At 64.8% G+C, this 45,132-nt stretch carries 46 protein-coding genes and 1 tRNA gene; 11 read left to right on the top strand and 36 right to left on the bottom strand.

Translation table 11 applies throughout. The annotated features are described in order from the left end of the window. Nucleotides 1-485: 485 nt before the first annotated feature. The gene (gene yaaA, locus BUB20358_RS19755) at nucleotides 486-1,268 is read right to left on the bottom strand and encodes a peroxide stress protein YaaA (protein WP_006763859.1); all 783 of its coding nucleotides are present in this window, start codon (nucleotides 1,266-1,268) and stop codon (nucleotides 486-488) included. Between the two features lie 57 nt (nucleotides 1,269-1,325). Between yaaA and BUB20358_RS19750 the strand changes: the two genes are divergently transcribed. Together BUB20358_RS19750 and BUB20358_RS19745 are read left to right on the top strand one after the other, a co-directional pair. After that, entirely contained in the window at nucleotides 1,326-1,814 is a 489-nt protein-coding gene (locus BUB20358_RS19750) for a putative toxin-antitoxin system toxin component, PIN family (protein WP_006763858.1), read from the top strand. A gap of 31 nt (nucleotides 1,815-1,845) precedes the next feature. Beyond that, nucleotides 1,846-3,018 carry a pyridoxal phosphate-dependent aminotransferase gene (locus tag BUB20358_RS19745; RefSeq protein WP_006763857.1) on the top strand — a complete coding sequence of 391 codons (1,173 nt, stop codon included), beginning with the start codon at nucleotides 1,846-1,848 and terminating at the stop codon, nucleotides 3,016-3,018. Between the two features lie 32 nt (nucleotides 3,019-3,050). On the opposite strand, the gene BUB20358_RS19740 is transcribed toward BUB20358_RS19745, so the two are convergent. Then, complete coding sequence (locus BUB20358_RS19740) at nucleotides 3,051-3,707, bottom strand: glutathione S-transferase family protein (RefSeq protein ID WP_006763856.1); 657 nt, start codon at nucleotides 3,705-3,707, stop codon at nucleotides 3,051-3,053. A 194-nt stretch (nucleotides 3,708-3,901) separates the two neighbouring features. Between BUB20358_RS19740 and BUB20358_RS19735 the strand changes: the two genes are divergently transcribed. Both BUB20358_RS19735 and BUB20358_RS19730 read left to right on the top strand, forming a co-directional pair. Then, a complete protein-coding gene (locus BUB20358_RS19735) occupies nucleotides 3,902-4,693 on the top strand; it encodes an oxepin-CoA hydrolase, alternative type (protein ID WP_035972045.1) in 792 nt (263 codons plus the stop codon). Between the two features lie 219 nt (nucleotides 4,694-4,912). After that, the gene (locus BUB20358_RS19730) at nucleotides 4,913-5,605 is read left to right on the top strand and encodes a glutathione binding-like protein (RefSeq protein WP_006763854.1); all 693 of its coding nucleotides are present in this window, start codon (nucleotides 4,913-4,915) and stop codon (nucleotides 5,603-5,605) included. 47 nt (nucleotides 5,606-5,652) lie between these two features. Here the strand turns inward: BUB20358_RS19730 and BUB20358_RS19725 are convergent, their stop codons facing one another. From BUB20358_RS19725 to BUB20358_RS19590, 28 genes are all read right to left on the bottom strand, one after another. After that, the gene (locus BUB20358_RS19725; protein WP_006763853.1) at nucleotides 5,653-6,129 is read right to left on the bottom strand and encodes a MaoC family dehydratase; all 477 of its coding nucleotides are present in this window, start codon (nucleotides 6,127-6,129) and stop codon (nucleotides 5,653-5,655) included. Next, nucleotides 6,126-6,587, bottom strand: coding sequence for a MaoC family dehydratase (locus tag BUB20358_RS19720; RefSeq protein ID WP_006763852.1), 462 nt, complete (start codon nucleotides 6,585-6,587; stop codon nucleotides 6,126-6,128). The genes BUB20358_RS19725 and BUB20358_RS19720 overlap by 4 nt, the downstream gene beginning before the upstream one ends. 34 nt (nucleotides 6,588-6,621) lie before the next feature. Then, nucleotides 6,622-7,755 carry an acyl-CoA dehydrogenase family protein gene (locus tag BUB20358_RS19715; RefSeq protein ID WP_006763851.1) on the bottom strand — a complete coding sequence of 378 codons (1,134 nt, stop codon included), beginning with the start codon at nucleotides 7,753-7,755 and terminating at the stop codon, nucleotides 6,622-6,624. A gap of 260 nt (nucleotides 7,756-8,015) precedes the next feature. Beyond that, nucleotides 8,016-9,212 (bottom strand): acyl-CoA dehydrogenase family protein, encoded by a 1,197-nt coding sequence (locus BUB20358_RS19710; protein WP_006763850.1) that lies wholly within the window; start codon nucleotides 9,210-9,212, stop codon nucleotides 8,016-8,018. 251 nt (nucleotides 9,213-9,463) lie between these two features. Continuing rightward, nucleotides 9,464-9,886, bottom strand: coding sequence for a DUF1178 family protein (locus BUB20358_RS19705; RefSeq protein ID WP_006763849.1), 423 nt, complete (start codon nucleotides 9,884-9,886; stop codon nucleotides 9,464-9,466). 134 nt (nucleotides 9,887-10,020) lie between these two features. Then, complete coding sequence (locus BUB20358_RS19700) at nucleotides 10,021-10,611, bottom strand: NUDIX domain-containing protein (protein WP_006763847.1); 591 nt, start codon at nucleotides 10,609-10,611, stop codon at nucleotides 10,021-10,023. A gap of 42 nt (nucleotides 10,612-10,653) precedes the next feature. Continuing rightward, nucleotides 10,654-10,950 (bottom strand): DUF2818 family protein, encoded by a 297-nt coding sequence (locus BUB20358_RS19695; protein WP_035972044.1) that lies wholly within the window; start codon nucleotides 10,948-10,950, stop codon nucleotides 10,654-10,656. A 2-nt stretch (nucleotides 10,951-10,952) separates the two neighbouring features. Continuing rightward, a complete protein-coding gene (gene nuoN / locus BUB20358_RS19690; RefSeq protein WP_174484796.1) occupies nucleotides 10,953-12,407 on the bottom strand; it encodes an NADH-quinone oxidoreductase subunit NuoN in 1,455 nt (484 codons plus the stop codon). A 36-nt stretch (nucleotides 12,408-12,443) separates the two neighbouring features. Further along, complete coding sequence (locus tag BUB20358_RS19685; protein ID WP_006763844.1) at nucleotides 12,444-13,934, bottom strand: NADH-quinone oxidoreductase subunit M; 1,491 nt, start codon at nucleotides 13,932-13,934, stop codon at nucleotides 12,444-12,446. A 16-nt stretch (nucleotides 13,935-13,950) separates the two neighbouring features. Continuing rightward, nucleotides 13,951-15,999 (bottom strand): NADH-quinone oxidoreductase subunit L, encoded by a 2,049-nt coding sequence (nuoL, locus tag BUB20358_RS19680; protein ID WP_006763843.1) that lies wholly within the window; start codon nucleotides 15,997-15,999, stop codon nucleotides 13,951-13,953. Between the two features lie 17 nt (nucleotides 16,000-16,016). Further along, the gene (gene nuoK, locus BUB20358_RS19675; protein ID WP_004185739.1) at nucleotides 16,017-16,322 is read right to left on the bottom strand and encodes an NADH-quinone oxidoreductase subunit NuoK; all 306 of its coding nucleotides are present in this window, start codon (nucleotides 16,320-16,322) and stop codon (nucleotides 16,017-16,019) included. A gap of 18 nt (nucleotides 16,323-16,340) precedes the next feature. Then, nucleotides 16,341-16,991 carry an NADH-quinone oxidoreductase subunit J gene (locus tag BUB20358_RS19670; RefSeq protein WP_006763842.1) on the bottom strand — a complete coding sequence of 217 codons (651 nt, stop codon included), beginning with the start codon at nucleotides 16,989-16,991 and terminating at the stop codon, nucleotides 16,341-16,343. Nucleotides 16,992-17,110: 119 nt separating this feature from the next. Then, entirely contained in the window at nucleotides 17,111-17,599 is a 489-nt protein-coding gene (nuoI, locus tag BUB20358_RS19665; RefSeq protein WP_006478270.1) for an NADH-quinone oxidoreductase subunit NuoI, read from the bottom strand. 12 nt (nucleotides 17,600-17,611) lie between these two features. After that, nucleotides 17,612-18,679: an NADH-quinone oxidoreductase subunit NuoH gene (gene nuoH, locus BUB20358_RS19660; protein WP_006763841.1), complete on the bottom strand. Its 1,068-nt coding sequence runs from the start codon at nucleotides 18,677-18,679 to the stop codon at nucleotides 17,612-17,614. Further along, a complete protein-coding gene (gene nuoG / locus BUB20358_RS19655) occupies nucleotides 18,680-21,010 on the bottom strand; it encodes an NADH-quinone oxidoreductase subunit NuoG (protein ID WP_006763840.1) in 2,331 nt (776 codons plus the stop codon). It abuts the gene before it with no gap. A gap of 82 nt (nucleotides 21,011-21,092) precedes the next feature. Continuing rightward, the gene (gene nuoF / locus BUB20358_RS19650; RefSeq protein WP_006763839.1) at nucleotides 21,093-22,403 is read right to left on the bottom strand and encodes an NADH-quinone oxidoreductase subunit NuoF; all 1,311 of its coding nucleotides are present in this window, start codon (nucleotides 22,401-22,403) and stop codon (nucleotides 21,093-21,095) included. After that, nucleotides 22,400-22,885, bottom strand: a complete 486-nt coding sequence (gene nuoE / locus BUB20358_RS19645; protein ID WP_006398802.1) for an NADH-quinone oxidoreductase subunit NuoE — start codon at nucleotides 22,883-22,885, stop codon at nucleotides 22,400-22,402. The genes nuoF and nuoE overlap by 4 nt, the downstream gene beginning before the upstream one ends. A 167-nt stretch (nucleotides 22,886-23,052) precedes the next feature. Beyond that, complete coding sequence (locus tag BUB20358_RS19640; RefSeq protein WP_006763838.1) at nucleotides 23,053-24,306, bottom strand: NADH-quinone oxidoreductase subunit D; 1,254 nt, start codon at nucleotides 24,304-24,306, stop codon at nucleotides 23,053-23,055. Between the two features lie 9 nt (nucleotides 24,307-24,315). Then, a complete protein-coding gene (locus BUB20358_RS19635; RefSeq protein ID WP_006763837.1) occupies nucleotides 24,316-24,918 on the bottom strand; it encodes an NADH-quinone oxidoreductase subunit C in 603 nt (200 codons plus the stop codon). A 21-nt stretch (nucleotides 24,919-24,939) separates the two neighbouring features. Continuing rightward, complete coding sequence (locus BUB20358_RS19630; RefSeq protein WP_006398799.1) at nucleotides 24,940-25,419, bottom strand: NuoB/complex I 20 kDa subunit family protein; 480 nt, start codon at nucleotides 25,417-25,419, stop codon at nucleotides 24,940-24,942. Between the two features lie 62 nt (nucleotides 25,420-25,481). After that, complete coding sequence (locus BUB20358_RS19625; RefSeq protein WP_006763835.1) at nucleotides 25,482-25,841, bottom strand: NADH-quinone oxidoreductase subunit A; 360 nt, start codon at nucleotides 25,839-25,841, stop codon at nucleotides 25,482-25,484. Between the two features lie 154 nt (nucleotides 25,842-25,995). Further along, nucleotides 25,996-26,080, bottom strand: a tRNA-Leu gene (locus tag BUB20358_RS19620). 111 nt (nucleotides 26,081-26,191) lie between these two features. Next, entirely contained in the window at nucleotides 26,192-26,569 is a 378-nt protein-coding gene (gene secG / locus BUB20358_RS19615; RefSeq protein ID WP_035972043.1) for a preprotein translocase subunit SecG, read from the bottom strand. Nucleotides 26,570-26,641: 72 nt separating this feature from the next. After that, on the bottom strand, nucleotides 26,642-27,397 hold the full coding sequence (gene tpiA, locus BUB20358_RS19610; RefSeq protein WP_006763834.1) for a triose-phosphate isomerase: 756 nt from the start codon (nucleotides 27,395-27,397) through the stop codon (nucleotides 26,642-26,644). Between the two features lie 128 nt (nucleotides 27,398-27,525). Then, nucleotides 27,526-28,545 (bottom strand): NAD(P)H-quinone oxidoreductase, encoded by a 1,020-nt coding sequence (locus BUB20358_RS19605; RefSeq protein WP_006763833.1) that lies wholly within the window; start codon nucleotides 28,543-28,545, stop codon nucleotides 27,526-27,528. 142 nt (nucleotides 28,546-28,687) lie between these two features. Continuing rightward, nucleotides 28,688-30,832, bottom strand: coding sequence for a polyribonucleotide nucleotidyltransferase (gene pnp / locus BUB20358_RS19600; RefSeq protein WP_035972042.1), 2,145 nt, complete (start codon nucleotides 30,830-30,832; stop codon nucleotides 28,688-28,690). A gap of 291 nt (nucleotides 30,833-31,123) precedes the next feature. Then, nucleotides 31,124-31,393: a 30S ribosomal protein S15 gene (gene rpsO / locus BUB20358_RS19595; RefSeq protein WP_006763831.1), complete on the bottom strand. Its 270-nt coding sequence runs from the start codon at nucleotides 31,391-31,393 to the stop codon at nucleotides 31,124-31,126. Nucleotides 31,394-31,499: 106 nt separating this feature from the next. Beyond that, nucleotides 31,500-32,765, bottom strand: a complete 1,266-nt coding sequence (locus BUB20358_RS19590; protein WP_006763830.1) for a branched-chain amino acid ABC transporter substrate-binding protein — start codon at nucleotides 32,763-32,765, stop codon at nucleotides 31,500-31,502. A gap of 167 nt (nucleotides 32,766-32,932) precedes the next feature. Here BUB20358_RS19590 and BUB20358_RS19585 point away from each other — a divergent pair, with 167 nt between their 5' ends. The 3 genes from BUB20358_RS19585 to BUB20358_RS19575 all read left to right on the top strand — a co-directional run bounded on the left by BUB20358_RS19585 (nucleotide 32,933) and on the right by BUB20358_RS19575 (nucleotide 36,069). Beyond that, nucleotides 32,933-33,445 carry a hypothetical protein gene (locus BUB20358_RS19585; protein WP_035972040.1) on the top strand — a complete coding sequence of 171 codons (513 nt, stop codon included), beginning with the start codon at nucleotides 32,933-32,935 and terminating at the stop codon, nucleotides 33,443-33,445. 383 nt (nucleotides 33,446-33,828) lie between these two features. After that, complete coding sequence (locus tag BUB20358_RS19580) at nucleotides 33,829-34,479, top strand: carbonic anhydrase (RefSeq protein ID WP_006763828.1); 651 nt, start codon at nucleotides 33,829-33,831, stop codon at nucleotides 34,477-34,479. 39 nt (nucleotides 34,480-34,518) lie between these two features. Continuing rightward, complete coding sequence (locus tag BUB20358_RS19575; protein WP_006763827.1) at nucleotides 34,519-36,069, top strand: SulP family inorganic anion transporter; 1,551 nt, start codon at nucleotides 34,519-34,521, stop codon at nucleotides 36,067-36,069. 63 nt (nucleotides 36,070-36,132) lie between these two features. Here the strand turns inward: BUB20358_RS19575 and BUB20358_RS19570 are convergent, their stop codons facing one another. From BUB20358_RS19570 to BUB20358_RS19545, 6 genes are all read right to left on the bottom strand, one after another. After that, on the bottom strand, nucleotides 36,133-37,677 hold the full coding sequence (locus BUB20358_RS19570; RefSeq protein ID WP_006763826.1) for a 2-isopropylmalate synthase: 1,545 nt from the start codon (nucleotides 37,675-37,677) through the stop codon (nucleotides 36,133-36,135). Nucleotides 37,678-37,989: 312 nt separating this feature from the next. Continuing rightward, on the bottom strand, nucleotides 37,990-38,862 hold the full coding sequence (pssA, locus tag BUB20358_RS19565; protein WP_006763825.1) for a CDP-diacylglycerol--serine O-phosphatidyltransferase: 873 nt from the start codon (nucleotides 38,860-38,862) through the stop codon (nucleotides 37,990-37,992). A 15-nt stretch (nucleotides 38,863-38,877) separates the two neighbouring features. Then, the gene (locus BUB20358_RS19560) at nucleotides 38,878-39,522 is read right to left on the bottom strand and encodes a phosphatidylserine decarboxylase (protein ID WP_006763824.1); all 645 of its coding nucleotides are present in this window, start codon (nucleotides 39,520-39,522) and stop codon (nucleotides 38,878-38,880) included. A 127-nt stretch (nucleotides 39,523-39,649) separates the two neighbouring features. Further along, nucleotides 39,650-40,666, bottom strand: coding sequence for a ketol-acid reductoisomerase (gene ilvC, locus BUB20358_RS19555; RefSeq protein ID WP_006415560.1), 1,017 nt, complete (start codon nucleotides 40,664-40,666; stop codon nucleotides 39,650-39,652). Between the two features lie 94 nt (nucleotides 40,667-40,760). After that, complete coding sequence (ilvN, locus tag BUB20358_RS19550) at nucleotides 40,761-41,252, bottom strand: acetolactate synthase small subunit (protein WP_006398781.1); 492 nt, start codon at nucleotides 41,250-41,252, stop codon at nucleotides 40,761-40,763. 114 nt (nucleotides 41,253-41,366) lie between these two features. Beyond that, nucleotides 41,367-43,130 carry an acetolactate synthase 3 catalytic subunit gene (locus tag BUB20358_RS19545; protein ID WP_006763823.1) on the bottom strand — a complete coding sequence of 588 codons (1,764 nt, stop codon included), beginning with the start codon at nucleotides 43,128-43,130 and terminating at the stop codon, nucleotides 41,367-41,369. Between BUB20358_RS19545 and BUB20358_RS19540 the strand changes: the two genes are divergently transcribed. From BUB20358_RS19540 to BUB20358_RS19525, 4 genes are all read left to right on the top strand, one after another. Further along, the gene (locus BUB20358_RS19540; protein ID WP_162487090.1) at nucleotides 43,015-43,413 is read left to right on the top strand and encodes a hypothetical protein; all 399 of its coding nucleotides are present in this window, start codon (nucleotides 43,015-43,017) and stop codon (nucleotides 43,411-43,413) included. The genes BUB20358_RS19545 and BUB20358_RS19540 overlap by 116 nt on opposite strands. 68 nt (nucleotides 43,414-43,481) lie before the next feature. Next, nucleotides 43,482-44,045 carry an RNA polymerase sigma factor gene (locus BUB20358_RS19535; protein WP_006763822.1) on the top strand — a complete coding sequence of 188 codons (564 nt, stop codon included), beginning with the start codon at nucleotides 43,482-43,484 and terminating at the stop codon, nucleotides 44,043-44,045. Further along, complete coding sequence (locus BUB20358_RS19530) at nucleotides 44,042-44,467, top strand: DUF3619 family protein (protein ID WP_006763821.1); 426 nt, start codon at nucleotides 44,042-44,044, stop codon at nucleotides 44,465-44,467. The genes BUB20358_RS19535 and BUB20358_RS19530 overlap by 4 nt, the downstream gene beginning before the upstream one ends. A 26-nt stretch (nucleotides 44,468-44,493) precedes the next feature. Then, nucleotides 44,494-45,132 (top strand): DUF3106 domain-containing protein (locus BUB20358_RS19525; RefSeq protein ID WP_174905103.1); only part of this gene is annotated, 639 nt, incomplete at its 3' end.

The raw sequence follows: 45,132 nt of genomic DNA, 5'->3' as shown, positions 1-45,132 counted from the left end.
CCCATGCAACGCGGTCGACCGGAGTTAGCGCTTCAGCGCTTACTTCGGTCCCATGCAACGCGGTCGACCGGAGTTAGCGCTTCAGCGCTTACTTCGGTCCCATGCAACGCGGTCGACCGGAGTTAGTGCTTCAGCACTTACTCCGGTCCCATACAAAACAGTCGACCGGAGCTGGCGCTTCAGCCCCTACTCCGGTCCCATGCAAAGCTGTCAACCACAACTAGTACTTCGGCACTTACCCGGTCCGACCCAGAACCATCAACCCGAGGCCTCAAGCCGAAACACCTTCCCCGCCCCCATACCAAGCTGTCGACCGAACTTCATGCCGCGAGCACTACCTCCGCCGCACACCGTCCCATCGCCCGAAGCCGGTACCTCAACGCTTTCTTTACGCCGTCACGCAGAACCAAAACCGTCGACGAGAAACCGCCCGTCTCCGCTCCGATCTCACGCACGCACCATCCGCGCCATCCCCACCAGCGCGATCACTCCCCAACGCGCCGACGAAACACGTAAGTCGAATCGTTCGACGCCTCCGCGTCGAACGCATAGCCTTCCACCGCGAAATCCGTCAACGCCGCCGGTTCGGCGATACGGTTCTCGACGATATAACGCGTCATCAGCCCGCGCGCACGCTTCGCATGGAAGCTGATGATCTTGTAGCGGCCACCTTTCCAGTCCTCGAACACCGGCGTGATGACCGGCGCAGCCAGCAATTTCGGCTTGACCGATTTGAAGTACTCGTTCGATGCGCAATTGATCAGCACGCGCGACGCGCCGCTGCGCGTCTCGAGCTGCTCGTTCAGCGCGCGCGTGATGCGGTCGCCCCAGAACGCGTACAGATCCTTGCCGCGCGCATTCGCGAAACGCGTGCCCATCTCGAGCCGGTACGGCTGAAGCAGGTCGAGCGGGCGCAGCAGTCCGTACAGGCCCGACAGCACACGCACGTGCTGCTGCGCGTAGTCGAGATCGGCAGCCGACAGCGATTTCGCGTCGAATCCTTCATAGACGTCGCCGTTGAACGCGAGCACAGCCTGCTTCGCGTTGGCGGGCGTAAACGTCGGCGACCACTCCGCGTAACGCTGGAAGTTCAGGCGCGCGAGCGGATCGGAGATGTCCATCAGCGCGGCGATGTCCTGCGGCGACAGTTTGCGCAGGCCGTCGATCAATTCCGACGCGTCGTCGACGAACGCAGGCGTCGTGTAAGACCGGACGTGGGCGGGCGTATCGTAGTCGAGGGATTTGGCGGGAGAGAGAACGATTATCATAGAGGCTCGCTGGCACGCCGTGCCTTGCGGTCAGACGAAAACCACCGATTGTAACGAATGAGCCGCTCCCTCGCCCCGCACCGCGTCGTGCTGGATTCGAACGTCTGGATCGACATCCTCGTATTCGACGACCCCGCCACGCGTCCGATCCGCGCCGCGCTCGAATGCGGCACGCTCGCGGCGGTGATCGACGCTCGTTGCCTGACCGAACTCGACTACGTGCTCGACTACCCGCAGTTCCGCGCACGCGCGGTCGACAAGGCTGCCGCGCTCGCGACCGTCGCGCGCCTCGCACGTCTGGTCGAACTGCCGCCCGCGGACGCCGACGCGCCGCCGTTGCCGAAGTGCAAGGATCGCGACGATCAGAAGTTCCTCGAGCTCGCACGCGCTGCCCGAGCAGAATGGCTCGTGTCGAAGGACCGCGCGCTGCTGAAGCTCGCGAAACGCACCGCGCGCGACTTCGGCTTCCGGATCGCGCAGCCCGCAGCGTTCGCCGACGCATGCGCGCTCGTCGTCGCGTCGGCAGCCGCCGTCGCGCCGGCCTGACCCGCCGCATCCACCGTTTTCGCCCGTATCGATGAACGCTCCTTCCGACATGCCCACGACTCCCGCTTTCCCCTCGCGCCTGCCGAACGTCGGCACGACGATCTTCACGGTCATGAGCGCGCTCGCCGCCGAGAAAGGCGCGGTCAACCTCGGCCAGGGTTTTCCGGACTTCGACTGCGATCCGCGCATCGTCGACGCGGTGGCGGCCGCGATGCGCGGCGGCCACAACCAGTATCCGCCGATGGCCGGCGTCGCGCCGCTGCGCGACGCGATCGCCGACAAGATCGCGCAGGTCTACGGCCGGCGCTACGATCCGGCAACGGAAATCACGGTCACGGCCGGCGCGACGCAGGCGCTGCTGACCGCGATCCTGTGCGCGGTGCATCCGGGCGACGAAGTCGTCGTCATCGAGCCGACCTACGACAGCTACCTGCCGTCGATCGAACTTGCCGGCGGCAAGCCTGTGTTCGTCACGCTCGACGCGCCCGACTATGCGATTCCGTTCGATCGTCTCGCCGCGGCGATCACGCCGAAAACGCGAATGATCCTGATCAACACGCCGCACAATCCGACCGGCACCGTATGGCGCGCAGCCGACATGCGCAAGCTCGAGGAGATCGTGCGCGGCACCGACGTGCTGATTCTGTCCGACGAGGTCTACGAGCACATGGTGTACGACGGTGCGCGCCACGAGAGCGTCGCACGGTATCCGGAGCTCGCGGCGCGCAGCTTCATCGTGTCGAGCTTCGGCAAGACGTATCACGTGACGGGATGGAAGGTCGGCTACGTCGCCGCGCCTGCCGCGCTGACCGCCGAGTTCCGCAAGGTTCATCAGTTCAACGTGTTCACCGTCAACACGCCGATGCAGCTCGGCCTCGCCGACTACCTGCGCGACCCGGCGCCGTACCTGACGCTCGCCGACTTCTATCAGAAGAAGCGCGACTTCTTCCGCGCCGGACTCGAACGCACGCGCTTCAGGCTGCTGCCATGCACGGGCACGTACTTCCAGTGCGTCGACTATTCGGCGATCAGCGACCTGCCGGAGGCGGAATTCTCGAAATGGCTCACGTCCGAGATTGGCGTGGCCGCCATTCCGGTGTCGGCGTTCTATCACGAGCCGCACGAATCGGGCGTCGTGCGTTTCTGCTTCGCGAAGCAGGAAAGCACGCTCGCGTCCGCGCTCGAAAGGCTCGCGCGCCTGTGATGCGCGCACGGGCGGCCGCGTGCCGCCGTCGCCTACGAGCGCACGCCGCCGGACGCTTCGATGTAGGCCTTGCGATCGGCCGCGACGCGCTGAGCGGCCGGGCGCTCGCCGATCTTCTTCGCGTGCGCTTTCCAGTCGATGCCGGCGTCGAGCAGGAAGTCTCGGCCGAATATCGCGTTCGTCGCCATCCCGATCACCGGCAGATGAACCGACGCGGCGATGTCGGCCACGCTGAACGACTCGCCTGACACGTACGGCGAGAATTGCGTCATCCGCTTGAACGCGTCGATCGAGCGCAGCAGACGCTTCTCGACATGCGCCTTCGTGCCGTCGCCGACCTTGCCGCCGAAGAACGCTTCCGCGTAGAGCTCGCGCGCCGTCCATTCGAGATACAGTTCGAGCGTCTGGATCAGCTCGCGCACTTTCGCGGCGGCGAACGGCGCACGCGGAAAAATGGCTTTGTCGGGATAGCGTGCCGCCAGATATTCGACGATCACCTGCGACTCGAACAGCGCACCCTCTTCGGTCTTCAGGAACGGAATCTTGCCGAGCGGCGAAGCGGCAAGCAGCGCCGGATCGCTGACCGGCAAACCGCACGCCGACTCCTCGAACGGGATATCGTGCTCGAGCAGCACGAACTTCACCTTGTTGTAATAGTTCGACAGCGGAATACCGCACAGCTGTAGCATCGAAAGCTCCTTCGTCGCCGGAAGCGCGGCCTCGGCGACGCGAGCCGCGTCGGAAGCGTCGCGCCGAAAAGTACGCGCGTGCTAGTCTAAGGCAGTTTCGCGTCCGTCACGACGACATTACATCCGCTATCACGGCGGCATCGCGCATGCATGCGCGATGCCGAGGTAGCGAATCCCGATGGAGACACACTCGCATGAGCGCTGAACTGCTGGCGTCGCGTCCTCCCGAGAGCGAATCGACGCTCGTTCTCACGCTGTCCAATCCCGGCGCGCGCAATGCGCTGCATCCCGACATGTATGCGGCCGGCGTCGAAGCGCTTGCCACTGCGGAGCGCGATCCGGCGATTCGCGCGGTCGTGCTCACGGGCGCCGATCGCTTTTTCTGCGCGGGCGGCAACCTGAACCGGCTGCTCGACAACCGCTCGAAAGATCCGTCCTACCAGGCGGACAGCATCGACCAGCTCGGCGCGTGGGTCACGGCGATCCGCGCGTCGACGAAGCCCGTGATCGCGGCAGTCGAAGGCGCGGCGGCCGGCGCGGGCTTCTCGCTCGCGCTCGCGTGCGATCTGATCGTCGCCGCGCACGACGCGAAATTCGTGATGTCTTACGCACGCGTCGGCCTCACGCCGGACGGCGGCGGCTCGTGGTTCCTCGCTCGCGCGCTGCCGCGCGCACTCGCAGCCGAGATCCTGTTCGAAGGCAAACCGATCGCAGCCGAACGTCTGCACGCATTGGGCGTCGTGAACCGACTCGCCGTGCCGGGTGCCGCGCTGACCGACGCGCTCGCGTGGGCCGATGCGCTCGCCGGCATCTCGCCGAATGCGCTGACGCGCATCAAGTCGCTGCTCGACGAGGCAATCGCGCAGCCGCTCGACCCGCATCTCGGCACCGAGCGCGATCATTTTGTCGCGTCGCTCCACCATGCGGATGGCCTCGAAGGCATCCGCGCGTTTCTCGAGAAACGCCAGCCGCGCTACAAGCGCTGATTCGCCGGCAGCGCGTCTTTCGAGCCGCGGCAGCACGCGCGGGAATTCGCGCGACCGACGTTCGTCCGGCTGTACATCCAGAGCACTCGCGCTGCCGGAACCGGCGCGAGTCGGCACGTTGCGGCCGTCTGCAGCGCATTGCGATCCATGCTGTAATGACCGCCTGTCGCGGCGCCCCGACGGCGCCGCTATCGTGCGCACGCAATGAAGGAGTTGACGATGATCGACGTCTACAGCTGGGCGACCCCGAACGGCCACAAAGTCCACATCATGCTCGAGGAAACCGGCCTCGCGTATCGTGTACATCCGGTCGATATCGGTGCAGGCGACCAGTTCAAGCCCGAATTCCTGAAGATCAGCCCGAACAACAAGATCCCGGCGATCGTCGATTCCGACGGTCCGGGCGGCCAGCCGATCTCGCTGTTCGAATCGGGCGCGATCCTGATCTACCTCGCGGAAAAGACCGGCAAGTTCCTGCCGAGCGATCCGGCCGCCCGCTATGCGACGCTCGAGTGGCTGATGTTCCAGATGGGCGGCGTCGGCCCGATGCTCGGGCAGGCGCATCACTTCCGGCTGTACGCGCCGCAGAAGATCGAGTACGCGGTCGACCGCTACACGAACGAAGCGAAGCGCCTGTACAACGTGATGGAAAAACGCCTGCGCGAATCCGAGTATCTGGCGGGCAGCGAATATACGATCGCGGACATCGCGACGTTCCCGTGGACGCGCTCGTGGCAAAACCAGGGCGTCGTGCTCGACGAATTGCCGAACGTGAAGCGCTGGCACGACGCGATCGCCGCGCGGCCGGCCGTGCAGCGCGGCGTCGAGGTGCTGGCGTCGCTGCGCAAGGCGCTGCAGGACGACAAGGCGCGCGAAGTGCTGTTCGGCGCCACGCAATACGCGAAGCGCTGAACGGCGTGCGCAGTGCGAGGCGGCGTCGCAGCGCGCCGCCTCGCAGTTCAGAAATAATGCAGCGTGATGAATTCCGCCGCACAAACGAGCAGCGGGACATCGGGCCGCTCGGCCTGCATCGACACCGACCACGTCACCTGCACACCGCCCTGCGCGGCGTCGGCGGTTTCCTTCACCGCAAACAGCGCACGTACGCGCGCGCCGACCGGCACCGGCTTCAGGAACCGCACGCGGTTCAGCCCGTAGTTCACACCCATCCGCTGCTCGAAGCGCATCGCGTTCGTCATCAGCGCGGGAATCAGCGACAACGTGAGGAACCCGTGCGCGATCGGTCCACCGAACGGCGATTCGCGTCGCGCACGTTCGGGATCGACGTGGATCCATTGATGGTCGCCGGTCGCGTCGGCAAAGCCGTCGACGCGGCGCTGGTCGATCTCGACCCAGCCGCTCGCCAGCGCCGGCTGACCGACCCGCTCGTGCAGCGCCTGCGCCGACGCGATTAGCGGCAACGTCACGTCGGTCATTCGCGCCCGCCTTCGGGATTGCGCAAACCGAAGATCACCTTCGAGCGCACGGTGATCACCGTCTCGCCGCTGCCGTTGACGCCGATCCATTCGGTCGACACGATGCCGCGATCCGGCTTGCTCGCCGACACGCGCTTGTCGAGGATCTTCTGATACATCGTGATCGTATCGCCGGCGCGCACCGGCTTGAGCCAGCGGATCTCGTCGATGCCGGGCGAGCCCATGCTCGTCGAGTCGGTGCCGAGCTTCTTGACGAGCAGCCCCATGAATACCGAGCACGTATGCCAGCCGCTCGCGACGAGGCCGCCGAACGGCGATGCCTTGCCCGCCGCCTCGTCGACATGAAACGGCTGCGGATCGTAACGTTGCGCGAATGCCTTGATGTCGTCCGCCTCGAACGTATAGCGGCCTATCTCCGTCGTGTCGCCGACGATCAAATCTTCGTAACTGATACCCACTGTGGTCTCCTTGTGTCGCGTATGCGCGCGGACGTCATGCCGCGGCGGCTTGCGCGAAATCGGGCAGCGCCGCGATTCGCGCGAGATGATGGTCCGTATCGCCGAGCGTCGTCTCGATGATCGACAGCCGCTTGAACAGATGCGCGGCGGCGACCTCGTTGGTCACACCCATCCCGCCGTGCAGCTGAATCGCCTGCTGGCCGACGAAGCGGGCCGCGATCCCGACGCGGGCCTTCGCGGCCGATACTGCCTTGCGCCGCGCATCGGCGTCGCCGCTCGCGTAGCGCACCGCGGCCAGATAGGTCAGCGAGCGCGCCTGCTCCGCATGAATCAGCATGTCGACCATCCGGTGCTGCAGCGCCTGGAAACGCGCGATCGGTACGCCGAACTGCTCGCGCGTCTTCGTGTATTCGACGGTCGCGCGGTTCAATTCGTCGAGCGCGCCGATCGCTTCCGCACAGAGCAGGAACGTCGCGTAATCGCCGATCTGTTCGAGCGCGGCCGCGTCGCGGGCGCCGCCCGTCAGCCGTCGCGCAGACGTTCCGTCGAATTCGATCGTCGCCGCACGTTGGCCGTCGATCGTACGATAGTCCACCACTTTCGCCGCCGGTGCGTCGCGTTCGACGACGAAAAGGCCGATACCGCCGCCGTCGACCCGCGCCGGGACGATCCATGCGTGCGCTTGCGCGCCGTGCTGAACGATCGACTTGGTGCCCGACAGCCGGTACGCGCCGCCCTGCTCGTGCGCACGTGTCGCGATTTCGAACACGTCGTAGCGCGCGTGCGGCTCGTGGAATGCGACGGAGAGACGCTTGTGTCCGTGCGCGACTGCTTCCAGCAGTGCGGCATCGTCGCCCGCGCCGGAACCGGCGACGCGTAGCGCTTCGATGCCTACGGCCGTCGCCCAGTACGGCTCGACCACGAGCGCGCGGCCGAGCTCTTGCATTGCGATCAGCATGTCGACCGGACCGCCGCCGAAACCGCCGTGTGCGTCGGGCACGGGCAGCGCCGTGAGGCCCAGTTCGGCGAACGCGTTCCATTGCGTGTCCGACACACCGGCGTCGCTGCGCACGATCGTCTGCCGCGCGTCGAAGCCGTACTGCTCGCCGAGGTAACGGCGCAGCGCGTCGGCGAACTGCTGCTGCTCGTCGCTAAAACTGAAATCCATCGTTGTCTCCTGTCGGCCCGAGTTAGCGCTTTAGCGCTTACTCGGGCCCCATGCAAAGCTGTCGGCCCGAGTTAGCGCTTTAGCGCTTACTCGGGCCCCATGCAAAGCTGTCGGCCCGAGTTGGCGCTTTAGCGCTTACTCGGGTCCCATGCAAAGCTGTCGGTCCGAGTTGGCGCTTCGGCGCTTACTCCGGTCCCATGCAAAGCGATCGGCCTGAATCGCCATTTGCGAGCGCCGCCCGATCCGTGCAAATCGCCAGCTCACAGCCCGAGAATCATCTGCGCGATGATGTTCTTCTGAATTTCGTTCGAACCGCCGTAGATCGACGTCTTCCGGTAATTGAAGTAATACGCGGCGAGCGGTGCTGCGTCGTCGTCGCCCGCGATGCTGTGTTCGCGCTCGCCGTCGAGGAACGGGACGTCGAACGGCGCAGCAAGCGGGCCGATCGCTTCGAACATCAACTCGGTGAGCGCCTGCTGAACTTCGGTGCCCTTGATCTTCAGCATCGATGCCTCCGGTCCCGGCCCCTTGCCGCTCGTCTCGCGGCTGACCACGCGCAGCACCGTCACCTCGAGCGCCATCAGTTCGACTTCGAGCGCCGCAACTTTTGCGGCGAACACCGGATCGGCGAGCAGCGGCTTGCCGTTCTTGCGCTGATTCGACGCGACGCGCTTGAGGAACGCGAGTTCGCGCTTCGACGCGCCGACGCGTGCGATGCCGGTACGCTCGTGGCCGAGCAGGTATTTCGCGTAAGTCCAGCCGCGGTTTTCGTCGCCGACGAGATTCTCGACCGGCACCTTCACGTCTTCGAAGAACACCTCGTTGACCTCGTGATCCTCGTCGAGCGTGATGATCGGGCGCACGGTGATGCCCGGCGTCTTCATGTCGATCAGCAGGAACGAGATGCCCTCCTGCTTCTTCGCGACCGGATCGGTGCGCACGAGACAGAACATCATGTCTGCGTACTGTCCGAGCGTCGTCCAGGTTTTCTGGCCGTTGACGACGTAATGATCGCCGTGACGCTCCGCGCGAGTGCGCAGCGACGCGAGGTCGGATCCGGAGCCCGGCTCCGAGTAGCCTTGGCACCACCAGTCGGATCCATCGAGAATGCGCGGCAAATAGCGGCGCTTTTGCGCTTCACTGCCGTACTTCATCAGCACGGGCGCGACCATCGACACGCCGAACGGCAGCACGGTCGGCGCGCCGATGCGTGCGCACTCTTCTTCCCAGATATGCTGCTGCGTCGCGTTCCAGCCCGGCCCGCCGTATTCGGTCGGCCATGCGGGCGCCGACCAGCCGCGCTGGCCGAGGATGCGGTGCCAGCTTGCGTAGTCTTCGCGGTCGAGTCGTTTGTGATCGAGGACTTTGGCGCGCAGTGTGCGAGGCAGGTTGGCCTCGAGCCAAGCGCGGATGTCGGCGCGGAATGCGTCGTCGGCGGGGGAATAATCCAGATCCATGCGCAGCGTCTCCTGTCGACCGGAGTTGGCGCTTTAGCGCCTTACTCCGGTCCCATGCTTCGCGGTCGACCGGAGTTGCCGCTTTAGCGCCTTACTCCGACCCCATGCTTCGCGATCGATCGGAGTTGCCGCTTCAGCGGCCGCTCCGATCCCATGCTTGGCTGTCGACCCGAGTTGACGCTTTAGCGCTTACCCGGGCCCACGCAAGGCTCGCCACGACCATCCGGCCGGGCGACGAGACACCGCGTACGTTATTGCAGCGGTTCTTTCAGCGCGGCTGGAATCGGCAGCGGCATCACGTCGATGCCCTCTTCGACCAAGGCTTGCGCATCTTCCGGCGTCGTGACGCCACGAATGCTGCGCGCGGGCGCTTCGTTGTAGTGAATGCGCCGCGCTTCCTCGGCGAAGCGCTCGCCCACGTTCTCGGTCTTCTGCAGCACCTCGCGCAGCGCACGCATCACCTGCGCCTGCAGCGCACGCGGATCGGCCGCTTGCGCCTGCGTGGCACCCGACAAGTTCAGGCGCGGCGCTGACGGCATACGGCTGACCTCGGTCGTTCCGCACACCGGACATTCGACCAGCTTGCGGGACAACTGCGCTTCGAATTCATCGGCAGAAGCGAACCAGCCTTCGAACCGATGACCGTGCGGACACTGTAAATCGAGGACCTTCATGCTGAATCAGGGCTGTGACGAGTGTAGCGCAAAAAGCGGTTTTGTGAACGATCGTGCTAATCCCGATCGCGCGACGCGCCAGCGTCGCGTCACCGGATTGTAACGCGGCGTCCTGCGGGCCGCTGACGCGGCGTTCAGGGCGTCAGCACCGGGCCGAGCGGCCACGCGCCCGACGTCACGCGCTCGAGCCACATCGTGCCGATGATCGTCTTTACGTCGCTGATTTGGCCGGTGCGCACCCATTCGAGCAGGTCGGGCAGCGTCGCCGTGAAGGTTTCGAGGAATTCGCCTTCGTCGAGCTTGCGCTCGCCGGCCGTGAGCCCACGCGCGAGATACAGGTCGATGAACTCGGTCGAGTAGGAAATGATCGGGTGGATGCGCGTCAGGAACACGTACTCGCGCGCCGTGTAGCCCGTTTCTTCGCGCAGTTCGCGCACCGCGCACGCGAGCGCGCCTTCGTTCGGGTCGAGCTTGCCGGCCGGGAATTCGGCCATCACCTTGCCGATCGGATAGCGGTACTGGCTTTCCATCAGCACACGGCCGTCGTCGAACAGCGGGATCACCATCACCGCGCCCGGGTGCTGCACGTATTCGCGCGTCGCGGTCTTGCCGTCCGGCAAGCGCACGGTGTCGCGCTTGAGCTTGAGGAATGCGCCGTCGAAGATTGCTTCGCTTTCGACACAGGTTTCGGTCAGCGCGGCGTCGTGATTGGGTAGTTCGGCCATCGGGCGGCTCCGTGAATGAGCGCGACGGCCGGAAAGGGCCGGTCAGCGCCGTTTGACGAGATACTGGAACGTGAAGCCGGGAAACGCGAACACGACGAAGAGACTGAACGTGATCGCGTAAAACTGCCAGCCTTGTTCGAAGCGGTTGCCGGCGCGCGACTCGAGCCAGAAGCCGAGCGCGCCGACCACGAAATACAGCACGATCAGCTCGCCGATCCGCACCCACGCGCTCTTCTTCGTCGCGCCGACCGGCACGACGGCGAAGAGGCGTTGGTTCAGGAACGGCAGGTTGGCGCACACGAGCGCCAACAGCACGATAAACCAGCCGGCCGCCGACATTATTACAGCGGCAGCGTGTGACGGATCGCCTGCAGGCACGCCGTCAGCAGCGGGCTCGGGACGAGGCCGAGCACGACGACCGCAAGGCCGTTCAGCACGAGGATCGTGCGCTTGCAGAAGTCGCCGGCGATCGGCGTCGTGTCCTGCGGCGCATCGAAGTAGATCAGCTTGACGATGCGCAGGTAGTAGAACGCACCGAACAGCGACGTGACGACGGCCAGCACCGCGAGCCACGTGAGACCCGCATTGACGGTCGCCTCGAGCACCGCGAGCTTCGCGTAGAAGCCGACAGTCGGCGGGATGCCGGCCAGCGAGAACATCATGACCATCATCACGAACGCGAACACCGGGCTGCGCTTGTTGAGGCCCTTGAAGTCGTCGATCGTTTCCGCTTCGAAGTCGCGGCGTGCGAGCAGCATCACCACGCCGAACGCGCCGAGCGTCGTGATCAGGTAGACGATCGCGTAGAACATCGCCGAGCTGTATGCGTTCGCCGGTGCCGCCGCGTCGCCCTTCACGATGCCCGCGAGCAGGCCGAGCAGCACGAAGCCCATGTTCGAGATCGCCGAGTAAGCGAGCATCCGCTTGATGTTGCGCTGGACGATACCGGTGATGTTGCCGACGATCAGCGACAGCGCGGCGAGGATCACGAGCGCGGTCTGCCAGTTCTGCGCGAGCGGCAGCAGGCCCATCACGAGGAACCGCATGCCCCACGCGAACGCGGCAACCTTCGGACCGCCGCCGACGAACAGCGTCATCGCGGTCGGTGCGCCCTGGTAGACGTCCGGCACCCACATGTGGAACGGCACGGCGCCGAGCTTGAACGCGATACCGGCAACGATGAAGATCACGCCGAACATCAGCACGGCCGCGTCGGTGTTGCCGCCGACCGCCTTGTACACCTCGCCGAGCTCGAGCGAACCGGTCGCGCCGTACAGCATCGAGATGCCGTACAGCACGAAGCCCGACGCGAGCGCGCCCAGCACGTAGTACTTCATCGCCGCTTCGCTCGACTGCGCGGCGTCGCGGCGCAGCGCGATGACCGCATACAGCGACAGCGACATCAACTCGAGACCGAGGTACAGCGTCAGGAAGTTGTTGCCCGACACCATCACGAGCTGGCCGAGCAGCGAGAACATGCCGAGCAGGAACACGTCGCCGCGGAACATGTCGCGGTCTTCGAGGTACTTGCGCGAATAGACGAGCGATACCGCGAAGCCGAACGATACGACCGCCTTCATCGTGCTCGCGAACGAGTCGACGACGACCATCCGCGAGAAGAAGTAATACTGCTGCGTATCGAGCGCCTGCACCGCAAACCACACGCCGGCCACGACCGACGATACCACCGCGATCAGATAGGTCAGGCGGCGGCCCGATGCACCGGTAAAGGTGTCGTTCAGCCATGCGACGACGATGGCGACCATCACCAGCGCGTCAGGCAACAGGACATTCATAGGAGCGTTCATGATCTTGAGTTCCTCCGCTCGCGATTACTGGGCCAGCGGCAGCTTCGACTGCGCGACATGGGAGAGGAGGTTTTCCACGGAAACGTGCATCACGTCGGTAAAAGGCTTCGGATACAGGCCCATCAGCAGCGTGAACGCGGCCAGCACGGCGAGCATCAGGAATTCGCGGCGGCCGATGTCCGTCAGCTTCGCGACGTGATCGTTCGCGACCGCGCCGAAGTACACGCGCTTGTACATCCACAGCGTGTACGCCGCGCCGAGGATCAGCGTGAACGCCGCGCCGAATGCGATCCAGAAGTTGTACTGGACGGCCGCCAGGATCACCATGAATTCGCCGACGAAACCGGACGTGCCCGGCAGCCCGCAGTTGGCCATCGAGAACAGCATCGCGAACGCCGCGAACTTCGGCATCACGTTCACGACGCCGCCGTAGTCGGCGATCTGGCGCGAGTGCACGCGGTCGTACAGCACGCCGATGCACAGGAACATCGCGCCCGACACGAAGCCGTGCGAGATCATCTGCACGATCGCGCCTTCGACGCCGAGCTGGTTGAAGATGAAGAAGCCGAGCGTGACGAAGCCCATGTGCGCGATCGATGAATACGCGACCAGCTTCTTCATGTCGGCCTGCACCATCGCGACGAGGCCGATGTAGATCACCGCGATCAGCGACAGCGTGATCACGACCGGCGCCAGGAAGTGGCTCGCGTCGGGCGTGATCGGCAGCGAGAAGCGCAGGAAGCCGTACGCGCCGAGCTTCAGCATGATCGCGGCCAGCACGACGGAGCCGCCCGTCGGCGCTTCGACGTGCGCGTCCGGCAGCCAGGTGTGCACCGGCCACATCGGCACCTTCACCGCGAATGCGAGGAAGAATGCGATGAACAGCAGGATCTGCGGCGTCATCGCGATCTTCGCGTTCTGCCACGTCGCGAGATCGAACGAATGCGTCTCCGTGTACAGGTAGATCAGCGCGACCAGCATCAGCAGCGAGCCGGCCAGCGTGTACAGGAAGAACTTGAATGCCGCGTACACGCGGTTCGGGCCGCCCCACACGCCGATGATGATGTACATCGGGATCAGCGTCGCTTCGAAGAACACGTAGAACAGCAGGCCGTCGGCCGCCGAAAACACGCCGATCATGATCCCGGACAGGATCAGGAACGCGGCGAGGTACTGCGCGACGTTCTCGGTGATCACTTCCCACGCGGCGATCACGACGATCACCGTGATCAGCGCGGTGAGCACGACGAACCACATCGAGATGCCGTCGACGCCGAGGTGATACGAGATGTCGAAGCGCTCGATCCACGTCGAATGCTCGACGAACTGCAGCGCGGCGGTGCTCGAGTCGAAGCCCGTGATCAGCGGGATCGTGACCGCGAGGCCGAGCAGCGAACCGATCAGCGCGACCCAGCGCGCCGCACCCGGATTTTTGTCGTTACCGACCGCGAGCACGAGGAGGCCGAAAACGATCGGCAGCCAGATCGCGGTACTGAGAATCGGAAAAGCGTGCATTAGTTGTCCCCCCGCCTTATTTGCCGCCGAGCGTTACAAACAGGGTCAGGAGCCCCAGCATGCCGATGATCATGGCGAACGCGTAGTGATAGATGTAACCGGATTGGAGGAAGCGGATCACGCTCGCGAACCAGCCGATGAACTTGGCGCTGCCGTTGACGAGGCCGTCGATCACCACGACGTCGCCCTCCTTCCACAGGCCGCGGCCGATCGCCACCGAGCCGCGGGCGAACACCACTTCGTTGATCTTGTCCATGTAGTACTTGTTGTCCAGCAGCGTGTAGATCGGACCGAACGCACGGCGGATCGACGCCGGCAGATCCGGACGCTTCAGATACAGGAACCATGCGACGACGACGCCGGCGAGCGCGAGCCACACCGGCAGGCCCGACACCGAGTGCAGGCCCATGCCGACCCAGCCGTGGAACTCCTCGGCCATCTCGGCGAGCGCCGGATGGTTTTCGCCGATGAAGATCACCTTGTCGAACGCGACACCGTGCTGGAAGAAGTCGCCGAACAGCATCGGACCGATCGCGATCGCACCGATGATCACCGACGGAATCGCGAGCAGCACGAGCGGCACCCACACGACCCACGGCGTTTCGTGCGGTTCGTGCGCGTGGTCGTCATGACCGTGGCCGTGATCGTCGTGACCGTGCGCGGCCGCCATGCCCATCGGCGATTCCGGATGCTTCGGCTGGCGGAAGCGCTCTTCGCCGTGGAACACCAGGAAGTACATGCGGAACGAGTACAGCGCCGTGACGAACACGCTCGCGACCACCGCGAAATATGCGAAGCCCGAACCCGGCAGGTGCGACAGCTTCACCGCGTCGATGATCGAGTCCTTCGAGTAGAAACCCGAGAAGAACGGCGTACCGATCAGCGCGAGCGAGCCGATCAGCGACGTGATCCACGTGATCGGCATGTACTTGCGCAGGCCGCCCATGTTGCGCATGTCCTGATCGTGGTGCATGCCGATGATCACGGAGCCTGCACCGAGGAACAGCAGCGCCTTGAAGAACGCGTGCGTCATCAGGTGGAACACGGCGACCGGATACGCGGACACGCCGAGCGCGACCGTCATGTAGCCGAGCTGCGACAGCGTCGAATAAGCGACGACGCGCTTGATGTCGTTCTGCACGATGCCGAGGAAGCCCATGAACAGCGCCGTGATCGCGCCGATCACCGTGATGAACGACAGCGCGGTGTCCGACAGCTCGAACAGCGGCGACATGCGCGACACCATGAAGATGCCGGCCGTCACCATCGTCGCCGCGTGAATCAGCGCGGAGATCGGCGTCGGGCCTTCCATCGAGTCGGGCAGCCACACGTGCAGCGGGAACTGCGCGGACTTGCCCATCGCGCCGATGAACAGGCAGATGCACGCGACCGTCAGCAGACCCCAGTCGGTGCCCGGGAAGTGCAGGCTCGCGAGTTCCGCACGCTTCGCGAACACTTCGCCGTAGTTCATCGAGCCCGCGAACGCGAGCAGCAGGCCGATGCCGAGCAGGAAGCCGAAGTCGCCGACGCGGTTCACAAGGAACGCCTTCATGTTCGCGTAGATCGCGCTCTCACGCGTGAAGTAGAAGCCGATCAGCAGGTACGACACCAGACCCACCGCTTCCCAGCCGAAGAACAGCTGCAGGAAGTTGTTGCTCATCACGAGCATCAGCATCGAGAACGTGAACAGCGAGATGTACGAGAAGAACCGCTGGTAGCCGTCCTCTTCCGACATGTAGCCGATCGTGTAGACGTGCACCATCAGCGACACGAACGTCACGACGACCATCATCATCGCGGTCAGCGAATCGACGAGGAAGCCGACCTCGAGCTTCAGCGAGCCGACGTTCATCCATTCGTAGACGGTCGCGTTGAAGCTCGCGCCGCCCATCACGTCGAGAAAGACTTTCGCCGACAGGAGGAACGCGATCAGTACGCCGAGAATCGTGATCCGGTGTGCGCCCTTGCGCCCGACTGCGTTCCCGAACAGCCCCGCAATCAGCGAGCCGGCCAGCGGAGCGAGCGGAATCGCCAGCAGCAGGTTTTCATTGAGTGTCGTTGACATAACAGCGTTGCCTGAAATTAACCTTTGAGCTGATCGAGATCCTCGACATTGATCGTGTCGAGCTTACGGAACAGGGTCACCAGAATCGCGAGACCGATCGCGGCTTCCGCTGCGGCGACGGTCAGCACGAAGAACACGAAGATCTGGCCGTGCACGTCGCCGAGGTAGTGCGAGAACGCGACGAAGTTGGTGTTCACCGCGAGCAGCATCAGCTCGATCGCCATCAGGATGATGATGATGTTGCGGCGGTTCAGGAAAATCCCGACGATCGCGATCGCGAACAGGATCGCGCCGAGCACGAGGTAGTGAGCAAGAGTCAACATGGTTTTCTTTTCCTCCGCTTAGCCGTTGGTGCTCGTACCGGCTTCGCTCTGCGCCGTTTCCGGCTGCGGCTTGTCCGCTTCCATCTTCACGAGGCGCACGCGGTCGTTGCGGCGCACCTTGACCTGCTCCGACACGCGCTGGCGCTTGCTGTCCTTGCCCTTCTGCGCGGTCAGCCCGATCGCGGCAATGATCGCGACCAGCAGCACGAGGCCGGCGATTTCGAACGCGAAGATGTAGTCGGTGTAGATCACCTTGCCGATCAGGCGCGTGTTCGACCAGCCTTCGGTCGCGGCCGACGTCATCGCGTGCACGGTGTGCGTGTCGCCGTAGCCGCGCCACAGGATCAGCGCGGTCTCGATTACGATGATCGCGCCGACGACCGTCGCCATCGGCACGAAGCGCTTGAAGTCGCGGCGCAGGTAATCGATGTTGATGTCGAGCATCATCACGACGAACAGGAACAGCACCATCACGGCGCCCACGTAGACCAGCACCAGCAGGATCGCGAGGAACTCCGCTTCCAGCAGCATCCAGATCGCGGCGGCGTTGAAGAACGCCAGCACAAGGAAAAGCGCAGACGCCACCGGGTTGCGCGAAGTGATCACCTTCAGCCCTGATACCACCAGGAGCAGCGCGAAGATGTAGAACAGTACGGTCGTGAATTCCATGATTACCGGTTCATCGTTAGGCCATAGTCAGGCGCGGCTTGCGGGACGCTGTCGCGTGCCGCACCCGTCGCGGCGGCTCGGCCCGTCGACGTCGCGTCGGGCCGGCACTGCAAACACAATCAACGATACGGCGCGTCGGCAGCCTTCGCCGCAGCGATGTCCTTCTCGTAGCGGTCGCCCACCGCGAGCAGCATTTCCTTCGTGAAATACAGGTCGCCGCGCTTTTCGCCGTGATATTCGAGGATCTGCGTCTCGACGATCGAATCGACCGGGCAGCTCTCTTCGCAGAAACCGCAGAAGATGCACTTCGTCAGGTCGATGTCGTAGCGCGTCGTGCGGCGCGTGTTGTCCGCGCGCGTTTCCGATTCGATCGTGATCGCGAGCGCGGGACACACGGCCTCGCACAGCTTGCATGCGATGCAGCGCTCTTCGCCGTTCTCGTAGCGGCGCAGCGCGTGCAGCCCGCGAAAGCGCGGCGAAATCGGCGTCTTCTCTTCCGGGAACTGGACGGTGAACTTGCGCTTGAACGTGTAACGGCCGGTCAGCGCGAGCCCCTTCAGCAGCTCGGTCAGGAAGAAGGTCTTAAAGAAGTGTTGGATTGCCGTCATGATTTCGTCCGATTACTTCACCCAGATGTTGAGCGGCGACATCATCCAGAAGCCGACCACGACCACCCAGATCACCGTGACGGGCAGGAACACCTTCCAGCCGAGGCGCATGATCTGGTCGTAACGGAAGCGCGGGAACGTCGCGCGCACCCAGATGAACACCGACAGCAGCGCGAATACCTTCAGCACCAGCCAGAAGATGCCCGGGATGAACGACAGGAATTCGAACGGCGCATCCCAGCCGCCGAGGAACAGCGTCGAAGCGAGCGCCGAGATCACGATCATGTTGATGTACTCGGCGAGGAAGAACAGCGCGAACGCCATGCCCGAGTAGTCGATCATGTGACCCGCGACGATCTCCGACTCGCCTTCCACCACGTCGAACGGGTGACGGTTCGTTTCGGCGATGCCCGAGATGAAGTACACGACGAACGCCGGCAGCAGCGGCAGCCAGTTCCACGACAGGAAGTTCACGCCGTGGCTCGCGAAGAAGCCGTGCTGCTGCGAGCCGACGATTTCCGACAGGTTCAGGCTGCCGGCCGTCATCAGCACGAGCACCAGCGCGAAGCCCATCGAGATTTCGTACGACACCATCTGCGCGGCGGCGCGCATCGCGCCGAGGAACGCGTACTTCGAGTTCGACGCCCAGCCGGCGAGAATCACCGCGTACACGCCGATCGACGAGATCGCCATCGCGTACAGCAGGCCCGCGTTCACGTTCGCGAGCACCGCTTCGGCCTGGAACGGGATCACCGCCCACACGGCGAACGCCGGCACGACGGTCATGATCGGCGCGATCAGGTACAGCCAGCGGCTGGCGGCGCTCGGCTGAATCACTTCCTTCAGCAGCAGCTTCAGCACGTCGGCGATCGGCTGCAGCAGGCCGGCCGGGCCGACGCGGTTCGGGCCGAGACGCACGTGCATCCAGCCGATCAGCTTGCGCTCCCACAGAATCAGGTACGCGACGCACAGCAGGATCACGACGGCGACGACGAGGATGCGCACGAGCGCCCACACCGTCGGCCACGCGACGCCGAGAAGCTGGGCTCCGCCCGCGTTGATCGTATCGAACAAGCTCATTTACGCCTTCTCCACCACCAGTTCACCGGACAGGCTGCCGAGCGCTGCGCCGGCAGGCGTCGCCGCCGACACGCGAACGACCGTCTCCGCAAGATTCGCGTCGCGCACGGCGGGCAACTGCACCGCACGCTCGCCCTGGCGCACGCGCACCGCGTCGCCTTCCTTCAAGCCCAGCTTGTCGAACAGCGCGGCCGGCAGGCCGACGGTGTTCGCCGCCTTCGCGGCGGCCGTCAGGTGCAGCGCACCGGCACGGCGCACGAGTGCGTCGGCGTGATAGATCGGCACGTCGGCGAGACGCTCGAAGCCGCCGTTCGCAGCGGACGCGGCGACGCGCGCCGGTGCGATCGACGTCCGGTTCGACAGACGGTCGGCGATGCCTGCATCGCCGAGAGCCGCGACACGCACCTCTTCGGCCGTCTCGTATTCGAAGTTCGGCAGGCCGAGCAGGCTGCCGAGCACACGCAGTACCTTCCATGCCGGACGCGTCTCGCCGAGCGGGCGCACGACGCCGTTGAAGCTCTGCACGGTGCCTTCCGCGTTCACGAACGTGCCGGACGTTTCCGTGAACGGCGCGACCGGCAGCAGCACGTCCGCGTAGTCGAGACCGTGCTTGAACGGCGACATCACGACGACCATTTCTGCCTGGTTCAGCGCGGCCAGTGCCTGCGCCGGATCGGCGGTGTCGAATTCCGGCTCGACGTTCAGCAGCACGTAGCCCTTGCGCGGCTGCGCGAACGCTTCGCGCGCGTTCAGCCCGCCGTCGCCCGGCAGCGCGCCGACGACGTGCGCGCCGACCGTGTTCGCCGCTTCGGTCAGGAAGCCGAGCGTTGCGCCGGTGTTGTCGGCGATCCACTGCGCGAGCGCATGCAGCTTCGCGAATTCCGGATGACGGACCGCGACGTTGCCGAGCAGCACCGCACGGCGCTCGCCGTTCGCGAGCGACTGAGCGACCGCTTGCGCGGCGGCCGATGCGGCAACGCCCGCCAGCGTGTCCGGCAGCGCGACGCCGCGCAGCTGCGCGACGGCCGCGGCGATGCCGGCCAGCTCGTCGAGCCACGCGGACGGCGCGGCGACGATGCGCTGCGCGGTCGGAATCAGCGAGTCGTCGCCCGTCGCGTTCAGGAAATGCACCTTCGCGCCGTTCTTCGCGGCCTGACGCAGGCGCGCGGCGAACAGCGGATGATCGCGGCGCAGGAACGAGCCGATCACGAACGCGGCGTTCACGTTCGACAGCTCGGCGATCGGCATCCCGAGCCACGGCGCGCCCTGGACCGGCGCCGAGAAATCCTGCTGGCGCAGACGGAAATCGACGTTCGGCGTCTTCAGCTCGTGCGCGAGCTGCTTCACGAGGAACAGTTCTTCAGCGGTGCTGTGCGCGCTCGCGAGCATTGCCAGCGCATTCGCGCCGTGGTCGGCCGCGATGCCCTTGAGCCCCTTCGCGACGTATTCGAGCGCCGTCTGCCAGTCGGTTTCGATCCATTGGCCGCCTTGCTTGAGCATCGGCTTCGTCAGACGCTCTTCGCTGTTCAGGCCTTCGTACGAGAAACGATCCTTGTCCGAGATCCAGCATTCGTTGATCGCTTCGTTCTCGAACGGCAGCACGCGCATCACGCGGTTGTTCTTCACCTGCACGACGAGATTCGCGCCGACGGAGTCGTGCGGGCTCACCGACTTGCGGCGCGACAGCTCCCACGTCCGTGCGCTGTAGCGGAACGGCTTGCTGGTCAGCGCGCCGACCGGGCACAGGTCGATCATGTTGCCCGACAGCTCGGAGTCGACCGTCTTGCCGACGAACGTCGTGATTTCGGAATGCTCGCCGCGGCCCAGCATGCCGAGCTCCATCACGCCGGCGATTTCCTGGCCGAAGCGGACGCAGCGCGTGCAGTGGATGCAGCGCGACATCTCTTCCATCGAGATCAGCGGGCCGACGTTCTTGTGGAACACCACGCGCTTTTCTTCCGAGTAGCGCGACGACGACTTGCCGTAGCCGACCGCCAGATCCTGCAGCTGGCATTCGCCGCCCTGATCGCAGATCGGACAGTCGAGCGGGTGGTTGATGAGGAGGAATTCCATCACCGACTGCTGCGCCTTCACGGCCTTGTCGGACTGCGTGCGGACGATCATGCCGGCCGACACGGGCGTCGCGCACGCGGGCACGGCCTTCGGCATCTTCTCGACTTCGACGAGACACATCCGGCAATTGGCCGCAACCGACAGTTTCTTGTGATAGCAGAAGTGAGGAATGTACGTGTCCGCCTTGTGCGCAGCCTGGATCACCATGCTGCCTTCGGGCACCTCGACCTTCTTGCCGTCTATTTCAAGTTCAACCATGATGGTGAATGGTCCTTAACCTATTTCCGCCCGTTCGCGCGTTCGCCCGACCGTGCGCTCAAATTCCGCAACCGGTTTCGCTTCAGGCCGCCGCCGCGTGCGCGTGACCGCCGACCATGCAGTGCTTGTGCTCGACGTGGTACGCGAATTCGTCCCAGTAGTGCTTCAGCATCCCGCGCACCGGCATCGCCGCCGCATCGCCGAGCGCGCAGATCGTGCGGCCCATGATGTTCTCGGCGACCGAATTCAGCAGGTCCAGATCTTCCTGACGGCCTTCGCCGTGCTCGATACGGTTCACGACGCGATACAGCCAGCCGGTGCCTTCACGGCACGGCGTGCACTGGCCGCACGACTCCTCGTAGTAGAAGTACGACAGACGCAGCAGCGAACGGACCATGCAGCGCGTCTCGTCCATCACGATCACCGCGCCCGAACCGAGCATCGAGCCGACCTTCGCGATCGAGTCGTAGTCCATGTCGGTCTGCATCATCACGTCGCCCGGCACGACCGGCGCGGACGAGCCGCCCGGAATCACCGCCTTGATCTTCTTGCCGCCGCGCATCCCGCCGGCCAGCTCCATCAGCGTCGCGAACGGCGTGCCGAGCGGCACTTCATAGTTGCCCGGACGCTCGACGTCGCCCGACACCGAGAAGATCTTCGTGCCGCCGTTGTTCGGCTTGCCGATTTCGAGGTAATTCTGCGGACCGACGGCGAGCAGGAACGGCACCGCCGCGAACGTCTCGGTGTTGTTGATCGTGGTCGGCTTGCCGTACACGCCGAAGCTCGCCGGAAACGGCGGCTTGAAGCGCGGCTGACCCTTCTTGCCTTCGAGCGACTCGAGCAGCGCCGTCTCCTCGCCGCAGATGTACGCGCCGTAACCGTGATGCGCGTGCAGTTGGAACGAGAATTCCGAGCCCATGATGTTGTCGCCGAGGAATCCGGCCGCGCGCGCCTCGTCGAGCGCCGCCTCGAAGCGTCGATACACTTCGAAGATCTCGCCGTGGATGTAGTTGTAGCCGACGGTGATGCCCATCGCGTACGCGCCGATGGCCATCCCTTCGATCAGCGCGTGCGGATTCCAGCGCAGGATGTCGCGATCCTTGAACGTGCCCGGCTCGCCTTCGTCCGAGTTGCAGACGAGATATTTCTGCCCCGGGAACTGACGCGGCATGAAGCTCCACTTCAGGCCGGTCGGAAAGCCCGCACCGCCGCGGCCGCGCAGACCCGACGCCTTCACGTCGGCGATCACCTGCTCGGGCGGAATCTTTTCTTCGAGAATGCGGCGCAGCTGCTTGTAGCCGCCGCGCGCAACGTAATCTTCGAGATGCCAGTTCTCGCCGTTCAGACCAGCGAGGATCAGCGGTTTGATGTGACGGTCGTGAAGGGACGTCATTTCGAAAGCTCCTCAAGCAGCTGGTCGATCTTCTCGCGGCTCATGAAGCTGCACATTTTGTGGTTGTTCACCAGCAGCACCGGCGCGTCGCCGCACGCACCGAAGCACTCGCCTTCCTTCAGCGTGAACTTGCCGTCCGGCGTGGTCTCGCCGAAGTCGATGCCGAGCTTCTGTTTCAGATAGTCGGCCGTCGCTTCCGCGCCGCCGTGCGGACCGAGCTGGCACGGCAGGTTCGTGCAGAGCGTGATCTTGTGCTTGCCGACCGGCTTCAGCTCGTACATCGTGTAGAACGTCGCGACTTCCTGCACGGCGACGGCCGGCATGCCGAGATAGTCCGCGACGAACTGCATCAGTTCGGGCGACAGCCAGCCGTGCTCTTCCTGAGCGACGGCCAACGCCGACATCACGGCGGACTGTTTCTGATCGGCGGGATACTTCGTCAACGCTCGATCGATTTCCTTCAGGCCTTCAGCTGAGATCATTTTCAGACACGACTCTTTCAATTCCTACCGAACGAACAACCTGCCGCACGGCGTGCGTGGACGGCAGACCTGGCGCTCACTGTTGACAGCTTGCGAAGCCGCGCCGGTTCAGCGCGCATCGCGTGTGACTGACTGCTCGCTGTCCGCTTGCGCGGACAGCGCAACCATTAGCGATCGATTTCGCCGAACACGATGTCCTGCGTACCGATGATCGTGACGGCATCCGCGATCATGTGACCGCGCGCCATTTCGTCGAGCGACGCCAGATGCGCGAAGCCCGGTGCGCGAATCTTGAGGCGATACGGCTTGTTCGCGCCGTCCGACACCAGATAGATGCCGAATTCGCCCTTCGGATGCTCGACTGCCGCGTAAGCCTCGCCTTCCGGCACGTGAAAACCTTCGGTGAAGAGCTTGAAGTGGTGAATCAAGTCTTCCATGTTGGTCTTCATGCCGACGCGCGACGGCGGCGCAACCTTGTGATTGTCCGTCATCACGGGGCCCGGATTCTTGCGAAGCCACTCAATGCACTGTTTCGCGATGCGGACCGACTGGCGCATTTCTTCGACGCGCACCAGATAGCGGTCGTAGCAATCGCCGTTCACGCCGACCGGCACGTCGAACTCCATCCGGTCGTACACTTCGTACGGCTGCTTCTTGCGCAGGTCCCACGCGATGCCCGAGCCGCGCAGCATCGGACCGGTCAGGCCCATCTGCAGCGCACGCTCCGGGCTGACGACGCCGATCCCGACCAGACGCTGCTTCCAGATCCGGTTGTCGGTGAGCAGCGTTTCGTATTCGTCGACGCACTTCGGGAAGCGCGTGAAGAAATCGTCGATGAAATCGAGCACCGAGCCGCTGCGCGCTTCGTTCATCTTCGCGAGCGCCTTCTCGTTGCGGATTTTCGACGCCTTGTATTGCGGCATCGCGTCCGGCAGGTCGCGATAGACGCCGCCCGGACGGTAGTACGCCGCGTGCATCCGCGCACCGGACACCGCTTCGTACACGTCCATCAGATCTTCGCGCTCGCGGAACGCATACAGGAAGACGGCCATCGCGCCGACGTCGAGCGCGTGCGCGCCGATCCACATCAGGTGGTTCAGCACGCGCGTGATCTCGTCGAACAGCACGCGGATGTACTTCGCGCGTTCCGGCACTTCGATGCCGAGCAGCTTTTCGATCGCGAGCACGTAGCCGTGCTCGTTGACCATCATCGACACGTAGTCGAGACGGTCCATGTACGGCACTGACTGGATGAAGGTCTTGTTTTCCGCGAGCTTTTCGGTCGCGCGGTGCAGCAGGCCGATGTGCGGATCGGCGCGCTGGATGACTTCGCCGTCGAGCTCGAGCACGAGGCGCAGCACGCCGTGCGCTGCCGGGTGCTGCGGGCCGAAGTTGAGCGTGTAGTTCTTGATTTCTGCCATGACGCCCTCTTAATGTTTCAGACCGCCATAGCGATCCTCGCGGATCACGCGCGGCGTGATTTCGCGCGGCTCGATCGTCACCGGCTGGTAGACGACCCGCTTCTCTTCCGGGTCGTAACGCATTTCGACGTAGCCGGACACCGGGAAGTCCTTGCGGAACGGATGGCCGATGAAACCGTAGTCGGTGAGGATGCGGCGCAGATCGGGGTGACCTTCGAACACGAGGCCGTACAGGTCGAACGCTTCGCGCTCGTACCAGTTCGCGGACGACCACACGTCGACGAGCGATGCAACGATCGGCAGATCGTCGTCCGGTGCAAACACGCGCAGGCGCAGGCGCCAGTTGTTCGTGATCGACAGCAGATGCGTGACGGCCGCGAAGCGCGGGCCGTCGTAGGCGCCGTCGCCGTAAGTCTGATAGTCGACGCCGCACAGATCGATCAGCTGTTCGAAGCGCAGCTTCGGATCGTCGCGCAGCGTCTTTGCGACGTCGAGGTAATCGCTCGCCTTCACGACGAGCGTCAGTTCACCGATCGCTTCGGTGAGGCTCACCACGCGCGCGCCGAGCGCGGCTTCGAGGTTGGCCTTCAGGGTCTCGATTTTGCTTGCCATATTGAGGGGACGCTCGGGGCTTTATTGACGGGCGATGGTGTTGGTCCGACGGATCTTCGCCTGAAGCTGGATCACGCCGTAGACCAGCGCCTCGGCCGTGGGCGGACAACCCGGCACGTAGACGTCGACCGGCACGATCCGGTCGCAGCCGCGCACCACCGAGTACGAGTAGTGGTAGTAGCCGCCGCCGTTCGCGCACGAGCCCATCGAGATCACCCAGCGCGGCTCGGCCATCTGGTCGTACACGCGGCGCAGTGCCGGCGCCATCTTGTTGCACAGCGTGCCGGCGACGATCATCACGTCCGACTGACGCGGACTCGGGCGGAACACGACGCCGAACCGGTCGAGATCGTAACGGGCCGCGCCCGCATGCATCATCTCGACGGCGCAACACGCGAGCCCGAACGTCATCGGCCACAAGGAGCCGGTACGCGTCCAGTTGATCAGCTTGTCAGCCGTCGTGGTGACAAACCCTTCCTTCAAGACCCCTTCGATACTCATTTGCTTTCCACTCCAGACGGACGACCGAGCTCGGCCGCCCATGCAAACCGGCGATTAATCCATCACTCCCAGTCGAGCCCGCCTTTCTTCCAGATATAGGCAAAGCCCAGCAGGAATTCGAGCAGAAAAATCATCATTGCGATGAAACCGGGCCAGCCGATGTCCCGGAGCGCGACGCCCCACGGAAACAGGAACGCGGTTTCGAGATCGAAGATGATGAACAGGATGGCGACGAGGTAGTACCGGACGTCGAACTTCATCCGGGCGTCTTCGAACGCCTCGAAGCCGCACTCGTACGGGGCGTTCTTGTCGACGTCCGGCTTGTTGGGACCCAGGAGCTTGCCGATGCCGACCAGCGCTATACCTAAACCAGTGCCCACGAGAAGGAACAACAAGACGGGGTAATAGGCTGCGAGGTTCAAGGCAATCCTCTATCGGTTGGTTCTGAGCGTCCGGAGAATACCACTATCCGGAGGAAGGGATCATTTCGGAGTCCAAGCGATCGCAAGACGATCGCAAGCGCACCCCACAAATGAAAAATGCCAGCCACTAGAAGCGGCTGGCATTGAGTAACTGTGGTGCCGACGGCGAGACTCGAACTCGCACAGCTTTCGCCACTACCCCCTCAAGATAGCGTGTCTACCAATTTCACCACGTCGGCACTGCATGCAACTCGGGTCGTACTGCTCGTTTCCCGCGAATCGCTTCAAGAATTAAATTCTAACCCGAGTTCCGGAATTGTTCAACGCACAACCGCAAAAATTTTAATCTTTTATTTCGGGACGTCCTGGCCCGGCGCGCTTGCCGCCGACGCCGCGGCAGCGGACGCGGCAACGGCCGGCGCCGACGCCGCGGGCGCCGACGACGGCGCGGTCGCGACCGCGCCGAGCACGCCTGCCGACGGCGTCGACTTGTACGAGCCGAGGTACGTCAATGCGAGCGTCGCGATGAAGAAAATCGCAGCCAGCACCGCCGTCGTGCGCGACAGGAAGTTCGCCGAGCCGGTCGCACCGAACAGGCTGCCCGACGCGCCGCTTCCGAACGCGGCGCCCATGTCGGCACCCTTGCCGTGCTGCAGCAGCACGAGACCGATCACACCCAACGCAGCCAGCACCTGCACGACAATAATCAGCGTTTTGAATAACAGCATCACATCCACCCGATTGGATCGGGCGACCGGAGCGACCGGCCGCCGTCATGGTTCAATTCGATCCCGGACCGCTCAGCGCGCGGCCCGGCAGATCGCCAGGAAATCTTCCGCCTTCAGCGATGCGCCGCCGATCAGGCCGCCATCGATATCAGGCTGTGCGAACAGCTCTTCCGCGTTGTCCGGCTTCACGCTGCCGCCGTACAGCACCGAAACGTCGGCCGCGCCCTTCGCCGCGAGACGCGCCCGCAGGAACGCATGCACGGCCTGCGCCTGCGCGGACGTCGCACTCTTGCCCGTGCCGATCGCCCACACGGGCTCATACGCGACGACGATCCGCGCAGCCTCGTCGGCCGTCAGCACGGCGAGTACCGCATCCAGTTGCGCACCGACCACCTGCTCGGTCGCACCGGACTCACGCTCGTCGAGCGTCTCGCCGACGCACACGACCGGCGTGAGGCCGGCCGCCAGCGCGCGCTGCGCCTTCGCGGCGACCGTTTCGTTGCGCTCGCCGTGATACGCGCGACGCTCGGAGTGCCCGACGATCGCATAGCGCGCACCGAATTCCGCCACCATCGCGGCCGCCACTTCGCCGGTGAACGCGCCCTGCTCGTGCGCCGACACGTCCTGCGCACCCCACGCAACACGACCGCCGCCGAGTTGCGCCTGAGCTTGCGCGAGATACGGGAACGGCACGCACACGCCGATCGACGTCTGCGCCGGCACCGTGCTCGCGCCGTGCACCACTTCATTCAGCAACGCCTGATTGCCGGCCAGCCGGCCATGCATCTTCCAGTTGCCGATCACCCGCTTTGTTCTCTGTTTCGACATCGTGTCTGTCTCGTCATCGACGTGCCGGAAACCGGCCGTCAGGTTTGATCTGGCGAAGCAAACCCGCGATTTTACTGCGCGCGGCTTGAACCGGTCAAACCGCGGATGTCAACCCCGCTGCAGCACGGTCACGCGTTCGCGCCCCAATCGAGCACGATCTTGCCGATGTGCTCGCTGCTTTCCATCAGCGCATGCGCCTGCGCGGCCTCCGCCGCCGGCAGCACCTGATAGATCACCGGCTTGATGCGGCCCTCGGCGATTAACGGCCACACGCGCGCGTTCAGCTGCGCGGCGATGCGCGCCTTGAATTCGATCGGGCGCGGGCGCAGCGTCGAGCCGGTCACGGTCAGCCGTCGACGCAGAATGTCGTTCAGATTGACCTCGGCTTTCGCGCCGCCAAGCAGCGCGATCAGCACGAGACGGCCGCCGTCCGCGAGCGCGGACAGCTCGCGCGGCACGTACGAGCCGGCGACCATGTCGAGGATCACGTCGACACCGCGATCCTGCGTCAGCGATTTGACGACTTCGACGAAATCCTCGGTCTTGTAGTTGATCGCGCGTTCCGCGCCGAGCGATTCGCACGCGCGGCACTTTTCCGCGGAGCCGGCCGTCGCGAATACGCGAAAGCCGAGCGCATGCGCGATCTGGATCGCCGTCACGCCGATGCCGCTCGAGCCGCCCTGCACGAGCAGCGTCTCGTGCTCGCCGCCTTCGCCCGCGCCGAGTTGCGCGCGGTCGAACACGTTGCTCCAGACCGTGAAGAACGTTTCGGGCAGCGACGCGGCCTCGATGTCGGTGAGCCCGTCGGGCACCGGGAGACACTGCGGCAGCGGAGCAACTGCATACTCGGCATAGCCGCCGCCCGCCAGCAGCGCACAGACGCGGTCGCCGAGCTTCAATCCGAACGGATTGAGCGCGGCGTCGGACAGGTCGCCGCCGACGATTTCGCCCGCGACTTCGAGCCCCGGCAGATCTGACGCGCCCGGCGGCGGCGCGTAGGCACCCTTGCGCTGGAACACGTCGGGCCGGTTCACGCCGGACGCCGTCACGCGGATCAGCACTTCGCCGCGCTGCGGATCGGGACGCGGGCGCTCGGCGAGCTTCAGCACGTCCGGGGCGCCGAACTCGGTGATTTCGATGGCTTTCATGGGATCGCTCCAGAATCGGAATCGGATGGCGCGCCCGCGCGCGGCACGGGCGTGTCGCCGGCGCTGCTGCGCCGCACAAGGATGCTACAGAAAAAACGGCCGGCGCGCTTTCGCACTGCCGGCCGTTCTGACGCCTGTCCGCTTACTGCTGCGGCGGCGTATCGGTCTGCGCCGCCGCTGCTTCGTTCAGCAGCGCCTTCGCCGACAGACGCACGCGACCCTTCTCGTCCGTCTGGATCACCTTGACCTTCACCTGCTGACCTTCCTTCAGGTAGTCGTTGATGTCCTTCACGCGTTCATTGACGATTTCCGAGATGTGCAGCAGGCCGTCCTTGCCCGGCAGCAGGTTCACGATCGCGCCGAAGTCGAGCAGCTTGAGCACCGTGCCTTCGTACACCTGGCCGACTTCGATCTCGGCCGTGATGTTCTCGATGCGCTTCTTCGCTTCCGCCATGCCTTCGCTGTTCGTGCTCGCGATCGTCACGACGCCGTCGTCGGAAATGTCGATCGTCGTGCCGGTTTCTTCCGTCAGCGCGCGAATCACCGAACCGCCCTTGCCGATCACGTCGCGGATCTTTTCCGGGTTGATCTTGATCGTGATCATGCGCGGCGCGAACTCCGACAGCTGCGTGTTCGCACCGGATACGGCTTCCGTCATCTTGCGAAGGATGTGCATGCGGCCTTCCTTCGCCTGCGCGAGCGCGACCTGCATGATTTCCTTCGTGATGCCCTGGATCTTGATGTCCATCTGCAGCGCGGTCACGCCCTGCTCGGTACCGGCCACCTTGAAGTCCATGTCGCCGAGGTGATCTTCGTCGCCGAGGATGTCGGTCAGCACCGCGAACTTGTTGCCTTCGAGGATCAGGCCCATCGCGATGCCGGCGACGTGCGCCTTCATCGGCACGCCGGCGTCCATCAGCGCGAGGCAGCCGCCGCACACCGACGCCATCGACGACGAGCCGTTCGATTCGGTGATTTCCGACACGACGCGGATCGAATAGCCGAATTCCTCGGCGCTCGGCAGGCACGCGACCAGCGCGCGCTTCGCGAGGCGGCCGTGACCGATTTCGCGGCGCTTCGGCGAACCGACGCGGCCCGTTTCGCCGGTCGCGAACGGCGGCATGTTGTAGTGAAGCATGAAGCGGTCGCGATACTCGCCTTCGAGCGCGTCGATGATCTGCTCGTCACCCTTCGTGCCGAGCGTCGCGACGACGAGCGCCTGCGTTTCGCCGCGCGTGAACAGCGCGGAGCCGTGCGTGCGCGGCAGCACGCCGGTGCGGATCTCGATCGGACGCACGGTGCGCGTGTCGCGGCCGTCGATGCGCGGCTCGCCGCTCAGGATCTGGCCGCGAACGATCTTCGCTTCGAGGTCGAACAGGATGTTGCCGACCGTCGCCTTGTCGGCCGCGACCGTGCCGGCCGCCAGCGCTTCCTCTTCCAGCTTCGCGGACGTCGCTGTGTACACTTCCTTCAGCTTCGTCGAACGCGCCTGCTTGTCGCGGATCTGGTAAGCGGCGAGCAGTTCCGGCTGCGCGAGTTCGGTCACGCGCGCGATCAGCGCCTCGTCCTTCGGCGCCGGCTGCCAGTCCCACTCGGGCTTGCCGCCGTCGCGCACGAGTTCGTGGATCGCGTCGATCGCCGTCTGCATCTGCTCATGGCCGAACACGACCGCGCCGAGCATCACGTCTTCGGGCAGCTGATCGGCTTCCGATTCGACCATCAGCACCGCACGCTCGGTGCCGGCGACGACGAGATCGAGGCGCGACGCCTTCAGCTGCTCGCGGGTCGGGTTCAGCACGTACTGGTCGTTCACGTATGCGACGCGCGCGGCACCGACCGGGCCGTTGAACGGCAGGCCCGACACGGCGAGTGCGGCCGATGCGCCGATCAGCGCAGGGATGTCCGCCGGGATTTCCGGATTCACGGACAGCACGTGGATCACGACTTGCACTTCGTTGTAGAACCCTTCCGGGAACAGCGGGCGCAGCGGACGGTCGATCAGGCGCGACGTCAGCGTCTCGTGCTCGGACGGACGGCCTTCGCGGCGGAAGAAACCGCCGGGAATCTTGCCGGCCGAATAGGTCTTTTCGATGTAGTCGACGGTCAGCGGGAAGAAGTCCTGACCGGGCTTCGCCGACTTCGCGCCGACGACGGTCGCCAGCACGACGGTGTCTTCGACGTCGACGATCACGGCGCCGCTTGCCTGGCGCGCGATTTCACCGGTTTCGAGGCGCACCTTGTGCTGGCCCCACTGGAATTCCTTCACGACCTTGTTGAACATGGACATGGTTGCTCCTTTGAATTCATGCATATCTTTCGCCGCACCGGCGATGCCGTGCGGCGGCGTCCCGACCGAATCACCCGGAGCAAGGTGTGTTTTTTATGCCATTCCAGCGCAGCGCTCGTCGAGCGGCGCGCTGGAATGACACAAATCCCGACCCCGGTATCAGCCGTTCCGGCAGTGCGGCACGAACGTACCGAACCGCCTGCGGTGCGCGTGACGCTACGCACCGCGCAAAAACAAAATGCCTGTATCAGCGGACTGACACAGGCATCTTGCTGGCGGCAATCGCCTCGATTACTTACGCAGACCCAGCTTCTCGATCAGCGCGCGGTAACGGTCGGCATCCTTGCCCTTGAGGTAGTCGAGCAGCTTGCGGCGGCGGCTCACCATGCGCAGCAGGCCGCGGCGGCTGTGGTGATCCTTCGCGTGGGTCTTGAAGTGACCCGTCAGTTCGACGATGCGTGCGGTCAGCAGCGCGACCTGCACTTCGGGCGAACCCGTGTCGTTGGCACCGCGTGCGAACTGAGCAACGACTTCCGACTTCTTGATATCTGCAACAGACATTTGATTTCCTTTCTAACTGAACAGGCGGACACGGAAGAATGGCCGTGCCGTGACTTACAACCGGCCGGCATTGTAGCACAACTCCGCGTCGTTCCTACCGACTCCGTCACGGGCGCGTCATCGAGCACGTGGACGGCATTTCGGTGCGCTGCGCAGGCAGCGCGAGCACCGTCCGGAAGCCGTAGCCGGAGCCCTCGTTGTCGAAGCGCACGCCGGGCGCGCCGGCCTTGTCCATTTCCATCACGTAAAGGGGCTGAATCAGTTGGTGGTCCTGCGCACGCATCTTCGATGCATGAAAACCGTCGTCGAACGACAGCCCTTCGAGCGCCCGGCCGACTGCGACCGGGTCGGCCGAGCCCGCCCGGTTCATCGCGGCCGCCAGCATCTCGATCATCAGGCTCATCCGGCGGACCGGATAGTCGTCCTGCGCGGCCGGAAAACGGGTTCGGAACGCACGGTAGAACGCGTCCGACTTTGCACCGCCCGCGTTCGGGTGCCAGTCGGCGACCGCGACGACACGGCCGACGCCCGCATCGCCGAGCGCAGCCGGCGCGCCGAGGCTATTGCCGTAGAACGTGTAGAACTTCGCGTTCAGCCCCTGCTCGCGCGCCGCTTTCACGAGCAGCGTCAGGTCGTTGCCCCAGTTGCCGGTCACGACGGCGTCCGCGCCGCTCGCCCGGATTTTCGCAACGTACGGCGAGAAATCCTTGATCCGGCCGATCGGATGGAATTCGTCGCCGACGATCGCCACGTCGGGCCGCCGCGCGCCCAGCGCCTGCCGCGCGAGCGCGCTGACGTCGTGACCGAAGCTGTAGTCCTGGTTCAGCAGATAGACCTTGTGCAGCGCGCGATCCCGGGCCATCACGTCCGCGAGCGCGGCCATCCGCATGCCGGCGTGCGCATCGAAACGGAAATGCCAGAAGCTGCAGCGCGCGCCGGTCAGCGCGGGATCGTCCGCCGAATAGTTCAGAAACAGCATCCGGCTGTCCGGATTGCGCGCGTTCAGCTTGTCGAGGGCCGCGACCAGCGCGGCCGCGACGGCCGAACTGTTGCCCTGCGCGACGAAACCGATGTGCCGGTCCGCCGCCGTGCGCAGTTGCACGAGCGCTTCTTCGGGGCTGCCCTTGCTGTCGAGCACGACCAGTTCGAGCGGATGCGCGCCGTCGCGCAGCTTCACGCCGCCGGCGGCGTTGACCTGCTCGATGCCGAACCAGAGATTGCGCTCGACGGCGGCACCGGCATTCGCGAACGGGCCCGACATCCCTTCGATCAGCGCGATCCGCACCGGCTCGCCCGCCGCGAATGCGGACGACGCGAGCATCCACGTCCCTGCCGCGCCCAGCGCGAGCGCGCATCGCTTCCACCACTGCATCGGTCACCTGCCAACGATCTGTCGAGAAGCGCGGATCATAGGCCGGCGGCGCGCGGGCCTGCAAGCGCCGCGCGCGACCGCCGATCCGGACCGATTTTTCGGCTGCCATGTCCGGCCGGGCACGCTCCGTGATACAACTCCGGTGTTCGTGTGTTGTGGAGAGTCTCATGCGTATTCGCATTCCCGCGCGCCTGCCGGTGCTGCTCGCCTGCGCGGCGGCGCTGCTGGCCGGTTGCGCGCAACCGTGGCAGCAATATCAGGCGGGCCAGGACTCGTCGGCAATCGTCGCGCGCATGGGGCCGCCGCGCGAGGTCTACGATCTGCCCGGCGGCGGCAAGCGGCTGATGTGGCCGACGCAGCCGATGGGAGAAATCACCATCGCCGCCGACGTTGACGCGAAGGACCGAATCGTCAGCGTGCGTCAGGTGCTGCAGCCGAGCGAGTTCTATCGTGCGGAGATCGGGAAGTGGACGAAGACCGACGTGCTCGTCAATTTCGGGCGTCCGGTGGAGACTGCGTACTTTCCGTTGATGAAGCGCGAGGTGTGGACCTACCGGTACCTCGAGGACAACGTCTGGTACATGATGTACAGCTTCTATTTCGATCCGCAGGGCATCCTGCGCACCACGCAGAAAACGCCGGATCCGCTGCACGATCCTGACCGCCGCAATCTGTTCTGAGCGGTCGCGTAATTTCCACGCAATTTCGCAATGGCCGGTCACGCATTATTGCGCGACCGGCCATTTCATTTTTTCTCGCTATTCAATTAATTCGCGCATTGAGTCGGAAGTCTTTTCCGATCCGCGGGTGCCGTGTCGCAATATGCGCGAAACCGACGTCCCGCGCGGCTCCGGGCGAAAAGAAGTCTCTGCAATGCATGTCATGCGTTCAATTGGTGCGCGCAATGCACCGTCTGAACGCAATTTGAAACAAAGTGTTTCATCTAAACAGAAAGCTAGGGCATACCCCTAATATCAGTCGAAATTGAACCTTTCAATTTAGAAAGCATCCTATTGCATCCCTTCGGCCGATATTGCTTTGCCCTTATGAAAGAGGAGTCCTTATGAACCGCCCCAAGAGCATGCTGGTTGCCAACATCGCCTGGGCCCGCGAGACGCGCGAACGCACGCCCGATTTCTTCGATGCACTCGCGCGTGGCCAGAACCCGCGCGTGTTGTGGATCGGCTGTTCCGACAGCCGCGTGCCCGCCGAAACCATCACGCATAGCGTCCCGGGCGAGCTGTTCGTCCATCGCAACATCGCGAACCTGTTTCAACCCGACGACGACAATTCCGCGAGCGTGCTCGAATATGCGGTGCGCGTGCTCAAGGTCGATCACGTGATCGTGTGCGGCCACTATGGGTGCGGCGGCGTGCGCGCGTCGCTGCTGCCGCCTCCATCGGATCTGCCGCACGTTGCACGCCGCATTGCGCCGCTCTGCGCGCTCGCGCGGCGCCATCGCGACACACTGGCCGGGCTCGACGACACGGCTGCCGCCGATCGCCTCGCGGAGCTGAACGTGCTCGAACAGGTGCGGCAGTTGCGCGCGTCGCCGATCGTGCGCGACCGCGAGCGGCCGCCGCTCGTCCACGGCTGGATCTTTTCGCTCGCCGACGGCCGGCTGAAGGAGCTCGACTCCGGCTACGCGCCATCGGCCGCCGACACCGAACCCGAACATGCGCCCGCAGTCGCCAGGCTCGCTGCCGTCGGCTGACGCGCACCCCATCCTTACGCCAACGCAATCGCCCCAACCATGAAACTGAACGAGCGCCTCTCCACCCTGCCGCGCGACATCGTCGCCGGCACCGTCGTGTTCCTCGTCGCGCTGCCGCTCTGTCTCGGCATCGCGAACGCGTCCGGCGTCGAACCGTTCGCCGGGCTCGTATCCGGCATCGTCGGCGGCATCGTCGTCGCGCTGCTGAGCGGCTCGTCGCTATCCGTCAGCGGGCCCGCCGCCGGTCTCGTCGTGATCGTCGTCGAAGGGATCGCGCAGCTCGGCAGCTTCTCCGCGTTCCTCGTCGCGGTCCTGCTGTCCGGCGTCCTGCAGTTCATCTTCGGCATGCTGCGCGCCGGCCGCTTCGCCGCGTACGTGCCGTCGCCCGTGATCAAAGGCATGCTCGCCGCGATCGGGTTGCTGCTGATCGTGAAACAGATTCCGTTCGCGCTCGGTATCGGCGGCGCGGCCTCGCAATCGTTTGCGTCGTGGCAAGACCAGCCGACCGCGTGGGCCGCAACCGCGATCGCACTCGCGTCGCTCGCGCTGCTGATCGCATGTGACACGCCGGCGCTGCGGCGCTTCGCATGGGTGCGCGCGGTGCCGGCGCCGCTCGCCGTCGTCGTACTCGGGATCGGCGCGACGCTCGTGCTCCGCGCGATCGTGCCGTCGGCCGCGCCCGGTGCTGCCCATCTGGTGATGCTGCCCGACCTCGGATCGCTGGGAGCCTTCACCGAGTCGCTGACGTTTGCGGACCCCGGCCCGAACTTCGCGCAGCTCGTCAATCCGGACGTATGGCGCGTCGCGATCACGCTCGCCGTCGTCGCGAGCCTCGAAACGTTGCTGAGTCTCGAAGCGGTCGAGCAGATCGATCCGAAGCGCCGACCGACGCAGCCCGACCGCGAACTGAAGGCGCAAGGCGTCGGCAACTTCGTCGCGGGCGCGATCGGCGGCCTGCCGATCACGTCGGTGATCGTGCGCAGTTCGGCGAACGTGAATGCAGGCGCGCAAAGCCGGATGTCGGCGATCGTGCACGGGATCCTGCTGCTCGCGAGCGTGTTTGCGCTCACCGGCCTGATCAACCTGATTCCGCTCGCGAGCCTCGCTGCGATCCTGATCCACACGGGTGTCAAACTCGCGAAGCCGGCGCTGTTCCGTTCGGTGATGAAGCAAGGCCCGGCCGCGTTCGTGCCGTTCGCCGCGACGATCGCCGGCGTGCTCGCCGTCGACCTGCTGTTCGGGATCGCGCTCGGCCTCGCGTGCAGCGTGCTCGCGGTCGCCGCAGCCAACCTGAAGAGCCCCGTCACGCTCGCGCAGCACGACGATCACTTCCTGCTGTCGTTCCGCAAGGATGTGTCGTTCCTCGGCAAGGTACAGGTCAAGCATCACCTGCGCCACATTCCGGATCGTGCGGCCGTGATCATCGATGCGACGCGCGCCGACTACATCGATCACGACGTGCTCGAACTGCTGGACGCATTCATTGCCGATGCGCCGCAGCGCGGCATCTCGGTCGAGTTCCGGCGACGCAGCCCGACATCGCGCCCGGCTGCGCGCCGCTGGCTGTTCCGCATGCCGGCCGCGGAATGAGCGAAGCGTAAAAAAGCCCCGTGCGGCACGCGGCCGCACGGGGCGTTTCGACGATGCGCCGGCTTACGCGCGCTGCGGATTGAGCTTGTCGTCCTTCGAATGCAGCTTGTTCAGCGCGGAGATATACGCCTTCGCCGAAGCCGCGACGATGTCAGGATCGGTGCCGACGCCGTTGACGATCCGACCGCTCTTCGACAAGCGAACGGTGACTTCGCCCTGCGCCTGCGTGCCCGTCGTGATCGCGTTCACCGAATACAGCAGCAGCTCCGAACCGCTGCCGACTTCGCTCTCGATCGCGTTCAGCGTCGCGTCGACCGGACCGTTGCCGCGCGCTTCGCCGACGACTTCCTCGCCCTCGACCGAGAACACGACCTTCGCGTGCGGCTGTTCGCCGGTTTCCGAATGCTGCGACAGCGACACGAACTTGAAGTGTTCCTGCTCCTGCGCGAGCGCCGACTCCTCGGACACGATCGCGATGATGTCCTCGTCGAAGATCTCCGCCTTGCGATCGGCGAGATCCTTGAAGCGCATGAAGGCGGCGTTCAGCTCGGCTTCGCTGTCGAGCGACACGCCGAGCTCTTGCAGGCGCTGCTTGAACGCGTTGCGGCCCGACAGCTTGCCGAGCACGATCTTGTTCGCGGTCCAGCCCACGTCTTCCGCGCGCATGATCTCGTACGTGTCGCGCGCCTTCAGCACGCCGTCCTGGTGAATGCCGGATGCATGCGCAAACGCGTTCGCGCCGACCACCGCCTTGTTCGGCTGCACGACGAAACCGGTGATCTGCGACACGAGCTTCGACGTCGGCACGATCTGCGTCGTATCGATGCCGACGTCGAGGCCGAAATAGTCCTTGCGCGTCTTCACGGCCATCACGATTTCTTCGAGCGACGTGTTGCCTGCGCGCTCGCCGAGACCGTTGATCGTACATTCGACCTGACGCGCGCCACCGATCTTCACGCCGGCCAGCGAGTTCGCCACCGCCATCCCGAGGTCGTTGTGGCAGTGCACGGAGAAGATCGCCTTGTCGGAGTTCGGAATGCGCTCGCGCAGCGTCTTCACGAGATTGCCGTACAGTTCCGGCACGCCGTAGCCGACCGTGTCCGCGATGTTGATCGTCGTCGCGCCTTCGGCGATCACGGCTTCGAGCACGCGGCACAGGAAATCCATGTCGGAGCGGCTGCCGTCTTCGGGCGAGAACTCGACGTTGTCCGTGAACTTGCGCGCGAAACGCACCGCGAGGCGCGCCTGCTCGAACACCTGATCGGGCGTCATCCGCAGCTTCTTCTCCATGTGCAGCGGCGACGTCGCGATGAACGTGTGGATCCGGAAGCTCTCGGCCGGCTTCAGCGCGTCGGCCGCGCGCTGGATGTCCTTGTCGTTGGCGCGCGCGAGCGAACAGATCGTGCTGTCCTTCACGAGACCGGCGATCGTGTGGATCGCGTCGAAGTCGCCGTTCGAGCTGGCCGCGAAACCCGCCTCGATCACATCGACCTTCATCCGCTCAAGATGCTTCGCGATGCGGATTTTCTCTTCCTTCGTCATCGACGCGCCGGGCGATTGCTCGCCGTCACGCAACGTCGTATCGAAAATGATCAGCTTGTCGGTCATGGGGGGCTCCAGGGCTCTTTATACGGAAGTCAAACGTAACGAGATCGCGCCACCGCTGGCGACGCTCAACAACAGACGAAGCTTGACGGAGGGCGAGAACGGTCAGCGCGGCAGGCGCGCCGAAGCTAGCGCGCGTAGCGGCGCACCGGCTAGAAGGAGGGAGAGGCGGGAAAATGCAGTCATGCCGACGACTATAGCGGCATTCCGGCGCACGCGCAATCGGACGGCACCCCGGTTTCCGCGCCGCACGATGCAAAAAGGGACGAATAAAAACGGCGGCCCGCGGCCGCCGTTTCCGGGAAGCGCAACGGGTCAGTGCTCGCGCTGCGACGAGCGCGCCGGATTCGCGCGCCCGCGCACGGCCATGTACGCCCAGAACACGTAGCCGGACAGCCCGTACAGCACGAACAGGCAGAACAGCATCAGCGGCGGGTCGGACGACACCAGCACGAACGCGACGACGACCAGCAGGATCGCCGCGAACGGCACGCGGTGCCGCACGTCGAGCGCCTTGCCGCTGTAGAACGGCGCATTCGACACCATCGTCACGCCTGCGTAGATCGTCAGCGCAAACGCGACCCACGGCAGCCAGCCGAGCTTCATCGGCACGCGGTTGTCGGTCGCGAGCCACACGAAGCCGGCGATCAGCGCAGCGGCGGCCGGGCTCGGCAGCCCCTGGAAGAAGCGCTTGTCGACCACGCCGATGTTCGTATTGAAACGCGCGAGGCGCAGCGCGGCGCCCGAACAATAGACGAACGCGGCGAGCCAGCCCCAGCGGCCGAGATCCTTCAGCACCCACTCGTACATCACGAGCGCGGGCGCGACGCCGAACGACACCATGTCGGACAAGCTGTCGAACTGTTCGCCGAACGCGCTCTGCGTGTGCGTCATGCGCGCGACGCGTCCGTCCATCCCGTCGAGCACCATCGCGACGAAGATCGCGATCGCGGCGATCTCGAAGCGCACGTTCATCGCCTGCACGACCGCGAAGAAACCGCAGAACAGCGCGGCGGTCGTGAACGCGTTCGGCAGCAGATAGATGCCGCGCGTCTTCAGAAAGCGCTGACGCGCAGCGCGGCGGCTTTCGATCGGGCCCGGCTCGGGCGCGATCACCTTGCTGCGGCGAAACGGACGCGGCGGCTGGTTGGAGCCGCTGCGCGGCCGGCGCGGTTTGAATGCGGCCATCGTGCGCCTCGCCGTTTACTGTTCGAGCTCGGCAAGGATCGTCGACGACGCGAACACCTTCTCGCCGATCGACACCTTCGCGCGGCTGCCGAGCGGCAGATACACGTCGACGCGCGAACCGAAGCGGATGAACCCGTAGCGCTGGCCGCGCGACAGCGGTTCGCCGGCCCGCACGTAGCAGAGGATCCGGCGTGCGATCAGGCCGGCGATCTGCACGGCGGTGACCGTCTTGCCGCTCGCCGTCTGGATCACGACCGCATTGCGCTCGTTGTCGGTCGACGCCTTGTCGACCGCCGCGTTCAGGAACGCGCCGGGGAAATACTCGACCTTCGTGACGGCGCCGTCGACCGGCGAACGCTGCGAATGGACGTTGAATACGTTCATGAACACGCTGATCTTCAGCGCTTCGCGATTCGCGTACGGATCGTGCGCGGTTTCGACCGCGACGATGCGGCCGTCGGCCGGGCACAGCACCGCATTCGGCTGCGCCGGGATCGGGCGCTGCGGGTCGCGGAAGAACTGCACGACGAAGACGACCAGCAGCCAGAACGGCCACGCGAAGCCGAAGCCCCCGACGGCATGGATCAACAGCGCGATGACGGCTGCAATCGCGATGAACGGCCAGCCTTCGCGCGCGATGATCGGATGAGGATAGTTCATGGATTCGTTCTGTGTTCGGTGAATTGCAAAGCCCGTAGGATAGCAAAAGCCGCCCGGGGCACTGCTGCCTTCGGGCGGCTTTTTGATGCCGACCCTTCATCCGAAGGGCCGGAACGGCGCACGGCGCTTAGTTCTTCGTCTGGTCGACGAGCTTGTTCTTCGCGATCCACGGCATCATCGCGCGCAGCTTCGCGCCGACCTGCTCGATCTGGTGCTCGGCCGTCAGGCGGCGACGCGACTGCAGCGTCGGTGCGCCCGCCTTGTTTTCCAGAATGAAGCTCTTCGCGTATTCGCCCGTCTGGATGTCGGTCAGGCACTGCTTCATCGCCTTCTTCGTCTCTTCAGTGACGACGCGCGGGCCGGTCACGTACTCGCCGTACTCGGCGTTGTTCGAGATCGAGTAGTTCATGTTCGCGATGCCGCCTTCGTAGATCAGGTCGACGATCAGCTTCAGTTCGTGCAGGCATTCGAAGTACGCCATTTCCGGCGCGTAGCCCGCTTCGACCAGCGTCTCGAAGCCGGCCTTGATCAGCTCGACCGTACCGCCGCACAGCACGGCCTGCTCGCCGAACAGGTCGGTTTCGGTTTCTTCACGGAAGTTCGTCTCGATGATGCCCGCACGGCCGCCGCCGTTCGCCGCCGCGTACGACAGCGCGATGTCGCGCGCCGCGCCCGACTTGTTCTGCGCAACCGCGATCAGGTGCGGCACGCCGCCGCCCTGCGAGTACGTGCCGCGCACGGTGTGGCCCGGCGCCTTCGGCGCGATCATGATCACGTCGAGGTCCGCACGCGGGATCACCTGGCCGTAGTGGACGTTGAAGCCGTGCGCGAACGCGAGCGCCGCGCCCTGCTTGATGTTCGCGTGCACTTCCTTCGCGTAGACGTCGGCGATCTGCTCGTCGGGCAGCAGCATCATCACGACGTCCGCGCCCTTCACCGCTTCCGCGACTTCCTTCACTGCGAGGCCGGCGTTCTCGGCCTTGCTCCACGACGCGCCGCCCTTGCGCAGACCGACCGTCACGTTCACGCCGCTGTCCTTCAGGTTCAACGCGTGTGCGTGGCCTTGCGAGCCGTAGCCGATGATCGTGACTTGCTTGCCCTTGATCAGGGAGAGGTCGGCGTCTTTGTCGTAGAAAACGTTCATGATGGTTCCTTCGCTAATTCAAAAATTCAACAATTCGTTCGGAGGGTACTGCGGGCCGGGACATGACGGCGCACCCGGCGTGCCTTTTTCGGCATCACACCTTCAGGATGCGCTCGCCGCGTCCGATGCCCGAGCTGCCGGTGCGCACGGTCTCGAGGATCGCGCCCGCGTCCAGCCCCTGGATGAATGCGTCGAGCTTGTCGCTCGCGCCCGTCAATTCGATCGTGTAGGTCTTTTCGGTCACGTCGATGATGCGGCCGCGGAAAATATCCGACATCCGCTTCATTTCTTCGCGCTCCTTGCCCACTGCACGGACCTTGATCAGCATCAGCTCGCGTTCGATGTGTGCACCGTCGGTCAGGTCCACCACTTTCACCACCTCGATCAGGCGGTTCAGATGCTTCGTGATCTGTTCGATCACGTCGTCGGAGCCGATGGAAACGATGGTGAGCCGCGACAGCGATTGGTCTTCGGTCGGCGCCACCGTCAAGGTTTCGATGTTGTAGCCGCGTGCGGAAAACAGACCGACCACGCGCGACAGCGCGCCCGGTTCGTTTTCCAGCAGGACGGAAATGATGTGTCTCATGTTCGCTTCTTCCAGAATGTGTCCGTGTCGATTCACTCGCGCCGCGCGCCCGCCGCGTGGCCAGCCCCGCCCTTCGTGAAGGCGGCCGCCTCGCGCGGTGCGCGCGTCGCGCCGTTACAGATCTTCCGATCCGAGCAGCATCTCGGTGATGCCCTTGCCGGCCTGTACCATCGGCCAGACGTTTTCGGTCGGATCGGTCTGGAAGTCGAGAAACACGGTGCGGTCCTTCAGGCGCAGCGCTTCCTTCAGCGCCGGCTCCACATCCGAAGTCTTTTCGATCCGCATCCCGACGTGGCCGTACGCTTCGGCGAGCTTCACGAAATCGGGCAGCGCATCCATGTACGAATGCGAATAGCGCTTGCTGTATTCGATCTGCTGCCACTGGCGGACCATGCCGAGGTAGCGGTTGTTCAGCGAAATGATCTTGACCGGCGTGTCGTACTGCAGGCACGTCGACAGTTCCTGGATGCACATCTGGATCGAGCCTTCGCCCGTGATGCACAGCACGTCGTCGTCCGGGTGCGCCATCTTGACGCCCATCGCGGCCGGCAGGCCGAAGCCCATCGTGCCGAGTCCGCCGGAATTGATCCAGCGGCGCGGCTTGTTGAAGCGGTAGAACTGCGCGGCCCACATCTGATGCTGGCCGACGTCCGAACACACGAACGCGTTGCCGTCGGTCAGCTCCCACGCCTTCTCGACCACGTATTGCGGCTTGATGATCTCGCTGTCGCGGTCGTACTTCAGGCAATCCTTCGCGCGCCAGCTCTCGATGTCCTTCCACCACTGCGCGAGCGCTTCGGTATCGGGGCCGTGCTCGGCCGTCTGCAGCTGTTCGATCAGTTCCTTCAGCACTTCCTTCACGTCGCCGACGATCGGGATGTCGACCTTCACGCGCTTCGAGATCGACGACGGGTCGATGTCGATGTGGATGATCTTGCGCGGACGCGACGCGAAGTGCGCCGGATCGCCGATCACGCGGTCGTCGAAGCGCGCACCGATCGCGATCAGCACGTCGCAGTGCTGCATCGCCATGTTCGCTTCGTAGGTGCCGTGCATGCCGAGCATGCCGAGGAATTTCTTGTCCGACGCGCGATAGCCGCCGAGGCCCATCAGCGTGTTCGTGACCGGGTAGCCGAGCAGATCCGCGAACTGGTTCAGCTCGCGCGACGCGTCGGCGAGAATGATCCCGCCGCCCGTGTAGATGTACGGCCGCTTCGCCGACAGCAGCAGCGACACCGCCTTGCGGATCTGGCCCGAGTGGCCCTTCGTGACCGGGTTGTACGAGCGCAGCGACACGCTCTTGACCGGCTCGTACTGGCACGGCGTCTTCGACACGTCCTTCGGGATGTCGATCAGCACCGGGCCGGGACGGCCGGTGCGCGCGATGTAGAACGCCTTCTTGACGGTCTCCGCGAGTTCGCGCACATCCTTCACGAGGAAGTTGTGCTTCACGCACGGACGCGTGATGCCGACCGTGTCGCATTCCTGGAACGCGTCCTGGCCGATCGCGGCGGTGGGCACCTGGCCGCTGATCACGACCATCGGGATCGAATCCATGTATGCGGTCGCGATGCCGGTCACCGCGTTCGTGACGCCGGGGCCCGACGTCACGAGGCACACGCCGACCTTGCCGGTGGAACGCGCATACGCGTCGGCCGCGTGCACGGCCGCCTGTTCGTGGCGCACCAGCACGTGCTGAATCTTGTCCTGCTTGTAAAGCTCGTCGTAAATGTAGAGAACCGAGCCGCCGGGATAGCCCCAGATGAATTCGACGTTCTCGTCGGCCAGTGCCTTCATGAGCACGGTGGCGCCGATGGAGTCGCTATCGGGAGGGGAAAGGGGTTCCGACGTGGAGAATTCCGCGCTGGGCATGTTCATTTTGACCTTTCGAATTTTCGGCAAAAAATTGATCGGGTGCTCTCTGCCGGGCTTGTGGCTCGGGTTCAAGCGGCGCGTCCAGTTGAAGGGCGGGCTTCTTGGGCCAGCCTCAAATGAGACCATCACTTCATGTTGCGAACCGCCGACGATAGCGGGTCGTGACTGGGCCGTCAAGCAAAATATCCCGCAGCGCATCATGGGCGCCGTGAAGCGCCGTGCGCACACGGCCCGCATGCCGCGCGCGGCCCCCGTCCCGATCCCAACCCGCGCGAAAATTTGTTAGCATCCGCGGGTTTTACGAAATTTTTCGACCTTTCACACGCCGCAGTCCGCAGCGCATACCTTTACGGAATGGCATCAGACAAGGAACTCGCCGACTTTCTGGCGGGCGTCGAAAGGCGCGCGTTCAAGCAGGCTGCGTACGCGGTACGGGACGACGATGCGTCCCTCGACATCGTGCAGGACGCGATGATCAAGCTGGCGGAGAAATACGGCGACAGGCCGGCGGCCGAGCTGCCGCTGCTTTTTCAGCGGATCCTGCAGAACGCGATCCACGACTGGTTCCGGCGGCAGAAGGTCCGCAATACGTGGGTCACGCTGTTCTCGTCGCTGAACAGCACGGACGACGACGATTTCGATCCGCTCGAAACGCTCGAATCGTCGGACGACAACGCGGGCGTCGAGAGCAGCGAGCATCGCCTCGAACGCGAGCAGGTGCTCGCGCTGATCGACGAGGAAATCCAGAAACTCCCGGCGCGTCAACGGGAAGCGTTCCTGATGCGTTACTGGGAAGATATGGATGTCGCCGAGACTGCCGCCGCGATGGGCTGCTCCGAAGGCAGCGTCAAGACGCACTGCTCGCGAGCCACCCACACCCTGGCGCAAGCGCTCAAGGCCAAAGGAATCACGCTATGAGCTCCGCTCCCGCAAACCGAGAACTCGAATTCGCGCTGAAGGTACGCCGCGCGCTCGACGAACGTGCCGCCGCGCTGCCTGCCGCGACCACCGATCGTCTGGCCGCCGCGCGCCGGGCCGCGCTCGCGCGCAAGAAGCCCGAGGCCGCGAGCGCGCCGGTGTTCGTGCCCGCCCTCGCGGGCGCGGCCGGCGCGTACGGGCCGGCCCACACGAGCCGTCCGAAGGCGTCGTTCGCGCGCCGCGTGCTGCGCGCATGGCCGCTCGCGCTGCTGCTCGTCGGGCTCGTCGGCATCGCTTACTGGGAAGACATGCAGCGCACCGCCGAACTCGCCGACATCGACGCGGCAATGCTCAGCGACGACCTGCCGCTCAACGCGTATCTCGATCACGGGTTCAACGCGTATCTTTCGCACGCTCGCTAACCGACAAGAACGAGGGGATCGCACGGGTGAGTCAGAAGCGCGGCCTGGCCGTATTTTTCGGATGCGTGATCGCGATCGCCGTTTCGTACGTCGCCACGTATCCGCGATTCCACCCGCTCCCCGCGACGCCGCCCGCCGCGGCGCCCAGCGCGCCCGCGCCATCGTCGGCGGCAATCGGGCTTACCGCCGATCTCGCGCCGCTTCCGCTGCCGTTGCCGGCCGCCAGCGGGCCGCTGTCGTGGGCGCGGCTCACGCCGGCCCAGCACGCGGCGCTCGCGCCGTTCGCCGATCAGTGGGACAGCTTCAGCGACGCTCGCAAGCGCAAATGGCTGAAGATCGCGTCGCGTTTCGCGAAGTTGACGCCCGACGCGCAAAAGCGCCTGCACGAGCGCATGTCCGAATGGGTCCGGATGACGCCTGAGCAGCGCCGCGTCGCGCGCGAAAACTACCAGAGCGCGAAGGAACTGTCCGCGCAGGCGCGCGAGCGCGCGTGGAAGGCGTACCAGCAATTGCCCGAAGAACAGAAGGAGCGGCTCGCCGCGGCCGAGCGCCGCCGCCGGCCGAGCGTCGTCAGCGCACCGCCGACTGCCGCCGACCGCGACGTGCGCCGCCTCGTCAACGCGCACGAGCATCCGGCGAGCGGCACGGCCGCGCTGCCCGCGCCC

The sequence above is a fragment of the Burkholderia dolosa genome (genome assembly GCF_902499135.1).
Classification (GTDB): Bacteria; Pseudomonadota; Gammaproteobacteria; order Burkholderiales; family Burkholderiaceae; genus Burkholderia; species Burkholderia dolosa.
This window is presented reverse-complemented; position numbering and strand designations above follow the sequence as displayed.

Excerpts from the sequence above, each read along its gene's own strand:
- BUB20358_RS19540 (WP_162487090.1), top strand. The coding sequence starts at position 43,015 with ATGAATTCGACGTTCTCGTCGGCCAGTGCCTTCATGAGCACGGTGGCG.
- BUB20358_RS19725 (WP_006763853.1), bottom strand. The coding sequence starts at position 6,129 with ATGACCGACGTGACGTTGCCGCTAATCGCGTCGGCGCAGGCGCTGCAC.
- nuoI (WP_006478270.1), bottom strand. The coding sequence starts at position 17,599 with ATGACGGCAATCCAACACTTCTTTAAGACCTTCTTCCTGACCGAGCTG.
- BUB20358_RS19585 (WP_035972040.1), top strand. The coding sequence starts at position 32,933 with ATGCGTATTCGCATTCCCGCGCGCCTGCCGGTGCTGCTCGCCTGCGCG.
- BUB20358_RS19745 (WP_006763857.1), top strand. The coding sequence starts at position 1,846 with ATGAACGCTCCTTCCGACATGCCCACGACTCCCGCTTTCCCCTCGCGC.
- nuoE (WP_006398802.1), bottom strand. The coding sequence starts at position 22,885 with ATGATCTCAGCTGAAGGCCTGAAGGAAATCGATCGAGCGTTGACGAAG.
- BUB20358_RS19605 (WP_006763833.1), bottom strand. The coding sequence starts at position 28,545 with ATGAAAGCCATCGAAATCACCGAGTTCGGCGCCCCGGACGTGCTGAAG.
- BUB20358_RS19685 (WP_006763844.1), bottom strand. The coding sequence starts at position 13,934 with ATGCACGCTTTTCCGATTCTCAGTACCGCGATCTGGCTGCCGATCGTT.
- BUB20358_RS19580 (WP_006763828.1), top strand. The coding sequence starts at position 33,829 with ATGAACCGCCCCAAGAGCATGCTGGTTGCCAACATCGCCTGGGCCCGC.
- BUB20358_RS19750 (WP_006763858.1), top strand. The coding sequence starts at position 1,326 with ATGAGCCGCTCCCTCGCCCCGCACCGCGTCGTGCTGGATTCGAACGTC.
- nuoL (WP_006763843.1), bottom strand. The coding sequence starts at position 15,999 with ATGTCAACGACACTCAATGAAAACCTGCTGCTGGCGATTCCGCTCGCT.
- BUB20358_RS19635 (WP_006763837.1), bottom strand. The coding sequence starts at position 24,918 with ATGGCAAGCAAAATCGAGACCCTGAAGGCCAACCTCGAAGCCGCGCTC.
- BUB20358_RS19570 (WP_006763826.1), bottom strand. The coding sequence starts at position 37,677 with ATGACCGACAAGCTGATCATTTTCGATACGACGTTGCGTGACGGCGAG.
- BUB20358_RS19715 (WP_006763851.1), bottom strand. The coding sequence starts at position 7,755 with ATGGATTTCAGTTTTAGCGACGAGCAGCAGCAGTTCGCCGACGCGCTG.
- nuoK (WP_004185739.1), bottom strand. The coding sequence starts at position 16,322 with ATGTTGACTCTTGCTCACTACCTCGTGCTCGGCGCGATCCTGTTCGCG.
- BUB20358_RS19700 (WP_006763847.1), bottom strand. The coding sequence starts at position 10,611 with ATGGCCGAACTACCCAATCACGACGCCGCGCTGACCGAAACCTGTGTC.
- pssA (WP_006763825.1), bottom strand. The coding sequence starts at position 38,862 with ATGGCCGCATTCAAACCGCGCCGGCCGCGCAGCGGCTCCAACCAGCCG.
- BUB20358_RS19735 (WP_035972045.1), top strand. The coding sequence starts at position 3,902 with ATGAGCGCTGAACTGCTGGCGTCGCGTCCTCCCGAGAGCGAATCGACG.
- BUB20358_RS19730 (WP_006763854.1), top strand. The coding sequence starts at position 4,913 with ATGATCGACGTCTACAGCTGGGCGACCCCGAACGGCCACAAAGTCCAC.
- BUB20358_RS19590 (WP_006763830.1), bottom strand. The coding sequence starts at position 32,765 with ATGCAGTGGTGGAAGCGATGCGCGCTCGCGCTGGGCGCGGCAGGGACG.
- BUB20358_RS19530 (WP_006763821.1), top strand. The coding sequence starts at position 44,042 with ATGAGCTCCGCTCCCGCAAACCGAGAACTCGAATTCGCGCTGAAGGTA.
- nuoH (WP_006763841.1), bottom strand. The coding sequence starts at position 18,679 with ATGAGCTTGTTCGATACGATCAACGCGGGCGGAGCCCAGCTTCTCGGC.
- BUB20358_RS19695 (WP_035972044.1), bottom strand. The coding sequence starts at position 10,950 with ATGTCGGCGGCCGGCTGGTTTATCGTGCTGTTGGCGCTCGTGTGCGCC.
- BUB20358_RS19740 (WP_006763856.1), bottom strand. The coding sequence starts at position 3,707 with ATGCTACAGCTGTGCGGTATTCCGCTGTCGAACTATTACAACAAGGTG.
- BUB20358_RS19545 (WP_006763823.1), bottom strand. The coding sequence starts at position 43,130 with ATGAACATGCCCAGCGCGGAATTCTCCACGTCGGAACCCCTTTCCCCT.
- ilvC (WP_006415560.1), bottom strand. The coding sequence starts at position 40,666 with ATGAACGTTTTCTACGACAAAGACGCCGACCTCTCCCTGATCAAGGGC.
- rpsO (WP_006763831.1), bottom strand. The coding sequence starts at position 31,393 with ATGTCTGTTGCAGATATCAAGAAGTCGGAAGTCGTTGCTCAGTTCGCA.
- BUB20358_RS19705 (WP_006763849.1), bottom strand. The coding sequence starts at position 9,886 with ATGAAGGTCCTCGATTTACAGTGTCCGCACGGTCATCGGTTCGAAGGC.
- BUB20358_RS19640 (WP_006763838.1), bottom strand. The coding sequence starts at position 24,306 with ATGGCAGAAATCAAGAACTACACGCTCAACTTCGGCCCGCAGCACCCG.
- tpiA (WP_006763834.1), bottom strand. The coding sequence starts at position 27,397 with ATGTCGAAACAGAGAACAAAGCGGGTGATCGGCAACTGGAAGATGCAT.
- pnp (WP_035972042.1), bottom strand. The coding sequence starts at position 30,832 with ATGTCCATGTTCAACAAGGTCGTGAAGGAATTCCAGTGGGGCCAGCAC.
- BUB20358_RS19575 (WP_006763827.1), top strand. The coding sequence starts at position 34,519 with ATGAAACTGAACGAGCGCCTCTCCACCCTGCCGCGCGACATCGTCGCC.
- nuoG (WP_006763840.1), bottom strand. The coding sequence starts at position 21,010 with ATGGTTGAACTTGAAATAGACGGCAAGAAGGTCGAGGTGCCCGAAGGC.
- yaaA (WP_006763859.1), bottom strand. The coding sequence starts at position 1,268 with ATGATAATCGTTCTCTCTCCCGCCAAATCCCTCGACTACGATACGCCC.
- nuoN (WP_174484796.1), bottom strand. The coding sequence starts at position 12,407 with ATGAATGTCCTGTTGCCTGACGCGCTGGTGATGGTCGCCATCGTCGTC.
- BUB20358_RS19630 (WP_006398799.1), bottom strand. The coding sequence starts at position 25,419 with ATGAGTATCGAAGGGGTCTTGAAGGAAGGGTTTGTCACCACGACGGCT.
- BUB20358_RS19535 (WP_006763822.1), top strand. The coding sequence starts at position 43,482 with ATGGCATCAGACAAGGAACTCGCCGACTTTCTGGCGGGCGTCGAAAGG.
- secG (WP_035972043.1), bottom strand. The coding sequence starts at position 26,569 with ATGCTGTTATTCAAAACGCTGATTATTGTCGTGCAGGTGCTGGCTGCG.
- BUB20358_RS19710 (WP_006763850.1), bottom strand. The coding sequence starts at position 9,212 with ATGGATCTGGATTATTCCCCCGCCGACGACGCATTCCGCGCCGACATC.
- ilvN (WP_006398781.1), bottom strand. The coding sequence starts at position 41,252 with ATGAGACACATCATTTCCGTCCTGCTGGAAAACGAACCGGGCGCGCTG.
- BUB20358_RS19670 (WP_006763842.1), bottom strand. The coding sequence starts at position 16,991 with ATGGAATTCACGACCGTACTGTTCTACATCTTCGCGCTGCTCCTGGTG.
- nuoF (WP_006763839.1), bottom strand. The coding sequence starts at position 22,403 with ATGACGTCCCTTCACGACCGTCACATCAAACCGCTGATCCTCGCTGGT.
- BUB20358_RS19560 (WP_006763824.1), bottom strand. The coding sequence starts at position 39,522 with ATGAACTATCCTCATCCGATCATCGCGCGCGAAGGCTGGCCGTTCATC.